The following is a 57,671-nucleotide window of genomic DNA, read 5'->3' on the forward strand; positions in this document are numbered from 1 at the left end:
ATTCTTGCGGTGGATGAGAGGCATCATGCCATTGGCGGCCAGCTCCGCCTCGCGGCGGTCCGAGATCGCGATCTCGGTGGGGCACTTCTGGTCGATACCACCATCATCCGTGGGGAAGGTGTGGCTTGGCAGGCCTTCGACAGCACCGCCGCTTTCGATCCCGCGGATCCGCGAACACCAGCCATATTCCTTGAAGGAGCGGTTGATGTTGACGGCCATGCCATAGGCGGCATTCACCCAGCCGTATTTGCTGTGATCGGAACCGTCCGTGTCTTCCTCAAAGGCAAAGGCCTCGACCGGGTCGGTCTTGGAGCCATAAGGCAGACGTCCCAGGAACCGGGGCATCGCGAGGCCCACATATTTGGAATCCTCGCTCTCGCGCAACGAGCGCCACGAGGCATATTCCGGGGTCTGGAAGATCTTGGTCAGATCACGCGGGTTGGCGAGTTCAGACCAGCTGTCCATCTGGAACAGGGTCGGATTGGCGCCGGTGATCAGCGGGGCGTGTGCGGCCGCCGCGATCTTGGACATCTCGCCCAGCAGTTCCACATCCGGTGGAGAGTGGTCAAAGTGGTAGTCCGCCACAAGGCTGCCGTAAGGCTCGCCACCGAACTGACCAAATTCCTCTTCGTAGATCTTCTTGAAGATCGGGGACTGGTCCCAGGCGGTGCCTTTGTATTTGCGCAGGGTCTTGTGCATGTCCTTCTTGGAGATGTTCATGACCCGGATTTTCAGCATCTCGTCGGTCTCGGTGTTGTTGACGAGGTAATGCAGACCGCGCCACGCGCTTTCCAACTGCTGGAAGTCGGGGTGGTGCAGGATTTCGTTGACCTGCTCGGTCAGCTTCTTGTCGATCTGGGCGACAATGCTTTCGATGGTGCGCAGGGCGTCGTCCGAAATCAGCGCGGCGTTGGCCAACGCCTGCTCAGCCAGCGTCTTGACCGCCTGTTCCACAGCCGTCTTGGCCTGATCGGATTTGGGGCGGAATTCCTTCTTCAGCAGATTTTCAAAGTCGGAGGAGCCAAAGGCCGTCGCCTCTTCACCACCGGCTGCTTCTGTTTCAAGTTCGGCCATCGTTTACTCCTGATCTTCAGCGTCATCAGCCTTGGGGGCTGGCTGCGCGGCAAGGGTTTTCAGCAGGGCGGGGTCCTGAGTGATCTTGGCGATAAGATCCTCGGCACCCGATTTCCCGTCCATGTAAGTCATGAGGTTGCTCAGATTGGTGCGGGCATCCAAGAGCTCCTTGAGGGGCTCAACCTTGGCCGCGATGGCGGCAGGGCTGAAATCGTCCATGGATTCAAATGTCATGTCGACGGCCATGTTGCCTTCGCCGCTCAGCGTGTTGGGCACGGTGAATGCCGCACGCGGGGCCATGGACTTCATGCGCTCGTCAAAGTTGTCGACATCGATCTCCAGGAACTTGCGGTCGGCGATGCCGGGCTGAGGCACTTCGGACTTGCCCGCAAGATCGGACATCACGCCCATCACGAAGGGCAGCTGCACCTTCTTTTCCGCCCCGTACAGTTCCACATCATATTCGATCTGGACCCGGGGTGCGCGATTGCGCGCAATGAATTTCTGTGAACTAGCCATGTCCCGTCTCTCCTTCGCAAACTTTTTGCTTTGCTTGTGACCCTAACACGCGGGCCCAAAATCCTATTCGTTTCCATCGGCCTTATTCGTCGTCGCTGATCCCGCCGATCATATTCACGCGGTCAACGCTGTCGTAGGCCATGTCGCGCACGATGGTCATAAAATCCGCGCCGACAAGCTTTTTCGCACGAGTCAGTAAAAGTGGCACCGGACTCGACGGCTCCGCGCGCTCATAATAGCTTATTATGCGGTCCAGTGCATTCTGAACATCAGTCGGGTTGTTGATGGCTCCCGTACCACCGCCACCTGCAGGACGCCCGGCCGGGGCCGAACCGTCGCCCGCATCGCCGTCGCCTGCATCGTCTCCACCCGCATCACCTTCGGGTTCGCCCAGTGCGTTCGCAATCTTGTTGCTGGCCTTCTTGAGCAGCTTGATCAGCGGGTCGAGGTCAGGACCCTGGCCGGGGGTCATCTCGTCGAACTTCGCACTGATCGCCGTCACGTCGACCAGGGACTTGGCCACCGCTTCGGAAATGCCCTTCAGAACCTCTTCGTCGGTGTCCTGAAACGCGGCCTGCACCTGCCCCTGATCCGGGACGTTGTCCATGTCTGACGTCGGGGTGGATTCCCCGTCTGCCACCGAAATCTCGCGCAGGCTGATCGCACCGAATGTGCGGCTCTGGGTCAGCGGAGCGCGGCGGACTCCGCGCAGGATACGGGCATCATCCACCAGCGTCAGGATCGCGTTGATCCGCATGGTCGGATCGTCGTCATCATCGGCGTCCAGCTGCGGGTGGCAGGAGCCCCAGTATTCATCCAGACAGCGGGCCACATAATTGATGGCATCCGAAAACCCGGGAAAGCCTTTTAGCCGCAACTGGGCTTCGGCCAGAAAGATACCGGCGCGCAGATCATGACTGCGACCCAGGATCTCTTCGGCCTTGGCGGCCACCTCTTTATAGTCGGGGTCTTCGGGCGGCAGAATGTCGTCGCCCATCTGGCGTTCTTCACCGTGCGTCGCCGCAATTTCCAGTTCGGTAAAGACCGGATCGTACTCCAGATCTTCGCCGCTTGGTGCGTCGTCTCCATGACTTTGAAGAAGCGCGTCTATGTCCATATTCCCCCCGGCGGCAGGTGCAACCTAGTGATAAGAGTGCCCATTAAGTCGTTGAGCAAGAAACAGCTTATCACAGAAATTTTAGAAGGCTAGCGAAAGCGCGTTCATTCGTATGGGGGTATTTCATACCTTTTAATGTGTTTGGGGCTTCCCTATGCGGCACTGCTGCCCCAACCGCACAGTCTGCAAGATTCATTTCAACCCGATGCGCAAAAGCTGGCGCAAAACATTGACCTGAGCACGCGCGCATCGCACAGTCATCAGCGTGATTGTAAATTATTTCAAACGACGGCCGCGATGGACGATCTGAATTCTGAACAAACCTTGCCTCCGGCGCGGGCCATACGCTTTGACCGGGTGAACGACCTCTATGCTGAGATGCCGGAGATCGCGAAGTTTATCGAGACACCCGCCGAGGATGACGATGGCTATCGCAGCTTTCTTGAACGGCTGCGCGCCTCGCAAACCCCCGAAGACGCGGTGACCTTTACCGCCTTTGCACTGCAGGCCAAGGCCGGGATCAAATGGGGCATGGAATGTGTCGCCTCGCTGATCCCCGACATGGCCCCCGAAGATACCAAACTGATGAACCTTGTGTCGGAATGGCTGGACGATCCGACCTCGGAAAACCGCTGGAAAACGCTGGAAGTGGCGCTGTTCGCGCCGCGCCGTTCGCCTGCGGTCTATCTGGGGCTGGCCGTTGGTTGGTCCGGCGGACCTCTGGCCCCCAACGATCTGGTCACCGTGCCGGCCTGGCGTGCTCCGCGCGCGCTCAGTTCCGCCGTGATGCGGGCCGTGGGGCAGATGCGCACCGAACACCGCGGCGAAAGCCTTGATTTCGTGCTGGACCGCGCGGCCGGGCTGTTCCGCCTGAACTGACGCCGCCGACGCGGCAACACCGTCAAAAGGACGCTCAAGACCTATGGACAGGCTGACACTGCGAATCGAGAACCGGTCGGACGCGGCGGGCGACATGCCCGAGGACATCTCGGTCCTGGGTCAGGGGATCAGCATCGGGCGCAAGATGGAAAACGACTGGTCGTTGCCAGACAGCACCCGGTTCATCTCGGGCAAACATGTGCGCATTCTCTACGAGGGTCAGGGTTATGTGATCGAGGATGTGTCGACCAACGGCACTTTCATGAACGGCTCGACCACCCGGATCGAGGGCAAGCGCAAGCTCGAACATGACGACCGTATCCGCATCGGCAGTTATATAGTGGCCGTCGAACTGGAACCGGTCGATGACAGCGCCATGCGCCAGATCAGCGGCGCCCAAGGGGTGCAGGCACCGCCCACCGCAGGCAACATGCGCCCGCCCTCTGGCGGCATCCAGCGCAATGTCAGCATGCCACCGCAAGGCCAGACTCAGTCGCGCGGTGCGCAAACGCCGGACTTTTCCCGCTTTCAGGGCGGCGCAGGCGGGGCCACGGGCGTGCAGCGCCCCACGGGCGGGATTTCGATGCCACCCACGGCCAACAGCGCGCCACCCGCCACGCCGATCCCGGATGACTTTGACGACGATCTGCTGGGCCTGCCCGGATCCGAGCCCGCAGAGGCCAAGGCCCCCGATCCAGCGCCGGCCGCACCTCCCGCTGCCGCGACGCCAGAACCGGCCCCCGCCCCGGCGGCCGCGCCCGATCCAACACCCGCCCCGGCGCAGCCCAACGAAACCCCGGCTTTCGAGGTGACGCCGGTGCCGACATCCGGCCCCGCCCCCATCCCGAAACACGAGGCCCCTGCCCCGGCTCAGGCGCAGACCCCGGCACAAGAGCTCACCGGCCCGTTCTCTCCCACCGATCCGACCGCCGCACCGCTGGTGCTGCCCGAAACCGCCGAAGTGCCGCCGGTGCCGGTCGTCGAAAGGACCGACCTGACTCCGCGCGGCCTTGGCGAACGCTTTGCCGAAACCGCCGCCCCGCGCCCTGCCCCGGCACCTGCCGCCGCAGAACCGGCGCAATCCGCCCCCGCGCCAGCACCGGCACCCGAACCAACTCCCGCCCCCGAACCGGCCACCAACGCGCTGCTCGAAGGGTTCCTCGAAGGGGCCGGGATTCAGGACGCCGACCAGCTCGGCTTTGACTTGCACGATCTGGGCGTGATGCTCGGCAAATGCGCCCGGCTCGGCACGCAGGAAATGATGCAGATGCTGCAGGACCGCTCGGCGGTGAAGTTCTTCGTGGCCAATGACGACCGGACCATGCGGATCGCCAGCGGCAACAACCCGATGAAATTCATGATCGACCCGGACGAGGCGTTCACGGCGCTCTTCGTGCAACCGCGCGACGGCTACCAGACCGGCCCCGAAGGGTTCGACAACGCGCTCACCGACATCCGCCAGCACCAGGCCGCAATGATGGCCGCGATCCAGCCCGCACTTGCCGACATGCTCGAAGGGCTGGCACCGAAAGAGATCGCGCAGGATGCAGGTGGCGGACGTCTGGGCAGTGGCGCGCGCAAATCGTGGGAAGAATACGAAAAGCGTTGGGAAGCCCGTGCAGCCCAGGGCGAAAACGGCATGCTCGACGCCTTTCTGGACGCCTTCGCGCGGCGCTACAATCAGGCCCTCGACGCGCTCTGATTTTTCGCAATATCCGCACCGTTCCGCCTCACAAAAACCACGACCCAAATGTCTTCAAACGCGCGAATCACCGACGCGCATGCGGCTGGCGCGCATCGACAAATCCGGGCCAGAGACGCCGACCGACGGCCCACCGCCCATGTCTTCGCGCAGTGCGGGTAAAGAATTCCCCCCTGAATTGAGTCTTCGCCCGATCGAACGATTTTCCCGGGCATTCGCGCATTCGGATGCTAAATTGCTGCCACATTTCGTGTGGGAGTAATTGGGATGAAACATTTTGTTTTCGGAGCGGCCGCTTTGGCATTGGCGACGATCGGTATTTCGGTCGGCCAAGAGGCGCAGGCCGCGACCGACTATGAGGGCATCTACGAAGCCACCAGCGTGAACACCCGCGGCAACGATCACACCGTCTGGTTGCCGGGCCTGTTCTCGGGCACGGACGCCTACTGGCAGTTCACTGGTGGCGCTGGCAACTTCTCGGTCGGTGCAGGCAATGCAACGGCATCGCTGGGCGGCACCATCGACAACAACGGTGATCCGAACCTCATGCTCGAACTGGCCGTGGAATACGTTCTGCGTGACCCGAACGAGCCCGGCGTGAGCGGTGTCAAAGGCGGCGGCATTGATGGCGGCCTCAACGCCACGGAACGCGCCGCGCTGATCGACACATGGTCATTCTTCGACATCGTGTCGGCCTCCCTGACGGGCGTGGGCGCTCTTGAGGGCCTTGTGCTTGAACTGACGGCCTTCCCGACACTGCCCGAGGATATCCCGTTCCAACTGGGCGAAAGCGCCAACGACAAGAACCAGGGTCTCGGCGGGTCCGGCTGGTTTTCGTGGTCGATTGTCTCGCAAGCGACGGACATGACCTATGTGGCGCTGCCCAATGGCAGCTCGAACCAGCATGGCGACATCAATATCAACCTCTCCGCCGTACCGCTTCCGGCCGGAGGTGTGCTACTGATTGGTGGTCTGGCTGCACTCGGCGCGGTGCGACGCCGGAAGAAAGCCGCCTGAAGACGGCATAAACATCCGCAAGAACAACGGCCCGCCACTGGCGGGCCTTTTTTGTTGCACCCGGACCGGATGTCCAATGCACGTGCCAATGATGGCCATGCGGGACGAAGCGGACCTTCTCAAGTTGCGATTGAAGGTCCGCTGGCAATTTTTCTTTGGGGTTGCCAATCTCAACCTAAGAGCAAAATATCGGAACCGCCCGCACTGCGGCGCAAGGCATGCACATCTTCCAACTGTGCGTCATTCGCCCAAGCCAATGCAGCGGCCTTGTTTGGAAAGCTCAAGAGTGCTGCCGTATCTGGCTTGTCTGGAGCCCCGTCCAAAACGGTGAAGTCTTTGGTGGCACTTTCCACCTTTCCGCCGTGTTTGGCGAGCGCTGCGCCTGCGACCTCGCGATATTGTTCAAGTGCCGCTGGGTCGTTCACCGTCAGCTTTGCGTATGCGTAAATCATGATGACATCCTTTCGTTCTCTGCCATCAGAAAGTAGTCCGATGCAGCACATGCGAAAACGCGTGATTTTGCATAAGTTATATGCGAAAATGCTTGTATGCGATTGATTTGGGATGACTTGCGAACGGTTCTGATGTTGGTGCGCCATCAAACACTTGCTGGCGCCGCCGATGCGTTGGAGGTGAACTACACAACTGTGGCACGCCGCGTTCGGCGGGCAGAGAGTACACTCGGTCAGATCCTTTTCGAGCGCTTGGCAGATGGGTACCAGCCGACCGAGATCGCCAAAGTGGTCGCATCCCACGCGGAAAAAATGGAGACGTCTGAATTCGATCTGCGCCGCTATCTACAAGGTGCAGACAGCGCGCTGACCGGAACTTTCACGATTACCGCGCCTCAGCTTCTGATATCGAGTTTTCTGGCGCCCGTGTTGGATGACTTTGACCAAGCGTACCCAAATATCGAACTGCGCGTTTTGGCGACCAATGACATCTTGGACCTAACCCGGCTTGAGGCTGACCTCGCCATTCGTATCAGCAGAAATCCGGGGGATACCCTGAAGGGCCTAAGACTGCTTAAACAGGAGACAGCGAGTTTTGCGAGTCCGCGTCTGGCTGATCATATCCGATCCCATCCCACTGATATGATCGATTGGATTGTTTACGATACTTTCCCGAACGTACCCAAAGGCACCAGCCCCATGTTCCCAAACAATCGCGTGCGTTTCCGCTTCGACGATATGGTCGCAATGCTGGGAGCCGCGCAGGCAGGACTTGGTGTCCTGCGCGTGCCGTTGTTTCTTGGGCGCACCACGTCAGGATTAGAGATAGTTCCTGTGCTGCCACCGCAACCATACTCTGACATTTGGGTGGTGGGACACCCGGACGTCTGGCCGTCAAAAAAGGCACAGGCTTTTCGTGAAGTGCTGATTGCTCATAGCAAGCGGTCCCGTAGTATCTTCACTAGCCAAGCAGACTGATCAACGTCCGCAGAGCAGCCTTTGGCCGCAGTGCAGAACTTCCGGATTGTGCGCTCGTAGCCGCCCTTCGTAACGCTACTCATTCTAAGTGACCGGATACCCTATCCACACTGCCCCAAACTCTGCATCCCACCACCGGGACCGAAACCACCAAACCAGGCATTCCCAGCGCCAGCAGCGATCCACACAACACTCACGTGTCTCATCCAAAGAAAAACGGGGCACCCTTCTTCAAGGGCACCCCGCTCAATTCACATGTGTCCCGGATCAGAACTGCAGTCGGAACTGGCCGGTGATGCCATAGCTTTCCACGTCGCTGCTGAACCGTGCATCGACCCGGACCGAGGCGTTCAGCTGACGGGCGTTGCCCGCCTGACCGGGGCTCAGCAGTTTGAGGTAGTTCACCCCAAGGCTGACTTCGCCATACGCGCCGAGGTTTTCCAGATCGAGGTTCCGTGTCGCTCCGTTGGACAGGTTGAACACGGCCCGGCGATCATCGGCAAAGTCGTTATAGACCGTTGCCGTGCCGAAATAGCTGATCAGGCTGACTTCATCCGGCAGGATCACCGTGTTGGCCAGTGACGCACTGAGGAAGCCGACACGGCTGAACCCGTCGTCAAAGGACAGGCTGTCGCCCGCCGCACTCAGCAAAACGTCGTCAGTGCGGTTTTTCGAGATCGAGAAACCCGCCGAAGAGACGAATGTCAGACCGGGATTGTCTGCAACCTGCCAGGAATAGCCAACCGCGCCGGACAGTGTCTGGCCGAGGTTGTCATATTCCGTGTTGAAGTCCGCCAGACCCGAACCGCCCGACACAACCTGGTTGATCTGGCTTTCGAACTCGGTGTCCTCATAGCGGAACTGCAGGTCGGCAAAGAAGCGGCCGCGCGCTGCCGTGGCATAGACGCCGATGTATTTCTGGAAGATGTCGCTGTCGAGCGTGTTCTCCAGCGCGCCAGACAGGCCAAAGCTGCTTGAGGTCGAGGTCGCGTCGTTGAAGCCGGCGATGGCCCCGAACGCCAGATCCCAGCCACTGTAGTGGCCGCCAAAGCAGGCAAAGTCACCACCGAACTGCAGACCGGCATAGTTCAGTCCCACAGGCGAGTTGCCCGCGATGCCGGATGTGACGTCCGTGAACGACCCGTCCGCATTGGCCGTACCGCCTGTGGCCCGTGTCCACACACCGGCGCCACATGCGTCTTCTTCGGCGCCTGCGGCAAGGTCAGCCACAAAGGGGCTGGTGGGACGGTTCACGATGGTGTTCACCAGCGTCTGGGTCAGACCCACGGTCGCGGCAATGCCGCTCACCGCCGAGGCGGTCGTGGCCTGCAGGCGGATGTTGCCCGCGCCATCATCCACAAGGAAGTAGTCCAGCGCGCCCTGGTTGGTGAAGCCGCTGATCGAGCCAAAGGACAGACCCGCGCTCGAACCGGTATAGGTCAGAACCAGCGCGTTGTTGAAATCACCCGCGCCGTCTTCGGTGCCAAGGCGGAAGGACAAGGTGCCCATTGGGTTGGCCACGTTGGCGATGGTGCCGGATGCGGTCTCGCCCACGCCGTTCAGCGTGGTGTCGATCTCGACAAACAGGTTGCCCGCCGTGCTGCCCGCATTCAGCGTCGTGCCCGACCCGTCCAGATCAAGCAGACCACCCGGCGTGTTGACAGTGCCGACGACAGTCGCGGTGCCGGTCACCGTTGTTGTGCCAGCGGTCTGCGTCAGGCTGCCGGTCGAACTGCCGGTCAGCAGGGATACAGCGCCACCCGAATTGGTCAGGGCCGCCACGGTGCCGTTGTTCACAAGGGCACCTGCGGCGGCGACGTTGGTGTTGGCCGTGACGTTTCCGGTCACGGTCGATGTGCCACCGGCGATGTTCAGGGTCCCGTCACCGCTGATCGTCCCGGCCAGGGCCGAATCCGCGTTCAGGCTGAGGGTTGTGGCCGCGCCTGTCAGTGTGGTGGCGCCAGTGCCTGCAAGGGACGAGATCGACTCCGATCCAGTCAGGGCGAATGTCGTGCCCGCATTGGCTGTCACGGTTGCCCCGGCGGCCAGCGCACCGCCATCCGTGGACAGGGTGCTGCCCGCATTGGTGATGTTCAGATCGGTCGAGGCCAGCGTGCCTGCGCCCGTCACGGCCAGTTCGCCCGCGTTGACGTTCACGGGGCCGGTAAAGGTGTTGGCACCGGTCAGCGTTGTCGTGGCAGTGCCTATCTTGGTCAGGGCCGTGGTGCCTGTCCCGTTCTCGATCACACCGCTGAAAGTGGTGTTGTTCAGAGCGTTCAGCGTCAGGGTCGGCGCGCCTCCACCACTGTTGGTGACGGTGCCTGCACCTGACAGATCAGCAAGCTGTGTATCCAGACCACCCAAATCGATCGCGCCGCTTGCGCCAACGCTTACCGATTGCGCAACGTTGCCAGCAAAAAGGCCGCTGGCAGTTGCCGCAGAGCCAAAGCTAAGCGTGCCGCCATTTACGGCAAGGCTTGACCCGGCAATCGAAGCGGTCCCTCCAGATGTACTGAGTACAACTGTGCCTGTGTTTGTGCCATCGCCAACAACCAATGCTCCGGGTCCCGTGGACAAGGAGGTCGCGGGGTTGATGGTCAGAGTGGTCCCGGCCGCCGCCAGCAATGTGCCGCCATTGGCCGTGGTCAGATTGACCGTGGCCGCAGTGACGTTGGACGCGGCGGTCGCGCTCAGCGTGCCGCCATCAAGGGTCAGCACGCTGGATGTGACAGTGCCACCGGCCATGTTCAGTGTCCCGGTTGCGGCCACGGTTGTGGTGTTTGCGCCCGTGATTGAACCGCCGGTCACAACCGAGGTTGTGCCTGTATCGACCGTCGTGTTGCCGGTGCCGTCAAGGGTACCTGCAATGGTGCCGCCCGACAGGGTCTTGGTACCGGGTGCATCCACGGTGACGGTTGTGCCCGCCGCGACTGTTGCGCCGCCGGACTGGGTAAAGTTGTCAGCGGCCACGGTCACAGTGCCGCCCGTGGTGCTGGTGGCACCGCTTTGCGAAAACAGGCCGTCCACGGTCAGTGTACTGGTGCCGTTCACGACACCGCCGGTCTGGTTCAGCGACGCAATGGTATCAGTGCCGTTGACAGTCAGGGTCGAGGTGCCCGCAACAGACACAGCCTCGTTGTCGGCAATGCCGTTGCCGTCCGTGGTCAGCGTACCTGTGCCGGACAGGTTGATCGCGTTGCCGTTTGTGTCGATGCTGCCTGCGCCGGTCTCGGCCAGCGTGCCGCTGGTCACAGCCAGCGAGGCCGCATTGGTGATCGTACCGCCGCTCAGCGCGGTGGTGCCGGTGGTCACAGTGATCGCGCCCGCGCCATCAAGGTTGCCCGAGATGGTGCCGCCCTGCAGGCTTTGCGCACCTGCGGAGGTCACGGATGTGCCCGTTGCGATGACGCCGCCGGTCTGGGTGAATGTGCCCGAGTTGATGTCGACCGTGCCGCCGGTTGTCCCTGCGGACTGGCTGAACAGGCCGGTCACACCCAGCGCGCTGTTGCCGTTTACGGTACCGCCGGTCTGGGTCAGCGACGCGACCGTATCGGCCCCGTTGACGGTCAGGGTCGACAGGCCAGCAACGGACACGGCCTCATTGTCGGCAATGCCGTTGCCGTCCGTGGTCAATGTACCTGTGCCGGACAGGTTCACCATATTGCCCGAGGTGTCGATGCTGCCTGCACCGGTCTCGTTAAGCGTGCCGCTGGTGACCGCCAGTGATGCTGCATTGGTGATGGTGCCGGTCAGGCTGGTTGTGCCAGTGGCCACGGTGATGGCGCCCGCGCCATTGAGGTTGCCCGCGATGGTGCCGCCGTTCAGGCTTTGCGCGCCGGCGGAGGTGACTGTTGTCAATGCCGCTAACGACCCGCCACCCGATTGGGCAAAGGTCGCACTGCTGACAGTGCCGCCGCCTTCGATAGATCCACCTGTCTGGTTCAGGGCAGCAATGCCGGACATGGTCGATCCGCCTGCAACACTGACGGTCCCGCCGGTGTTGAGGTTGTCGTTTCCAACCGTCACGTTGCCGGACACCACGTTGATGGCCGAGGTCGCGGTCAGGTTGTTGATTGCCCCCGTGCCCGCGCCACCCGCGTTCAGCTGTGCTGTGCCGCCGGGCCCGTTAAAGTTGATCGTACCACCGGCATTGTTGTTGATGTCACCCGTGTCGGTGACGATGCCATTTGCGGCGACATTGATGGTCATGTTGTTGTTGAGCGTGTTGGATGTGCCCTCAAGGGTCGACCCAACGCCCACATTGATAATGTTGTTGTTGGTGATCACCCCGGCCGAAACCGTCGTACCGTCACCAATACCAAGCGTCCCGCCCGTTTCGTTCAGAAGCGTGCCGATGCCGGTGATCGACCCGCCGGTGATCACATTGAGCGCACTTGTGTTGGTCAGGTCATTGCCGCTGCCGGTGACCAGCGCACTGACGTTCATCGTGTTGTTGTTTGTCAGGTTGCCCAGCAGCGCCAGCGGGGCCGTTATGTCCAGCGCGATATTGGCGATGATATTGCCATCAAGCTGCACATTGCCGCCCAGCGTCGGGGCCGCCCCATCAAAGGTGGTGCCCGCATTCAGCGTGATGTCGCCGTCCCCGCCCATGCCGTCGACCGAATTGATGGTCACGGTGTCGGTGCCGTTGGTATCGATGTCGCCTGCGCTGATAAATCCGGTGGAGGTCAGCGTGACGTTGTTGCCCGCTGGCACGGTGGATGCATCCAGCGTCCCGCCCGTCTGGTTGTTAAAGCTGCCGCCGACCACGCGGTCGTCCGTGATTACAAAGTTTGACGCGTTCTCCACATCGCCCAGCGTACCGCCGTTGAAGGTGAAGGTGCCGATGTTGATGTCAGTAAGGCCCGTGATTTCGCCAGCGGTCATGGTTGTCGAACCGGTGGCGCTGGTCAATTGACGCAGGCTGGCAATCGTGCCGCCTCCGATATCCGCTGTACCGCCGTTGACGTCCACGTTGCCAACTGAACCGCTGTTGACGTCCAGGATGCCGCCCGATTGCACAACCGTGCCCGCGGCGGCCGTCATGCCGCTTCCCGCGCCAAGGTTACCGCCCGCGACGGTGACCGTGCTGTCATTGATCCGGGTGATGCCCAGTACGACGCCGGTTGCGGAAATGGTGGTTGTACCTGAATCGCTGTTCAGCGATCCGATCTCACCGGAAACGGTGATCGGGCCGGTGCCATCGACCTCCAACTCGCCCGCGATGTTGCCCGACAGCGTGATGTTGCCAGCTGTGTTAGTGCGCACGTCGGATGTGAAATTGGCCGCGATGTTGGATGTGACCGTGCCGCTGTCCAGAATGGATCCGTTCAGCGTGATGTCGCCGGGGCCGTTGATGTTGATCGTATTGGTCGCCAGCGTGATGTTGTTCACCGTCACGCCCGCCGCGGCAACGCTCACCGAATAGGCACCGGGAGGGCCCCCGAAAGTCGCGTTCGCACCGGACGTGAAATCAACGCTGGTTGCGCCGTCCAGCCAATCCAGCGTTCCGCCGCCTTCTTGCCACGTGCCCGCCCCGCCGACGGCAGGGGGCGTATTGGCCGTCCCGCCGATATTCCATTCCAAATCCTGGGCCTGCGCCGCGCCGCCAAGCGCCAGCGTGACCCCCGTCGCCAGCACGAAAACCAGTTCCGCTGCGCGTCCGACCCGGCAATGTTTGCGCAGACTGCGTTGACGGATACCAGCTTGAATAATTGCGGTGCGCGTGTCGGTCATTAGAATACCCATTCAATTTTCTGCAAATACAGTTGATCGCAAACAACCACGTTGCGCCTCGCGTCGCAAATCTTTTGCATCCCTTAACCATAGAAAACCGCGTTAACTGTGACCTTTAGGCACACTCTTTGCAGGTGATTCTATGCCCCAACCCGACCCGTAGGGTGCCGTAGGGGCATTTGGCCCATAAAACACTACATATAGAAAACTCTTGCGGGAATCGTAAAAACCCGTAAACCATTTACGCTAGAGACAGAATAAAACGCCTTTCAGCGTAACTCACGCAGACCAACCGATGCCATGAAGGCAGGTCGATGCGCTGAAATGGTGGCATCGCGGGGCACACCGCGCAAGACAAAAGGGCGAAAAAACGCGCCCAAAACGGCAGGCATCCCGGTCACATCCGGGGGCAACAGGAACAGGCAGGGCAGCGCATGCAAAAGCATGTCACACGCATTGACACCCTCGTGGGCGCGCACGCCGCGCGCCTCTCTGAACGTCTGCAGGCCCACCGCGAACAGCTATTTCCGCCCGACGCACAGCGCACCCTGCGCACCTTCACGTCCGGAGAGGTCGCCGACCTTCTGGGGGTCAAGGACGCCTACCTGCGCAAGCTCCACCTCGACGGGCGCGGCCCCGAACCCGAGATCCGCGCAGGCGGGCGGCGCCACTACACGCCCGAGGACATCCAGACCCTGCGCCAGATGCTCGAAAAAGGGGCGAAATCCGCGGGCACCTACCTGCCCGGGCGGCGCGGGAATGACAGCCTGCAGGTCATCACCGTGATCAACTTCAAGGGTGGGTCGGGCAAGACCACCACCGCCGCCCACCTCGCCCAGAAAATGGCGCTCGACGGCTACCGTGTGCTGGCCATCGATCTGGACCCGCAGGCGTCGTTTTCGGCGCTGCACGGCTTTCAGCCCGAGTTCGACCTGCTGGACGGCGGCACGATCTACGACGCGATCCGCTATGACGACCCGGTCCCGATCCAGTCCCTCATCCGCAAAACCTATTTCACCAATCTCGACCTGATCCCCGGCAATCTCGACCTGATGGAGTTCGAACACGAAACCCCCCGGGCGCTGGCCGCACGCGAAGGGGCGATGTTCTTTACCCGGGTCGGCACAGCACTTGGCGAGGTCGAACAGGACTACGACGTGGTGATCATCGACTGCCCGCCGCAACTGGGGTTTCTCACCATGTCCGCGCTGTCGGCGGCGACGGCGGTGCTGGTCACGGTGCATCCGCAAATGCTCGACGTGATGTCGATGTGCCAGTTCCTGCTGATGACGTCGAACCTCTTGGGCGTGGTCGCGGATGCGGGGGGCGACATGTCCTATGACTGGCTGCGCTACGTGGTCACGCGCTATGAACCCGGCGACGGGCCGCAGAACCAGATGGTGACTTTCATGCGCTCGCTGTTCGGCGATCATGTGCTCAACAACACCGTGCTGAAATCCACCGCGATCTCGGATGCCGGGATCACGAAACAGACCCTGTACGAGGTCGAAAAGGGCCAATTCACCCGCACCACCTATGACCGCGCGATGGAATCCATCAACGCGGTGAACAGCGAAATCGAGGCACTGGTGCAAACTGCATGGGGACGCAATGGCACGTAAAAACCTGCTCGAAGGGTTGATGGCCGAAGGGGCCAGGCCCGCCGAAACCGCCCCCGGCGCCAAACGCCCCCTCAAGGGCGCGATCGGTGCTGTCTCGCAATCCATCGAGGCGCTCAAGGCGCGCGCCCTGCTCGACATCGACCCGTTTCTGATCGACGCAGGCGGGCTACAGGACAGGCTCGAAACCGACGACGCAGAGGACGCGGCCCTGCTCGCTTCGATCCGCGATTATGGCCAGCAGGTGCCGGTGCTGGTGCGCCCGCATCCGGATGATCCCGACCGGTTCCAGATCGTCTATGGCCGCCGCCGGGTGCTGGCGCTGCGCGACCTTGGCAAACCGGTCAAGGCGCTGCTGCGCGAGCTGGACGATTCCGCCCTCGTCATGGCGCAGGGACAGGAAAACAACGCCCGACGCGGGCTCAGCTTTATCGAAAAGGCGAACTTCGCCGCCCAGATGCGCGATGCGGGCTATGAACGCCACGCCATGTGCGACGCGCTCGCCATCGACAAGACCGTGGTGTCGCGCATGCTGCAGATCGTGGACCGCATCGGCACGGATCTGATCACCACCATTGGTGCCGCCCCGTCGGTGGGTCGCGACCGCTGGTCGGCTCTGGCCAGCAAGTTAGAGACGGGTGAAGTCGATGCAATGACCATGATCGACATGATCGCGGCCAAGGCGCATTCCGGCAGCGACAGCAACGACCGCTTTGAAATCGCCATCCGAACCGGCGACGATCACACCCCGGTGGTCAAGGAACATACGCCAACGGATGGTCCGCCCAAACCCCGCGCCAGCCGGCGCACCATCATGGGGGCCACCAGTGGTGCGCCCATTGCGCGCGCCATGATGGGCCATGACAAGGTGGTCCTCACCCTGCCCCGCGAAAGCGGGTTCGAGGATTGGCTTGTCGATCATCTTTCAGAAATTCACCGGACATGGGTGCAATCCCAGGCCGATGAAGACCCCGAGCAGTAACACAAACAACAGGAGGCACAGGACAGGCACCGCCGAAAAAACAAAGCCCCCCAGATCATAACGACCCGAGAGGCTCCGATTTGGTTCTAGCACCTCCGAATCTACGCGCTCCATGAGTCGGCTGTCAACAACACCTGGCGGGTGAACGGCACTTTTTTGCCTTGTGAACAGCATATGGAACGACTTTCAACGACGCCCTTCGGGCAGCGGCCGGTGACGGCTGACCTGCTCAAGGCGGCCGCCCGCGCCGCCGAGGCCCCCACCCTGCCCCATGTGGACAAATGGGAACTGTTGCGCAGCCTATGTGCCGCGCGCGATGCATTTGCCATCACCGATCGCGAAATTGGCGTGCTCGAGGCCTTGCTCAGCTTTCATCCCGAGAAGCTTTTGGGCGGCAATGCCGATATGGTGGTGTTCCCCTCGAACCGCGCGCTGTCGGATCGCTGTCACGGCATGGCCGAAAGCACCCTACGCCGTCATCTCGCCCGTCTGGTCGACGCCGGCCTGATCCTGCGCCACGACAGCCCCAACGGCAAACGCTATGCCCGCCGCGACCCCAGCGGAGAGGTCCTGCGCGCCTTTGGCTTCGATCTGCGCCCGCTTCTGGTGCGCGCGCCCGAGATCGCCCAGGCCGCCGAGGTGGCGCGTGCGGCGGCGGAACGGCTGCGGACTTTGCGCGAAAAGGTCTCTCTGCAAAAGCGTGATGCGCAGAAACTGGCTCTCTACGGGCTGGAACAGGGTCACACAGGCCCGTTTGAGGGGCTTCTGGCGCAACTGCTTGATGTGACCCGCATGATGCGCCGCAAGCTCTCTCTGGCGGAGTTGGACGAGGTCGCAGGCCATGTGTCCGAACTGCTGGAACAGACCCTGAAATACGTCTCTAAAGCAGAAGAAATGAGCGGCAATGACGCTTCATTTGAGCGCCAGTATCAGAGTTCAAATACAGACTCTTCTGATCTTGAACCTTGCTTGGAAAAAAGCAGGGTGGCGGATGTGGATGCCTCACTGGCTGAGGATGGCGTTGAGGTCAAACCGGATGTGCCCATCCCTCTGGGTCTCGTGTTGCGCGCAGTGCCCGAGGCGTTGGAATACGCCCAAACCCCCGTGACCAGTTTTGCAGACCTCGCCCGATTGGGTGCCTTCCTGCGTGGCATGATCGGCGTCAGCCCGTCGGCCTGGGACGACGCGGTGGCGGCCATGGGCGTGGAGGTTGCAGGGATCACCATCTGCTGCCTGCTCCAGCGCATTGACGACATCCGCTCGCCGGGCGGGTACCTGCGCAAGCTGACGCTTGAGGCGCAATCGGGTAAATATTCCGTCTCCAGGGTGGTCATGGCGTTAATCCAGCGTCCACAGGGTGCGGGGCCAAAAAGTTGACATCTGTCAACTCCTCGTTTGGATCGGGAAAAGTTGACAGCTGTCAACTCTGTCGTCGGGCGCTGATTTTCCCTGAAAACTTGACCCAAGGGAACGAAAACCGCACAGTGCGGCTCAGGGCAGATAAGTCGTTGCACCCTCGCCAAAATGGGGGGTGGCACTGGCAGGCAAAAGCCACTGCAAAAGGGCTGAGCGGAATGGGCGCTATGGCGAAGATGACAGCGCAGAGACGGAGCGTCACGCATCCTGAAAACGGGGGGGGCCATGTCGGGTTCTGACACCCCCAAGGAGGACGATGGCGACCGCACGATCTTTGGCCAGAAATTGCCAGAGGCGCATCCCGTCGCACGCCCTCAACCCGTCCAGACTCCGCTGCATCAGGTGCGCGCGCCCGAACCATCGGACGAGACCACGATCATCGGGGCCAAGCTGCCCGAACCGACGCCCCCTGCCCCCAAACCGCTGCTGCCCTCGCAGCTTAAACGCAAGGCCAAGGAACAGGCGCCGAAGCCTGTTGAAAACAAGGTCTCGCTGCGCGCTGCGGTCCGCGGATCGGGGCGCACATTGGGCAAGGGATCAAACCCGATGCTGGCCGCAGCCAGCGACATTCTGGGGCTGCTGGGACGGCTGCGCACCGGCATGGTCGAGATGCATGGCGCCCCATTGCGGGACCACCTGGGTGCCGAGATTGCCAAGTTTGCGCAGGCCTGCGAAACCGCGCGGATCAAGCCTGCCGACATCGAGGACGGGCGCTATGCGCTTGCGGCGACCTGCGATGATATCGCGGCCACCCTGCCCGGCTCGGACCCGCAATTCTGGGAAGACAATGCGCTGGTCAAAACGCTGTTTGACGACGACGATTCCAGCGCCGGGTTCTTTGACCGCTACGAACAGGTCCTGACCCGACCCAACAAACGCCTGCCGCTGCTGGAGTTGATGCTCGGCTGCCTGTCGCTGGGCTTTCAGGGGGAATATCGCGGTGCGCCGGACGGATCGCGCGCGCTGACAACGCTTCGTAAAGCCGGATATGAGCGGCTGCGCAACGCCGCCCCGCGTGCGGCCCCTGCCCTGTCCAAAAAATGGCTGCCCGTGGTCCTCAAGGGGCGCCGGATGCGCCCGCTTGTGCCGCTCTGGATCATGGCGGGCGTTGCAGCGGCGATGACGGTTACCCTGTTTGCGTCGTTTGCGTGGATCCTGACCAAGGAAGCCCAAAGCACGCAGGACCGCATCATCAGCCTGCACCGCCCCCTGCCCCCGGTCGATATCGCGCGGGTCGAATTGCCCAATCTCACCCGCCAACTGGTCATCTACGAGGCACCGCCGACGGGGCAGGTCGATCGGGTCAAAAACCAGTTGAGCGACGTGATCGCCCAGGGCCTCACCACCGTGCAGGAAGAAGGTGATTTCATCGCCATTCGCCTTGGCAATGCGCTGTCTTTCGGGTCAGGCGCGCCGACGCTGGATTCGCAAAGCCCGCTGCTGGCGCGCATCGCCTCGGTGCTTGAGGTCGAGCCGGGCGGGATCATCATTGAAGGGCACAGCGACAATATCCCGCTGAGCGGGCGCGGGCGCTACAAGACCAACGAGGCGCTGTCCGAAGCGCGCGCGGCGGCTGTGCGCGATGTGCTGGCCCCTTATCTCACTGATCCGTCCCGTCTGAGCGTGGTGGGGGTTGGGCCAAGCAAACCGCTTGATCCGGCCAACACCGCCGAGGCGCGGGCCAAAAACCGGCGCGTGGACATTCTGCTGCGCAAGGAACAGCAACTGTGACGCGCCTCTTTACCTGGCTATCTGCGCTGATCACGACGCTTGGGGTGATTTCGCTATGCGTGGCGATCTGGATCGGATTGCCGATTTCGGGGATCGACTGGCTGTCGACCGTGCCGGTGCGGGCAGGGCTGATCGCTGGCATTCTGACCCTGTTGCTGCTGGGCGCGCTGGTGCGCTGGCGGGCGCGCAGAAAGGCCGCTGCCGATCTGGAAAACAGCCTGCTGGCCACGCAAGCGGGCGACGGGCCGCTGCTGGCCGAACGGATGCGGGCAGCGCTTGTGCGGCTCAAGAAAACCGGCGGCGCGAGTGCGCTCTATGATCTGCCCTGGTACATCCTGATTGGACCGCCCGGTGCGGGCAAGACCACGGCGCTGGTGCATTCGGGTCTGGAATTTCCCGGCGAACACGCGGCCTCGATCACCGGGTTCGGGGGCACCAAAAATTGCGATTTCTGGTTCGCCGAAGAGGCTGTGATGATCGACACGGCAGGGCGCTATACCACGCAGGACAGTGACGAAACCGCCGACCGCAACAGCTGGACCTCGTTTCTGGGGCAGCTCAAAACCGCGCGTCCCGACCAGCCGATCAATGGCGTGATCCTCGCCTTTTCCTGCGAAGACATGATGACCGAAAGCACGGACGGTTTGCGCCGCCACGCCGAGACGGTGCGCGCGCGGCTGGCCGAGCTGAACGATGCGTTCAAAACCCATGTGCCGGTCTATGTGATCTTTACCAAGGCGGACATGATCTCGGGCTTTCGCGAGTATTTCGGAAGCTTTGACGAGGCCCGCCGTCGCGGCGTCTGGGGGGCGACATTTCAGACCCGAAACCGCCGCGAAGAGACACATCGCGCGGTGTCGCGCGAGTTCGATCAACTGGTCAGCCGGTTGTCCGATGAGGTCACGGATCGCCTGATCGAGGAAAAGGACAGCGCCGCCCGGATTGCCATCTATGACTTTCCCGAACAGATGGCGCTGCTGGAACGCAATGTGACCACGTTCCTGAGTGCGGTGTTTGAAAAACCGCAAGCGATACGCGCGATTTTGCGTGGGTTCTATTTCACGTCCGGTACGCAAGGCGGCACGCCGATTGATCAGGTTCTGGGCGCGATGAGCGGCGGGGCAGGGGGGGCGGCAGCCACTGGGTTCCTGTCGGGCAAGGGGCGCAGCTATTTCCTGCATGATCTGCTGACGAAGGTGGTTTTTGCCGAACGGGACTGGGTGGGATACGACCGCGGACGCGTGCTGCGCCGTACGGTGGGCCGCGCCTTTGGCAAAGGGTTCATCACGCTGATCAGTGTCGCGGTCATGGCGGTTCTGGGCTTCAGTTTCTGGACCAATGCGACGCTGGTGCGCGAAGTGGCGGGGCAGACGCAGGCCTATGAGCAACGCGCCTCGGCCTTTCTGGGGCCGCAACGCATCGACAATCCGGCCACGCGGCCGCTGCTGCCTGCCCTTGGTACGTTGCGCGCGATGCCGGCGGGCTATGCCAATCCCCGCCCGCAGGAACTGGTGCAGGATCTGGGCCTGTCGCGGCGCGATGCGCTGCGCGGGGCGGCGGTGCAGGCCTATTCCGACGGGTTGGAGCAGATGCTGCGCCCCCGCATGATGTTGCAGGTCGAACAGGACTTGGCCCAATATCTGGGTGAGAACCGCAAGATAGACGCATATCGCGCGCTCAAGGTCTATATCTTGTTGGCAAAGGAGCAGGATGGCCGCGAGGACGATCTGGCAATCCAGTCCTATTTTGCGCAGGCCTGGGCCGAAGATTATGCGGGCGCGGATTCCGAATATCGCGCCATCAATGCCCATCTGGCGGCGATGCTCGAGCTTGATGGCCGCGTGACCCCGCTTGTCGCGGCCAATGGCGCGTTGATTGCGCGGGTGCGCGAGGCGATTGCCGATGTGCCCCCGGCGGACCGGGCCTATGGTGCCATTCGCAGTCGTGCCGGAACCTTGCCGCCCTGGCGTCTGGCCGAGGCGATGGCGGATGCGCCAATTGCCACTGCCGATGCCCGCCCGGTGGAGACCTTGGGTGTGCCGGGTCTGTTCACCTTTGAGGGGTACTGGGGTCATTTCGAGGCGGCCTTGCAGGATGCCGCCGCGCAGCTGGAGGCCGATGCCTGGGTGTTGGGTGTCGCCGATACGCAGCCCTTGCAGTCTGATGCCGCACTGTTTCGCGATGTGCATGTCCTTTATGCCCGCGATTTTGAGCGCGCATGGTCGCTGATGCTGGACCGCGTGGCCTTGGCTCCGCCTGAAGGGGGCACCGATGCGCTCGCCGATGCTGCGGGTGCCTTGCTCGTGCGGCTGAGTGAGGTTGTGCAGACCGAGACCCGTTTGACCGATTTTTCATCTAATGCATTGAAAAGTATTGGAAATTTTGCACCCTCCGATGAGATGACCGTGCAGGCCCGCTTTGTCGAGCGTCCTTTTGTGCCCTGGCATCGCTTGCTGGAAGGGGCGGTGGGGACCCGTCCGCTGGATCGTGTGCTGGAGGGCTTGGCCGAGGCGCGGCGCGTGGCGCTGACGGGGCAGGGGGATCTGGGCACGGTGCTTCCGCGCGAAGTGCCTGTGCCGAGCGCGGTGGAGCGTCTGGTGGGGCAGGTGCTGGCCGCCTTGTCGGTGGATTACGTGGATGCGCAGCTGGTCGCGCTGGATCGCGCGCGCTGCGTGCCCGGCGCGCCGCCGGTGGGGGCGCAGTTCGGGGCGGTGTTTGGCTATGGCGGGCAGATGCAGCGTCTGCAGCAATCCGCGCCCGGTCCTGTTTCCGTGCGTGCCCGTGCCCGCTTTGACGCCGCAGCCGCCGTGCGCGCGGCGATGTTTGTGCAAGGTCAGGCGGATGCGGTGGTGCCCTTTGCGGTGCGTCTGATGCTGGTCAATCCGGCGATCGAGCCTGTGACCATCATCTTGGGCGATCAGGTGCTTGAGCTGACCTCAGGCGGTGCCCCGGCGCGCGCGGTCTGGACCGAAACGACCCCCGTTTCGCTGGCCGTGCCGGATGCCCCGCCCGCCACGCTGATCGGTGGCGGATGGTCGATCCTGACCTTTCTGAGCGGGGACACCTTGCAGTCTCGTGGCCCGCTTGCGCAGGTCGCCCATCGCATTGGTCCCTATACGGCAACGTTTAGGCTTGAGTTTCAGGGGACGGATGTTCCATTTTTAAGCGACGCCTTTAAGGAGATTACGTGCCAGAACGCTTTGGAATAGGCACATGAGTGTTGTTTTATACGGCAAGCACCCGGGGTTCGGGGATTTCCTGTCATGGGGGATTGAGCGCCCCGCGCGCGACCGGCTTGAGGCGTGGGTGCAGGCGGTGATGCCCGACACGCGCGATCTGCTGGGGACGGGCTGGGACGGGGTGTGGGACACGGCCCCTGATTTGCGGTTCTGGATTGGCCCGGATGTGCTGGGCGTGCCGCTGTGCGGGATCTGGAGGGCCTCGGTGGATCGGGTCGGGCGGCGCTATCCGCTGATGCTGGGCCTCACCGGCTCGGTCACGCCGCCCCCTGTCCATATCGCCCATGATCCTGCGCCCTATGAGGCGCTGTCCGCCCATCTGGAGCAGATCGAGGGCCAGACGGCGGGGCAGAGCGGTGTGCAGGGCCTTGTGGCGGGCTTTGACGGGCCACCTGACACGGGAACGCCCTATGACGCAGCGCAGGCAGGTATGCTATGGGGGATGCGGGGAGATGACGATCTGGCCCGCCTGTTCGCGGATGCGGGTGAGGCGGACGCCTATTGCGCGCAATACGGGCGCAGCCACTGGTGGCACGAAGGCACCCCCGCGCGGGAGGCGGGGTGGCTGTCACTGAACGGTTTGCCCGAAGCTGAGGCGCTGCGCTGGTTGCTGGCCGACCGGCTGCGCAGCCCGGAGATAACAGCCGACGCGGAAGCGCCGGAACAGGAAGACGTAGGGAGTGGGCAGGGATGATGGACAAACGGGTGATGGCCAGCGACGAGATGATGTCGTTCGAGACGGCGATACGCACCGATGTGGGCTGCGTGCGCACGCTGAACGAGGACAGCGTCATGGCGGCCCCGGCCTCGGGCCTGTGGGTTGTTGCGGACGGCATGGGCGGGCACACTGCCGGAGATTTCGCCAGTCAGACCATTTGCGAGGAAATGGGCACCATCGGCCTGCCGACGGGGGCCATGGACCTGCGCGCCCGCTTTATGGCCCGCCTTACGGCCGCAAACACCCGCATTCAGGACAAGGCCACAGAGCTGGGCAGTGGCACCATCGGGTCCACCGTGGTGGCCCTGTTGATCCAGCAGGACCATTTCGCCTGCATCTGGTCCGGCGACAGCCGCATCTACCGCATGCGCGGCGATCAGCTGACCCGAGTCACCCGCGACCACACCGAGGTGCAGGCCCTGCTTGACACGGGCGCCATCACCCCTGAAGAGGCCGAGAACTGGCCACGCAAAAACGTGATCACCCGCGCCATTGGCGTGACCGAACTGCCGGAATGTGACATGGTCGAGGGGGCATTGTTGCAGGGCGACGTCTTTCTTTTGTGCTCGGACGGTTTGACCGAGTATTTTGAGGACGCCGAGCTGGCGGATGTGCTGTACACGGGCCTTCACGGCTCGTTAGAACCGTTGTGCGACCAACTGATATCCATGGCGCTATTGCGAGGCGGCAAGGACAACGTATCCGTGATCATGGTGCGTTGTCATACGGCCGGGTTTCCTGCATTGGCAATCGAAGGCGAATATCCCGAATTCAGGGGCGAGTTATGAGCGACAACAAAGACCAGGTGCCGGGCAAAGCGGCAGAGTCCGGGTCGGAAGATGACGATGAAAGAACGATCCTGTTTCAGGCGATACCAGAGCCTGAAAAGGAAAAGCCTGCAGAGCCGGCGCCTGCGGAACCAGTGACGCAATCCGATATCATTCCGGATGACTTTGACGACACGACTGACTCGGACGCGACCATTATTGCGCCCGTCCCGGCGTCCAAGCCCGCACCTGCGCCTGCGGCGGCACCAACCCCGCCGCCGACGCCGACAGCACCACCCGCAACCGCGACGGCAGCGCCCGATGACGAGGATGATGACCGCACCGTGGTGAAGACGGATGTGCGCCGTGGCACCTCGCGCCCCGAAGCGGCCCCGGCCGCCACCCAGCCGCCGCCCTTGACGCAAACACAGGCAGAGGGTCCGGGCCCGCAAACCCATACCAACACGGTCAGTGTTGTGCCTCCGCCCCCCGGGGCTGATCCGACGCCGCTGAGCTCGCTTGAGCCGGGCACCATCATCAACAACATGTACCGCGTCGAGGAACGGCTGGATCAGGGCGGCATGGGCCGCGTGTTCCGGGGTGTCGAGATCGGTACGGGCGAAAACGTCGCCATCAAGGTGATCCTGCCCGAGATGGCCGAGGACGACAAAGTCGCGGCCATGTTCCGCCGCGAGGCGCGCACCCTGCGCCAGCTGCACCATGACGCCATCGTGCGCTATTTCGCTTATGTGCCGCCGGATGAGAACATCAACCTCCACGCTTTGGTCATGGGGTTCATCGAAGGCACCAAGCTGTCCGACACGATCAAGGAAAAGGGTGCGCTGGACCGCGATCAGGTGATCGAACTGACCATGCGTCTGGCCGATGGTCTGGACCGTGCCCACAATATCGGCGTTGTGCACCGCGACCTGTCTCCGGACAACGTGATGTTGCAGGGCGGCGATATCTCGAAGGCCGTGTTGATCGACTTTGGCATTTCGCGCAGCGACAACGTCAAGGAAGCCACCATCGGCAACGAGTTTGCGGGCAAGCTGAAATATGTCTCGCCCGAACAGATGGGTGCCTTTGGCGGGCAGGCCGAGGGGCCAAGTGACGTCTATTCGCTTGGCTTGCTGATGATCGGCATGCTGACCGGTACGCCGATGCCGATGGGGACGAATTTTGTCGAAGCGGTGCAAAAGCGGCAGTCAGTGCCTGATCTGTCCTTCCTGCCGGAGGAGTTTCAGGGGCTGATTGCCCATATGCTGCAGCCCAATCCCAAGGATCGCTTGCCCAGCATGGCCGCCGTGATCGAGGAATTGCGTGTCCTGAAGGGCGAGACCGGCCTTGGCGGGTCGCGCCTGCGCTTTACCCAGCCACCCGTGGCCGACCGGGTTGTGCCGGGTCTGCAATCGGTGCCGTCGACCGCCACGGGGGCCGGAACAAACGCGCCGGGCACGATGCCGCCTGCGGCCCCCCGGGTCGAGGAATCGTCGGGCGGCAGGGGTATGATCCTGGGTCTGGGCGTGGTTGCGCTGGTGGCTGCGGGTGCGGCGGCGTTCTTCTTTGGCGGCGATTTGATGTCGGGCGGCGGTGGCACCGAAGAGCCTGCCGGCGTCGAGACGGTCGAAGAGGGGCTGACCCGCACTGAGGGCACCCGCGCGACCTTTTTGGCCGAAGCGGTGCCGGAGGCCTGCGCTTTTGCCGGGTTGCGCGCCCATGGCCCGAATGCGGGTCTAATCGAGGGGTTTGCCAATGATCTGACTCCGTTGCAGGGGCTGAGTTCGTCCTTTGGGGCGCAGTTTGGCAGCAACCCGCAAGTGGTTCCGCGCGGGATTTCCGCGGCCCAATGTGCGGTGCTTGATTTTGCCCGCGCCTTTCAGGGCACACGTGGCGCCGGGATCGAGGTTGCACTGGCCGAAAATTCGATGTCCCGCGCCACCGGCGTACGTGGCACGGTGCATGGCAGCTCGGGCCGTCAGAACTGGCTCGCCCTTGTGGATCCCAACGGGCAGGTGTTTTCGCTGATGCGCCAGTTTGATGACCCGATCGGGGATGAGCGCCGCTTTGCCTTCCGGCTGCCTTCGGCGGCGCCCGGTATCTACATGGTGATTGCGCTGGCCTCGGAGTCGCCGCTGGTGCGTGCGGGTGCGATGCAGGACGGCACGGCGGCGGATGCGATCCTGCCGCTGATGACCCGCGAGCTGGCCGTGGACGGGCAGGGGGCGGTGGACATCGCCTATTTGGAGCTGACCCGGTAGAGTGCGCTAAGCCCCTGTTTTACATAGAAAGGGCGGCCGGTTTTGGCCGCCCGTTTGAGCTCTGGCTGAATGGTTGACTTACCGCCGTTTGCGGCGCAATGCGGCGATCCCGCCGATGCCCATCACCAGCAGGATGCCTGAGGCGGGCAATGGCACGGCGGGCGGTTGCTGCGCATCCGCGATCAGAAAGCTGGTCGCGTTGAACGAAAAGCGGGGGTCCGACGCGGTCGGGAACAGATGCGATGCCGTGCCGCCGAACCGCAATCCGCGCGACTGAATACGGCTGTCGAATATGGTTGTGCTGCGGAAGCCGTTTGCGGCGTTTGCATCAAAGCTGTTCTGCGAAAAGAAGGCCGAGACCACGTAGGTGTTGCCGGTCAGAACCGAGATCGGGTTGGCCAGCGATTCATAGCGGATGACATTGGGGCCGTTCAGATTGCCCGGACCAACGGCAGAGGCGGTGCCGGGCTGGATGGTCACGCGCCCAAGCTCAGTTCCCGCGTTGTCCCAGAGAACCACGGAGTGGGCCGTGGCAAATCCCGGCCCGTCGCCGGGGATCCCGATGGATCCGTTGGTGATGTCGATCAGGCCAAGCGCGACGATGTCGAAATTCTCCTGAGCCTCAAAGGCCCAGCCCCGCACAGAGGCCGCTGGACTGTAGCCGCCGCTTTGGCTGGACGAGAAGCTGAGGGCGGAGGATGTGGCGGCCTGAGCCTGCACGATCCCCAGTGAAAGCGCGAGCGCGGTGGCAAAGAGTGTGGAAAAAAGTTTCATGATGGGTCCTCGAAAAATCACCCCAACGTACGGCGCGGTGCCAAATCTGCCAAGAAATGAGGCGAAATACTCCAGTAAACAGACTGTTTTTCTATCTATGCAGGAAAATGCGCATGGTTTTGGCGACGTGTTGCCCGGCAAGGGCACTCGGGTCGAATCGCTGACGCGGATCAGCGGCAGCGCCGTTTCGGGGCGGTGCAGAGCCAGAACCGGAGGCGCACCGAACTGTTCGCGCGGATGATGTCAGGCCCGCCTCGAGGCGTAAAAGGAGGACATCATCCTGACGCTGAGGACGTTCGAGCTGGGCGTGGATATCACCGGGTTGGAGGCAAAACGGTCGCGGCGTTTCATAGACGAAACGGCGCAAATGCAGCGTGTCGAGAGGTGGTCAGGAAACAATGCAGCACGCGCCAGATGCATTGGTTAGAATATTATTAAAAAGCCGCTCAAATTCTTGACAGGCCACATTTCTGCCAGCATCAAGACGCATAATCATAACCAGTAAACGCATTCTACCAGGAGTAATACATGCGCTTTTTGACAGCATTGGCCGTGGCCTTCACATTCGCCTCAGGCATGGCTCAGGCCGCACCCATCAACGGGTCCGACCTTGCCGCAAATCCCAATATCGCCCTTCCGAACGGCAGCGCGAGCACAGTGGGAACGTCCATCCAGTTCTCGGGCCCTCCGACAAACCAGGTCATTGTCGACGCCTCGCTGTCTGCCTTTGGATTTACGTCGAGCGGATCGATCACCGTGGATACAACCCGGGTGAGCGGCGATTCAGATTTCTGGATCGGCCTTTTTGACGGTACGAATTTCGACAGCTACGGGTTTTGGGATGGCGGCCGCATTGGCAACTATTCAAGCGCGCATACGTCCGATGGTGTCACCTTCGCCGAAGTTGGTGCATTTGCCGGAGCCACAAACATCGCGTCAAGCACCGCAATCGGCGAACAGGGTATCATGACCTTTTCTTTCGATCTGATTGCCGGAACGACCAGCCTTGACGTGAACGGCACGACTGTCAGCCGGAACGTTCTGCCGGGCTTTAACTCGGCGGCACCGCTGCGCCTTCTGATCGGCAAAGGGTCGACCGGCGAGACGCTTCAGATCAACAGCATCGACTTTGTCAGCACCAACCCACCAGCGGTGCCACTGCCTGCAGGTCTGCCGCTGCTGCTGACCGGTATCTTTGCCTTTGGCGTGATGCGCCGCAAGATGGCCTGATCCGGCCTCAACCGTTACCAAACACGGAAAAACCGGGCCAATGCGGCCCGGTTTTTTTGTGCCGTGAGCAGGGCTGTTATGTGGGGTAGGGTGCGCGGTCAGAACCGCCCGCCAAGGCCGATGACGCCGTAGGTGATCGGCAGCTTGCCCTTGGGCACGGCCTTGAGATCGACGCCGAGGAAAAGCTCGATATCCAGTTCGATCTTGTCCTTGGACAGCACCTTGAACTTGATCGGCACATGCATGCCACCGCCCTTGGGTTTGGGCAGCTTGATCGGCTTGCCTTTTTCCATGGCTTCGCGCTGCTTTTTGGCGGCATCCAGATCTTCGCGCAGGCCAGTGAGGGCGACCCCTTGCGAGGTGTCGGCGCCCTTCTTTTCGATCTCTTTCTCGACGTCCTTCTTGGTCTTGTCGAGTTGCTTTTTGAGCATGCCGGTGGTGACCTTGGTGACGGTCTGATCCAGCTTGCCGGCCTGTTTGCAGACAATCCCCTCGATCAGCTTTTCGGTGATCTTTTTGGCCGGAAGGGACTTGGCCTTTTTCTGGATTTCCTTGGAGGCCTCTTTGCAGGCGTCCTCGATATGTTTGGTCAGGGGCAGCGCCAACAGGACGGGCGCCATCGCGTTCAATACGCTGGTTGGGAACATTTCATATCCTTTCGACCCGGCACGCAGGCCAATATGTCTGGGGTCCGGGCATTCAAATGACTTACGTTAATGCCCAAGGCTAGCGACGGCGGCTTTGCCTTGGCAATATAGTTCACCCGGAGGAGGCAAATTCGGCGGCTTTTGGCGCAGGATCACTGCACGTCGAAGGTTGCGACCCCGAAGACCATGCTTTGCAATGTCTCGGACGGGATAGAGCCAAAGACCTGCTGCGCCTCCTGTCCGATCCGGCCGGACAGGTCGAGCGGTGCGTCGCTGGTGCCGATGGCCACCAGCACCTGCCGCGTGGCGCGCGCCGGGCCGGAACGTGCCACGGGCGCGTCGAACACCGGCGTGTTGCCATCAAGGGATACGAAAGGCGCGAGGTCCTGCACCACGCCATTGTCATCCACCAAAAGCAGCGTCACGAACAGCCCGCCAGCGCCCAGCACACGGCCCGTCAGTGCGTCACCGCTGAGCAGGGTGGCCGTGTCGATGGACAGACCGATGCGGTTGGCCGGATAGCTGTCGCTGGCGCGCAGGGCGTCAAGCGAGGCGCATTGGCGTGGATCGAGGATTTCGCGCGTCTGCACGGGAGCAAAGTCCAGCCCGTTGACGATCACCTGGGCCTGTGCGTCCAGCACCGCCTCGTCCGCGCCGATCATCGCAAGCCCTGCCAGCGCGTCACCCCCGGCCCGGCGGGGCAGGGCGAGCGTGCACTGTTCCTGCGCGGTGGCGCGGATGCGGCGCAACAGCTGACCGATGGCCACGTCAGAGGCGGAGGGGTTGGCCAGCGCCTGCACCGCCGGTGCTGCGGGTACTTCAGGTTCTGGTGGCTCTGCGGCCTCCTCGGCTGCTTCCTCTGCGATCTCTTCAACCGGCTCTGGTTCCGGGTCGGGTGTTGGTTCTGGCTCAGGCTCTGGCTCAGCCAGGTCGATGGGCGGATCGGCCTCGGGCAATTCGGGTTCCTCGGGGGCCTCTTCGGGCTCTTGCGGCAGCACGATGGGCGCGGATTCTTCCACGGGATCGGGTTCCAGAATGACCGCTTCGGGTGCTTCTGGTTCGGGGACGAGGGCCGCGAAATCTTCGGGCAGGGGCAGCACATCATCCGGAGGCAGCACGCCGCTGCCGCCTTCGCCCAGCGGGTTGACGACGGCGTCGTCGATGGCCAGCAGATCCTCGATTTCAGGCGATGTGGGTTCGGGTGCCAGCGGAGTCAGAGGGGTTGGATCGGGCAGGTCGGGCGCCTCGGCCACGACTTCGGGCTCTGGTTCCGTCAGTTCGGGTTCGACGACCTCGGGTTCAGGTTCGGGCAGCGGCTCAGGCTCCGGGTCGGGCAGGACCTCGGCCACTTCTGGCTCTGTGGGTTCGGGTTCGATCACCTCCGGCTCGGCCACTTCGGGCAGCGTCGGCTCGGGATCGATCACTTCGGGTTCGCTGATCTCGGGTTCAAGAGGTTCGGGTTCCACGACCTCGGGCTCGCTCACTTCCGGCTCAAGCGGTTCGGGTTCCAGCAGTTCCGGTTCAGCGGCTTCCAACTCGGGTTCGAGCAGCTCTTCTTCGGGGGCGAGCAGATCCTCGTCCGGGGCGAGCGCGGCGAGGTCATCCGGGGTTTCTGCGTCGATGTCGTCGGGCGCGGTTATTTCAGCGTCTTCGGGCACCAGATTGCTGTCATCGACCGGTTCCAGTTCTTCGACAAAGGCGGCGTCGAGGATTTCGAGACTGACGGTGATTTCGGGCGTTTCGGGTTCGGGCGGAGTCGGGACCAGCACGACAACGCCGGAAAACAGCACGAAAGACACGATCCCCGCATGTGCCAGAAGCGAGGCGACGAAGGAGCCGTACCAGGGCACGGCGCGGGGGGAGCCGTGAGGCAGAAAGCTCATGGATCGTCCCCGGCGGCTTGTCCGTGCAGGGTCACCAGCTTGACGCTAACGGCGATCAGTTCTTCGGCGGCGAGCAGATCCAGCAGGGTGCCGGCGCCCAGGTTGCGGTCGGCCAGCACGTGCAGGGTCGGATAGTCGATCAGCGCTTCGGCCAATGTGCCAACCTCGAGCGGGATGCCATCAAGGGCCATTTTGGCGTTGGCGTCGATGGTCAGCAGCGGCTTGGGCAGCAGATCAAGGGGCAATTCGGAGGTTTCGGGCAGGTCGATTTCGACCGAGTCCGAGCTGATCAGCGTGCCTGTGGCCAGAAAGAAGAAGATCAGCAGCAGCACGATGTTCACGATCGCAAGCGATGAGTCGATGGCCTTGGCGCGGCGGACCTGGGGCAGGCGGGTCTTGGACATCATGCCCCCCCGCGGCTGATCTGGACGGCGCCGACATTGGCCCCTTCCAGTGCTTCGAGGGCGCTGGCGACATCCTGCACCCGCGCCTCTGACGTCACGATCAGTACGACGCTGCCCGGCGCACCTTCGCTCAGCGCTTCGGCCAGGGCCGAGAGTTGGTCGATGTCGTAATCAAGCCCGGCGGAGCGCACGGTGCCATTGCCCACGGTCCAGAGCGTGACATCGGCTGCTTGTGTGGGCGGGGCGGGCTGGTTCGGATCGTTGCCGGGACCTGCCGCAGTCGCATCCTCTTCGGACACCGGTTCGGCGGCGGTTTTGAGGGTGATCAGGGAGTAGGGGGCGAGGCTTGAGGACAGCATGAAGAAGATCAGCAGCTGAAACATGGCATCCGCCAGCGGTGTCAGCACAAACCTGTAGCGCCTGGGGCGCTCGGGCAGGGGGGCTCTTCGAGATGCCATGATGTGCGGCCCCGGTTACTTGGCCGAATTCGGGTCAACCCGTCCGTGGATGGCCGCCGACATCAGCGCTTCGATCATGTTGCGTTCGCGGTCGATCCGACCCTCGAGCCAGGTGGCGATGAAGAAAGCAAAGAGCGCGACGATCAGCCCAGCCGCCGTGGTGGTCAGGGCCACATAGATACCGCCCGCGAGGGTGGCTGGGTCGACCGCCCCTTCGGCAACGGCGAGTACGGAAAAGGCGTCGATCATACCGACAACCGTGCCCAGAAGGCCGAGCATCGGAGCGGCCTGCACCACCATGTCGAGCGCGCGCATCCGCTCGCTCATCGTGGCGAGTTCGATGATCGCGGTTTGGCGGCTGAGTTCTTCGGCATAGGTCACATCGGCGGGGCGGGCCTGAATGCCCGAAAACACCGCCTGAAGGATGCGCGACAGGACCGAGCGCCGCCGCCCGGCTGCGCTGATCGCCTCGTCCACCCGGCCATTCAGCCAGTCATCCAGAATCCGTTCAGCCTCGGATCGGCGCCCGACGCCAAGCCGGGCAAATTGCGCGATCTTGTAGAGCCCGATGGCGATGGCGACGAGCGACAGGAGCGCCAGAAGGCTGTAAACACCAAGGGAAGCAATCTGAAAAATGGACATAATGGTTCTCGTTTGGGGCCGGGTGAGGTCGGTCAGAGACCGAAGGCGATATCGGTGCGGCTGGTCACAGTCAACTGGGTCAGGCAGGCGTCGCTGTCGGTACCGCTGTTGCCTGCAAGGGCGCAGCTGGCCACGTCATTGACGATGATTTCGGAGAGTTCGGCGCAGGCCGTGGGCAGGTTATACTGGACAACCCGGCGTTTTCCCGCACTAAGCGCCCCCAGCGGCAGGCCCAGCAGGTTGCGGAACACGCCATCCGAGCCGAAGACGGCCAGACGCCATGTGACTTCCTCGAAATCCTGATCCAGACCGTTTTGGCCAAAGAACACCAGCTGGCATCCCCCTTCGGAGGAGGGCGTGGCGCGGTTCAGTTCGAGGGAAATTTCGGGTGTGGCGTCCTGGGCGAAGGCAGATGTGCCGGTCAGGACAAGGGCAAGGCTACATGCCAAAAGCGTACGATTCATGTGAACCTCCAGTAATTGCGCACATCGAAATGATATGCGCATTAGCGAGGTTACGCCGAAGCGTGTCAACAATTGATTGGGAGCTTGTACCAAAGCACGCGGGAGAAATCCCGCGTGGTCTGAAACCTGTTACAACGCCTTAGCGGTAGACGCCGATGACGTATTCGATCCGCGTGGCCGCGTCAGGCGTGTGCGTCAGGGCCTGATCCACAATCACTGGCGCTGTCTTGAACGAGCGCGTCTTGCCCAGCGACTTGGCCGGTGGGCGGATCGCTTCGCGAACGGCGGGGGCCAATGGGGCGGTGACAGGCGCCGACGCTTCGGGCGCGACATCCTCGGGGGTTATTTCGAAATCACCGAGCGCTGCGGTTTCCACCGGAGCCAGGGCAGGTGTCTCGGGGACAACCGGCGCCTTGAGCGCGGGGGCCAAAGCGGTGAACTGCGCCGCATCCGGCACATATTCAGGGATCACAAACCCGCTGTCGGCGGGAATATTGTCTGGAGTGGCAAGTGCCGATGTCTGCACATTCATGTTGAATTCGTGCAGAGCGGAGAGACCCAGACCTGCTGTGCCGGAGAGAGCGACAAGCGATACGGAGAGGAGAGCTACGTGTTTCATGCCATTTGATATAGCACGGCTTTGGCAATTCGTGAGGGGGAAAGGATTTCAAATTGTCTCAAATGGGGAATTGTGGCAACAGTTTGCCGATTTAGGGGTTTTTCCGCGTACAATTTCAAAGCCTTGTGGCGGATTGTTGCCAATTCACCGACGTGACGCAACGACATATTACTTATGGTTGTATTGAGTTTTGCAGAAATTTTTCAGAATCGGCGGGTCCTGACCCGTACTATACTTTGCAGTTTTATCCTTTGCAGGCTATGCTTTGGCCGTGATTTCAACCCCGAGGTGACTCGACCGTGTTTCGTTCCTGCCGACCTGTCCTGACTGGTTTTGTGGCCGCGATGGCCCTGCACTCTGCCCCTGCCGCACTGGCACAGGGCCTTGAGATTGCGCCAATCGGCTTTGACGTGGCCGATGAGGGTGACAATCTGGTGGTTGCGTCCTTTGTCGCGGATGCCGCACCGGTGTTCGACGCTGTACAGTTGGGCGCGACCCCGGCGGCCGCCCGTGTGTCTGCTGGTCTGCCGCAGCCTTCAATCATCCTTGGCCTGATCGCGCCGGGTCAGGAAGAGGAATTCGGGCTGGAAAACTTGTTGCCGGCCACGGTTGAGCAGGTCTCGTTTTCGCTTGATGATCTGGCTGCCCGCGAGGCGATGCGGGAAAACGATCCGATCCTGTTCGAGCGTCTGATCCAAGAGGGCCATTTGGACCCGGATGCGGATGTGCTGCCCACCGTGCTGCAGACTGAACTGGCCCGGATGAACTGCTACCGCTCTGGCATCGACGGGGCGTGGGGGCCGGGTTCGCGCCGGTCCGTGGGGGAATATTTCGAACAGCTTGCATCCGTCGACTGGCCGGATCAGGCCCCGACGCAAGAGCTGTTCCGCGCCATTATTCTGAACGGTGATGTGGCCTGTCCGACCCCGGTGGCGGTTCAGCGCGCTGCCCCGGCGCGCACCACATCGCGTCCTGCGTCGACGACCACGCGCACGCAACCCCGTGCTGCCGCTCCGGCCCCGGCGCCCAAGCCTGCAGCGAAGCCCAAGCCCAAGCTGTCCATCGGTGGATCGGGCGTTCTGCGCTGATCAGTGCCGGATTTGGTGACACTATATATACTGTCGCTGCTGGCCCGTTCTTGATCCTGTAGCAATCTTTGCTACATTTGCTTTATGACCCGCACAACCTCTGTCGCCCTTGGCGACCATTTCGCACAGTTCATCACCGAGCAGGTGGCCGCCGGGCGCTATGCGTCGGCAAGTGACGTGGTCCGGTCCGGCCTGCGCTTGCTGGAAGAACGCGAGGCACAGATGACGGCCCTGCGTGCAGCACTTGAGGCGGGCGAGGCGTCTGGCCCCGCCGCGCCCTTTGACGTCGACGCCTATGTGGCGGACCGGCGCGGGGCAGGATGAACGACTGGCGGCTGACGCCTGCCGCGCGCGCCGATCTGGATGACATCTGGGATTACACTGTCAAAACCTGGGGCGCGGATCAGGCCGAGGCCTATGTCCGTGCGCTGATCGCTGCCTGCGCCGGGATTGCCACCGGTGCTACACCCACGCAGGACGTCGCCCATGTCCGTCCCGGATACCGCAAGGCGCTGAGTGGGCGCCACGTGCTTTATCTGCGTCAGAGCGAAACCGGGGTCGAGGTGGTCCGCATTCTTCACCAGCGTATGGATGTGGATCGTCAGAGCCTTTGATCCCCCTTAGGGAATTGTCAGATTTCAGATTTTGTGTAGGCTGAATGTAACGACTCTGCCGGTCTGCTGGCGGGGATCTGATTGCGAGACAAAGGAATAGATCATGGCGGGTATTGCCCTCAAAGGTCCTGAGCTGAAAAAGATGGTCAAGATCGCGAAAAAGCGTGATCTGAACTTTGCCTATTGCCCGGGCAACGATCCCAAAGAGGACGTGTTTGTTCTGGATCGCAAGAAAAAGCCCGAAGTGATGGGCCGCGTGGCCCGGGCCGAGGGCACCGGCAGCAAACTGGGATACGGCACCGCCCGCGCCAAGGGCCGCATCATGATGATGACCTGCGAACGCGAATTGCCGCAGATGGCCAAAAAGCTGAAGAAGCTGCTGAAGTTCGAAAAACTGCCCATGAACGTCATCGTCATGGATAAGGACGGCAAAATTCTCGAGGAGGATATCGAGGAGCTGGAGCCGGATCCTGAGCTGGACGCGGAAGACGATGATGGCGAGGAAAACGAAGCCGATGAAGCGGCTGAAAACGACGAAGAGGATGACAACGATCCGGAACGCCTCAAGAAGCTGACCGCGCGTGCGCAACAGGTGAAGACCGGTATTGCCGACCTTCCCAACGAGGCGCAGGCACCGTTGACCAAAGGCTTTGGCACTGTGCTGGGCGGGCTGAAGTCCGGCGATCTGGATGCCGCGGACAATATGCTGACCCGGCTCGAAGAGGCGCTGGAAAAGCTGGCGGCCAAAGGCAATGACGCCGCGCCGGAAGATCCCGCGCTGGCCCGCTTGCGTCAGGCGGCTGATCAGCTTGAAAAGCGGATTGGCGCGCTTGAGAATGCCGACGGGGCCGCGCGCCTGATGACGGCGCATGGCATGCTGGTCGGTCAGATCGGTGACGGTGACGTCAAGAAGGCGACCGGCACGGTCAAGGCACTGAATGACGCGCTGACCCGCGCCGAAGGGCAGGGCGAAGCGGCGGAACAGAAACCGGAGGCCGACGCGGTCCAGGATGACAACGCCACTGATGCAGGGATGGAGTGGCGCGATGCGCGTGCGGACCTCGAACCCGTGGCGCTGGACCTGCTGGCCCGCAATCTGGGCGATGTAACCAAGCTGCGCGCGGTCCTCGCCTACTTCACCGAAAAGGGCGAGGCCGAAGACTATGCCGGGGCGATGAAGGCCGTGCCGGGTCTGAAAAAGCTGATCGCGGAGGCCGAAGCCGACCAATTGAGTGCCGCTGAAAAGGACATCCCGGCCAATGTGGTGCCCTTCGTGCGTGCGCGTCTGGACTGGGTCAAGACCCGTTCGACCTTGCGCGCCGAGCTGACCAAGCTGCAGGACGCCATCGTGTCGGCCTGTGATGAGGAGGAGTTCCCCGACATCGCCAACGCCTCGGACCACCTGTTCTCTTATATCAAGAACCTCGATGGGCGGCTTGAAAATGCGCTGGAGGCGCTTGTGCAGGAACCGGATGGCGAAAAGCGCGAAAAGCTGAAGGCGGATGCCGCTGGCCTGCTTGCCGAGTTCCAGACTGAGTTGGACAACCCGTTCTTTCAGATCGTGGATGACGGCAACGGGTTCAAGGCGGTCAATATTCGCGCCGCGGCGATGGAATCCCTTGGCAAGGTGCGTGCGGCCCTGACCGAAGCGGCCTAAGCCCGGATCGGACGCGCGCGGCATCTGGCCACCGCGGTCCATTTATCGTATTGCCCCGGAAAACCGGTTTGGCGCATCCCCGTTCGTGGGTTGCGCGCATGTGCAAGGGTGCGGTGTGGCGCGACAGATTTCTTACACGCTTCAGTTCGGGACGCGGTTTGACGGTGGTCTGCCGCTGATTTGGAGCATGTTGGCCGATGAGGGGTTGGACGCGCGCGGCATCGTCGTGCCCCGCCCCAAGCGCTATCGCGATGTGCTGGCGGCGCGGGTCGCTGCCTTTGACGGCACCCCGGCTAGCCCGGACGAGCTGAACGCGATGCTGGGGCTGGACCAGTTGGACCCGGAGCGCGATCTGCATTTTGTCCTGCGCATCACTGATCTGATGCAACCCCCACCGCATTTTTGCCCGGCCGGAGACTGGTTTTTCGAGGCAGGCCCGCGCGCGGCGCATTATCGCAGCGTCTTCGCCCCCGCGCCCGTGACCTTTGCCCTTTCGCTGAGCAATCCGGCGGTGATGCTGTCGCAAGCCTGGTCGAGCGAGGAATATCCCGGCATCGATGTGATGACACCCGACCCGTTCCAGCTGCACTGGGCGGTGGTACTGCGCGAATTGCGCGAAAGCTGCCCCGAGGCGTCGATCATCGCGTGGACGGCCGAGGAGTCGCCGATGATCTGGAACCGGGTGTTGCAGGCGACGTCCCAAACGGATGCCGATTTTTCAATCGACGCTCAGATTCACGTGGCAAAAATCCTGATGAACGAGGAAGGCGGCCTGCGCCTTGCCGAATATCTGGAGAGCCATCCGAACATGCCTGACGCATTGCGTGCCCGCGTGATCGGCATCTTTCTCAAACGTTTTGCCAAGGAGGACGAGGTGGAAACCGAGATCGTCATCCCCGGCTGGAGCGACGAGTTGCAGGCGCAGATGGACGCCCACTATGCCGCCGACCTCAAAGAGGTGGCCGCGATCGAAGGCGTGACTCTGCTCCGCCTCTGACCGCCTCAGGTCGGCGTCGTATGGCGTCTGAGATGGTCGATCATATCGTCGATGAACAACTGCCCATTGCGCCCGTGCCGCGTCAGCACATAAGTGTCGATACCCACATGGGGCGCATCTGGCGGGATGGTGACAGTGATCGGCGCGCTGCTGGCCCGCGCGGCCTCGGCGGTGGCAATGCTTGCCACGCTGGGCACGATCCGATCCTTGCGCCCATGCAGGATCATCAAGGGTGGGCCATCCGCCCTGATCCGCCACGGATGCACGACAGGGGCACAAAGTGACACCATCGCGTCCGGTTGCGCGAATTGCGCGCGCCAGACACCGGGGGGATAACACAGCGTGTTGCCTGCGAGCGCGCCCGCCGAAATGCCGAACATGCCGATCTTGTGCGGTGCAATCTGCAGCGCCGCAGCCTCGGCCCGGCAAAAGCGCAGCGCGTCTGACAGGTCCTCGCAGGCAGTGAACAGGCGGATATCGAACAGGCGGCGTTTCAGCCCCCATCCCTGCTTGTCTACCCGGTTGGCGATGCGGGTGATCTGGGTCAGAGTGTCCGCATCCACGTCATTCGCGCCGGTTTTCAGCCGGTAATCCGGCACTGCCACGGCAAAGCCCGCCGCACACAGCCGCTGGACCAGAGGTTGATGCACATTGGCCCCGCGCGCGCCCTTGGTGAAACCGCCGCCATAGCCGAACAGAATCAGGGGGCGTTGCCCGCCGCCGGGGTGGTAAAGATCAAGGTCAAGCTGTCCTGTCCTGCGCTTGGCAAATGCGATACTTTTGGGGCGGATCAGCGTCATCATCCCTGCTACCCGGGTTCGCACACAGAGGTGTGGGACTGGCCAATCGCCTCGAATACCGCGATCTGCGCCTGACGCAGGCGTTTCACCTGTTCCTCGGGCGGGATGCCTGCATTGTCGAGGTCGCCCGCGAGGTCCGACAGATCAAAGAGAGAGTCGAGATCGGGGCGGTAGGTGGCGCGCACCAATTCGTTGTCCTCGACGTACTTGTCCGCGATCTCGCGCCGTTCCATCGGGGAATAGCTGTCGCCGGAATAGAATGCGCCTTCGGCCTCGTTACGGATGATCACGCGGATCAGCTCGGCGATGTTGATATCGGTCGTGTTGCTGATCAGGCCCAGCATTTCGGACACTTCGCGCGACAGGGTTATGTTGGAAAATTTCTCGGGCAGGTCGTCGCGGGTGACGTTGCTCATGCCCAGATGGCCGCACATGTCGAGGATCACGTCGCCCTCGAGAAATTGCGGACGCTCGTAAGGCAGCACCTTGACGTTGTCGGCCCCGAACCCGTCGGCATAGGTGCCGAGAATCTTGGAATACATCAGCGCCGTCTCGCGCTTTTGCGCGTATTGCTGGGCCGTGCCCTTGAAGCGGCCCGTTTTGACCACCTGTTTATACATCGCCTCAAGGAATTTGTCCTGACGGCGGATATAGGCAATCACCTGCGTCTCGGCGCGCAAATCGTCGGGCAGATATTCGGCCATGGAGCGGGCCATGCGGGTGGTGAACAGCATCTCGGCAGAGATCACGTGGGTTTTGTCGGGGTCGTTTTCGACTTCGGCCACCAGCCGTTTCATCAGCACAGGGAACTGTTCGGTATCGCGCTTGAACGCCAGCTTGTTATGCGCGGCAGGCCCGCGCCCGGCCTTGACGTAGGACAGTCCCGCCTCGGCCATCTTGTCGGGATGCTGGGTCAGAAAGGTCTGGATCGAGGTCGATCCCGTCTTTTGCGAGCCGATGTGGAGGATCAATCTGGGCATATGCGTCTTTCCCTGCTCGGGTGCTTTGATCGGTGCGTCACAGCGGGCCTGCCATGATCGCACTTTTGACGATGTCGGGTTTGGTTGCGACAAAGCGGATGTGTTCGCCGCCTGCGGTGGCGCAGGTGTCGCCGTTGTCCTGCAGGGTCACGTCGATGGGGCCGAGGATGTCCCAATCCGTCAGGTCCACATGCCCGTCCCTGAGGCCGAGGATGGTCTGGGGCAGGCCGGTGCGGCGGATGCGCAGGGTGATGTCGCCGCCGGTGATCTCGATGCGGTTCTGGCCGCCTTGCACGATCACTTCGGTCACGCCATCGCTACACAAGATGCGGTTTTTGCCGGAATGCGTGGTGACGATGTCGTGGCCCTTGCCGGTGATCACCGCCATGTCGCCGCTGCCGCCATGGATGCGGTTGTGCCCGTCTGCGGTCTCGATCCGGTCGCGGCCCGATCCGGCCCAGATTTCGCTGCCCGTATGGCCTGTCGTGACGTGGTTGTCGCCCGCGTTCAGCCGTGCGCGCAACTGGTCGAGATGGCCCAGAATGGTATCGTCGCCGCTGCCACAGTCGATATCCAAGAGGAACCGATTGTGTCCGCCGATGAAGTTGTAAAGGTTGCCGTGGTCGTTGCCGGTGACTCCGAAATAATCGGCCCCGGTCTTGTAATCCGCCGCCAGATACAGCCCCCGCACCCCGTCCGGCAGGCCGAGCGTGCCGTTTTCGCGCAATATGGCAAAGTTCTTGCGAAAGCCGGGGCTGGTATCTTGCGCGCTGAGGCTGCCAACCGAAATCGCGCCCTGTGCGGGCAGGGTGGTCGGCGGCAGCACCCCTTGGGTGACCGTGCAATAGGCGTTGGGTTCGGGTTCTGGTGTGTGCGTGTCGATGATTTCGAGCCCGTGGCGGCGGCAGGTTCTGACCAATGCGCGGTGCATGTCGGGGGTTGCGTCACCGCCTGAGAGGTCGTGCAGTTGCCAGGGATCGGTGCTGAGATCAAACAGCTGGGTCGAGCCGTCGAGATAACGGGTGTAGCGATACTTTCCCTTGCGGATCGAGGCACTGCCGAAAAAGAAGGTCGGCACGGCGCGGTCGGGATCGCGCGCGCCCTCGACCTGCGGGCGCAAGGATTTCCCGGCTGCGTGCTGCATCGGCGGACAATCGGCATAGTCGAGCACTGTCGGCCCGATATCGAGCAAGGCAACCGGATCGGTGATCGCGCGGCCCTCGGGTCGGTCGGGGTCGTGGATGATGATGGGAACGCCTGCGGCCTCTTCATACAGCGTATATTTTCGGAACCGGTTCTTGTCGCCGGGATGATACCCGTGATCGGCCAGCAGGATCACGATGGTATTGTCGGCATGATCGGAGGCCTTGAGCGCATCCCAGACCCGGCCCAGATGTTCATCCACATGGGTGAAGGCAGAAAAGTAGTTACGCACGCTTTTCTGCCAGAGGACCAGATCGGAACTGTCCATGTTTTCGGCCATGAACTGGTCGGCAAAGGCGTTCTTGTCATGCGCGTTCCAGGCTTCGGGCTGCAGGAACGAGGCCTCGTCATACATGTCCTTGAAGCGGGCGGGGGTCTTGTAAGGCGAATGGGGGTGGTAAAACCCGACCTCGCGGTAAAAGGGCGCGGGGCGGTCATACCCTTGCAGGAACTTGACGGCCGAGGCGGCGCTTTGTGCGTCGTAATAGCGGTCGTCAAAGCGTGGATCGGTGGTGCCGTGCCCTTTCATCAGCCCGCCATAGTTCTTGATCTTGGCGTTCTTACCGGGTCCGATATTCAGCGTCTCAGGGCCATGGGAATAAAGGACATTGTGGATCGCACCGGGCAGCGGTTTGAAGCGGTGATGCACCTTGCCCGCGTTCGAGCAGTAATAGCCGTCCTGTTTCAACCGGTAAGACCACATCTGTTCGGGACGCAGCACGTCAAAGACGTTGGTGTAGTTGTCGAAGATGCCCAGCTGGTGCGGGGTGAGGCCAGACATCAGGCTGGACCGGGACGGACCGCAAACCGGCACCTGACAATAGGCGGAGTGAAAGGCGGTGGATTGCGCGCAGATGCGATCAAGGTTCGGCGTCTGGAGTTCCGCGCCAAAAGCAGAGCGGTACTTCCAGTATGAAAACGCGTCATCGAGGCTGATCAGCAGGATGTTCTTGCGCGCGCTCATGCCTTGCCCCCCCGCGTGATCGCAACGCGCCCCGACAGGGCATAGCGGTGCAACGGGGTGCCCGGCTGCATGACGCTGGGGCGTGTCCACGCATCGCGGATTGCGCCGGTGTTGGCAAAGCGGTTTTCGCCGGTCGGGGCGGTGGCACCCCATGCGTAAGTGACGTGCATTGGCCCGTCCGGCAGGTCGCCGTCGAGGGTCAGGGTCGCCTCGTTTCCGCTCACCTGCACGCCTGCGATGGCGGGGCCTTCACTGCTGAGCGCAAAGCCGTGCGGGCCGTCGCCCAGCACCAACGGGGCGAGGGTGGAAAAGGTCACTTTGATCGTGCGCCCCATTGCTTGTGCTTCGCGCATCGAAGGGCAGTACCAGCGCCCGCCGTCTTGCACGATGGCCACTGCCAGCGCCTCGAGTTCATCCACCTCCATATTTGCGGCGGGGGTCAGCGTTGCGGGCATGTCGTCCATCAGCGGGTATGGATAGGTGGGAGTTGCAACGATCAGGCCAAGGGCCGGGTGGGCGATATCAAGCTGCCCTTCGGCGAGGATGACTTCTGACCTGCCATCGCGCGCGGTGCCGGCACTTTGTGAGGTGACGATCAGGGGAAAGCTCGCCTGTCCTGCGGCAACGGCGGCGTCATGGCGCAGGGCGTGCGCGACAGTTCCGTAGTGTTCGATGGCATCTTGCAGTGACGTGCCGGGTGCGCCGGAGAGGAGAGAGAGCGCGATGCGATCAAGATGAAAGCCCTTGTTCCAGCCTTGGAGGGCGTCGCGTGCGGCGCTGATCCTTTGGAGGAGGGTTTGGTAGAGCGGGCTTTCGGGCAGGGCCTCGTCCGCGACGATGCCTGCCTGCGGCTGCGACAGGGCGATGAGGGTGCGGTAGGCGTAACGTTTTTCGGCCGCGAGACGCTGTGTGGCAGCTCCGTGGGATCGCGCCTGACAGGGGGCCGCGCGCCCCGACAGGGCCTCGTCCACCACGTGATAGCGGAAATCCTCCGGCAAGGGGCGCGGCAGCCCGGCGCGACTGCCAAAAGCGGCGATGCCAAGGGCGAGCGGGTGGGTTTCGCCAAGCGTGACCTCGCGCCGTTCCTCGAACCCCATGACCCGCCCTTCGTATTGGTCGGAGAGGTAGCGAAAGCCGGTGGGTTCATCGCGCAGGGCCCAGACATTTCCAAGAGTGCGCGGCCAGCGCCGCCCGCCGAGGGCAGGGGCCTCGGGCCGGTCGGGAAAATCTTCCGGAACGGATGTTTGCGCTTTTGGCGGTGCGGGCGCGGGGGCAGGGGCCTGTTCCTCTTGGGCCTTGCGCGCACGGGTGCGTTTGCGAAAGGCGGCGACGAAATCTGCGGCGCGCGCGTCTTTGCCACGGGCGGCGAGGTGGCCCTCCATCCCGCGCCGGTAGATGTAGAGATCGCGGCGCGCGCGCAGTTTTGGATACCAGTCGGCGGGGTCCAGCGTGCCTGCGACAGCCGCGATCACAAGGTCATCAAGCAGGCCCAGCCGTTTCAGCGCGATGCCGATGTCATCCACAAGGCCAACGGCGCGCAGGGGCGTGATCCGCTTGGCCGGCAGGCGGGCGACATGCTGGGCGTCCTGCCGGGAAAAGGGGTCATAGGCGACATAGGCGCGTTTCGTGTTGGTCAGCGCGCGGGTGGCGTCGGAATAGGGCAGGGACCAGTCGGTGGGGGCCTGGGGTTTGAACCGATCCTCCCACGGGACGGATGTGGGGCGCAGCGTGGATTGCGGATCAAAGGCGATGATGGTGGCACTAGGGATGAGTGGCGCAAAGGCGAGGGCGGCAAATCCGCCGCCATGCTTGGCCGCGCCGAAAAGGGCGACATCCTTGAACCGTTTGAAGAATCCCAGATCGCGGAGTTGTTCGAGCGTCTGGATCAGGTGGGGATCACGAAACCATGTGTCCTTGGGGGCGAGAATGGCCAGATGGCTCCACCCTTTTTGGCGGGCCAGACGGTCGGTCCATGCGGGCCAGTCAAGTTCGGGGTGATCGGTGTCTTGCGCTTGCCCAAAGCTGATGATCAGCTGTTTTGTATCCCGCTCGCACAGCAGAAGCTCCGCCGTGCCGACCCGTTGGTGGAAATCCTCGCTGCGCTGATCGGCGGGAATTTCGGCGTACCACGCGGGCAGGGAATGCGGCGTGTCGCTCACAATTGATCCGGTCGTAGCGACTTGGCCGCCTGTTTCATGGCACGGCGGAAATGGGGCCGCTGGTCGTCGCCTGACATCTCGATCACCTTGCGGCACCAGCGGTGGATGAGCAGGGGATGCTTACGTTCGAGCAGCTTGTTCAGGACCGATTTCTGATAGCGCGGCAGTTCCTTGCGCGCGGTCATCAACTTGTAGATCTCGTACGCTTCGGGGCGGCCGTTCACGCACAACTCGACCGTATCCTTGAGCTTACCGATGCGATTAAAGGCGCTGGTCAGACCGTGGCCGAAATGGCGGCAGCGGATCTTGACCACGTTGTCGTTCTGATAAAGGGCCGCGTGCATCGCATCCTCGGCCACGTAGGGGTCAAAGAACAGATAGACCACCTCGGCGCTCGCCGACTGGTCGGGGCCATAGGAATAGCGCCCGGAAAAATCCTGTTTCCACGACCGGTGATAGCGGGTTTCCCAGCCGGAGGTGATCCGCCGTTCAAGCGTGGCCTGCGGGTTCATCGCCAGCACCTTGGCCCCGGGAGCGGCGGCGCAGAACACGGTGGCCGCATATCCGGCCATCGAAGTGCCGTAGAACACCACGTTGTCGAACTGGTCAAAGAACCCGGTGTCGCGCAACTCGTCAAAGAAATCATGCACCGCATCGTCGCGATACCACGTCCAGCCATGCGCGCCGATCCCAAGCGACGACCAGCCACGTGACGAGATGAACTGACTGCCCCACGGCATCCGATCGGCCACATCCTGACGGACGTCATCGAGGTTGTCGAAGGTCACCACAAGTGTCTTGTCGCCCTTGATGTACAACGCGTTGTGCTGGTCGCCGAGTTGGCGGAAAAAGCCGTGCTCTGCCCCCATCTCGGCCAGCGTATCGGCCCATGCGATGCGTTTGTTCATGCCACTATCCTATCCATCCTTGGGCGCAAACAACGTCGCCGCATTGTTCTGGATCGTATCGCGGCAGGTTTTTACAAATTGCTTATCGACGAGATGATCGCGGCAGATCTTGGTCATGGAGGACTCGCCCTTGAGCGCCTCAATCCCGATCTTGGCCTGAAATTCGGGGTCATTGACGGGGGCGTTCGACACTTTCTTTTTCGCCGGGATCGGGGCAGCGGCGGGGTCAATGCCGTGTTTGGCGATCAGCCCGTCCATGAAACTGCCCCGGCGCGGGGTGTTGTTTTCCTTTTCCTCAAGGCGCGGTTTCATTCGGCGGGCCCAGAAATGGACGCCGCGGGTCTGTTCGGTCAGCCGTTCCTCGATGTTAAAACGGGACATGATCATGTGGTTCCGGTCGGGGAACGAGATCGGATAGAACACGGTTTGCGGCTCTGCGTGCTCGATCTCGCCCGTTTTTTCGAGGAAGTAGGTGACTGAGGCCGGGCCGGTGAAGCCCCAGGCCTGTTCCGTCATGTGCACAGGGTTGCCCGCGTCCTTTTCAGCCTGCAATTCCTTTTGCTGCCACTTCTTCAGCCACGGCGCGATGGCGTATTCGTCCTTGAAGAAATCAAGCAAGCCCACGAGCGTCTTGGAATCCGATGGCAGACCCAGCACCGCGTTGCACACCTGACCGGGTTTTTCCCAGCCATAGACAAAGGGGCTGTCGAAATCGAAGGGGCGATAGCAGTACATATCCGCGTCCACCCAGATGCTGTCGGTCTTGGCCAGCAGGTGCAGGCGCCACATATCCGCATGGATCGCGGGGCTGCCGTTGCGGGCGTGGATCAGCATCGGTTCGGAGGGAAAGATGTCCTCCGCATCGCCCGCGTGGACCCCTTCGGGCAGGTTGGGGATGGGTGAATAGCTGTACAGGGTGATGTGGTGCCCCTGATCGGCAAAGGATTTCAGGCACAGTTGTTCTAGCCAGGACAAACGCCCGCCGATCCAGAGAGAGGCGATATTGGGAAGGGGTTTCATGCGTTTTCCCGCAGGTGCTGGCGCGCGCGTTGGGCGGCCTGTTTGAAATGGGGGGCGGGGCGCATCTTGAGGATGGAAAAGCAGTAGCGGATTAGCAGCCGGTGCTTGTCGCTGTCCTCAAGGTGCCGCAGCAGCGCCTTTTGATACATCTTTGAACCATGTCGCTGACGCAGCAGGTGGCGTACATCCGTCGGGCTGAGCGTGTCGTTGATCACACCGGCAACGATGGGTTTGAGGATGCCCATGTCGCGCCACATCGTCAGCATGCCGTGGCCCATGAACGGGCAGCCCATGTGGATCACGTTGGGGTTCTGAAACAGGGTGGCGTGCATAGCGTCCTGCGGCATACGGGAATCGTAGAAGATCCAGACCTTGTCTGCATCCACCGACATATCCGGCGCATAACCGTAGGGGCCGAAATAGTCGTGTTTCCACGAACGACGATAGCGGTGATCCCAGCCGGCGCGGTCGCGGTCCATGGTGGCCTGCGGGCTGATGGCGACCACCGTGGCACCGGGGCAGGCCGCAGAAAAGGCGGCCGCCGCATAGCCGCCCATCGAGGTGCCGTAGAATACGACGCGCTCGAATTTATCAAAGAAATTCTCGTCCCGCAGATTGTCGAAGAAGGCAAACATGTGCGGGTCTCGGTACCAAGTGGGCCCGTGCGCCATAATCCCCAGCGATGACCAGCCCTGCGCCGAGATGAAATCGACCGCCCATGGCAGGCGGTTGGGATCCTGGCGGACGTCATCAAGGTTGTCGAACACCACGACCAGCGTCTTGCCCAGTTCGCCCTCTTCGGGGATGTGGATGGCCTTGTGCAGGGGACCGATTTCCTCGAAAAACCCCTCCTTTTCGGCCCGCTCGGCCAGCGTTGCGCGCCACGCTTCGCGTATGATCTGCTTTTTCTGTTCGGACTTTGCCATCTCTTACGGGGCTTTCCTGCGCTGCTCGTCTGCCTTCGTGGCCATTTTGGCCTTATTATGCACTTTGTTTCCGTATTTGAAACAGTTCTGATGGGTGCAGTGGTGCCTCAATCAGCGGCTTAGCAAGGCAATGTGGCGGAAAATGGACAGGGTGCCGCTTTTGTCCGGGGCCTGCGATGCAGGCAAAGCATCAACCCCTAGTGCTGCGTCGATCCCTGCAATTCGACGGTAAAGAACCAGTCCTCGTCCTGCGGTTTCTCCACGATATCATCAGGCACCACGGCGGGACCGGACAGGAACACGTTGGCGCCAAAATGGGTGTGCAGCGTCGACAGCTTCTCCATCCGTGGGCTGGTCAGTTCAGCGTAGAAATTCGCGTAGTTCTCGGTTGCCTTGAGCGCGTCGATCTTCGCACGGTGGCAGGCGACGGAATGGGCATGGGCGGCGGCGATGTCCGGGTCGGCCATCAGGCGCGCCAGTTCTTCTTTCATGCGCGGCAGGCGGGACAGGATCGAGGTTTCAGCCTCGGCGTTGTTGTTCATCCGGAACCAGTAGGCGAGGCCCTGATCGCGATCCACATGGTTCACCCGACCCCGGTCACGCTTGACCAGAAAGCTCTCGGCTGAGCGCACCGCATAGTGGTTGAGCTGCACAAGATCATAACCATAGGTGTCCGTGGTCGAGCGCCACGCGTTGCGATAGACATCTGGCGGCATCGGCTTGCCCGACCCGTTGACCCAGTTGATGCGATCCCAGAACTGCGGCTTGAGGCCCTTGGGGCGGTGCACGCCCAGCTTTTTGAAGATGCCGTTGGTCAGGAACAGGGTCTTGAACCCCCAGGCCTGATGCGGCTTGCGCGCAAGTTCGGGGGCACACATCTGGAACTGTTCGGTGATGGGCTGATCGACGTATTCATGCACGTTGCCATTGCCAAACAGCCGCCATGTCATCGAAATCATGTTGGCGTCCGGGACGGCCGCGAACAGCGCATCGAGCGTGCCATCCCCCACCTTGATGTTCACATATTCATCGACGTCGATGCAGGTGACCCACTTGGCCTGTTTGATCACCTTTTCGCTTTCGGCGGATTGCAGTGCGGCGTGCTGGGGTTTGAGGCCCATGTCCTCGAATTTGTTGATCCGGTGCTGCACAATGCCTTTGGCCTGCAACATCTCAAGCATCGTGTCCGTGCCGTCGGTGCAGTCGTTGGTGTAGACGATGATGTCGTCAAAGCCGATGGAGCGGTGATAGGCGAGCCATTCGAGGATAAACGGCCCCTCATTCTTCATCGTGGTCACGATGGCGCAGCGCCCGCGCCCTTTCGGCACATTGTCGAGCTTGTCTTCGGGCATGCGCACGGGGTCATGGTCGAAGAGGTCTGCGGCGCGTTTAAGCAGTTCCTCGCTTTCCACCAGCGAGGATTTGGGCACGATCTTGGCCACCGCGCGTGTGGGGTGGCGCAGAGACATATGGCGGTAAAAGTGGCCGTTTGCGTCCTCGTCCGGCTCGCCATTGCCGATGCGCACGGGCCGCCAGACAGCAGTGTCAGGGGCGCGGTCGGGTGCGATGCAAAACCGTTTGCGCATTTTGGTGCGGTCAAATTGCACGCAGATATGATCGCCAAAGCGGATCGGATCGCCGTTGCGCACGCGCCACGGATAGCATTGTTCGCCCTGCAACTGGATCACCCCACCTTGGGCGCGCACGGCCGTGTCGAACACGGTGAGATCGCCACGGGTGATCAGATCGTAGACCTCCACATTGGCCACGGCGCGGGCGCGTTGCAGGAACCGTTCGCGGATGATTTCGAAGACGCCAAACGCACCCAGCGGGGCGGACCACGGATCAGGATCAGGCAGTTTCATCCGGTCCTTGCCGGGCGCGCCGGGTGCGCTGAACGGATGTCCTTCGGGCGGTTGGCCTGCTTGGCCGAGAGGCACATCGCTGCTCAGGATCAGCACGGTACAAGAGATCGCCTGCGCCGCGATGCCCGCCGCGAGGTCCTTGGCAAAACGTTTGTCACTGCCAGGTTTCGCCTGATCGAGCAGTACCACGCCCTCAAGTTCATGATGCGCGACGTGATAGGCAAGCCAGTCGAGCACGGTGTCCGCACTTTCCCCATTGCGCACCGAGGCAAGGCAGTTGAGGCCCTCGAACAGGTCGTGTTCGGGCAGGCTGGGCGTGATGTCGATGGGCTGGCCGTCTATTGTGATCGCGAGGGCTGCGTCATCGGGCAGGGCAAAGGTCAGAATGGGGGCCTCGCCGATGCTTTTGGCCGTCACGAGGGTCGCACCGGGTGGCGGAGTGACGGCAGAGGCCTGAACATTGGCATCGAAAAACAGGGTGAGGTGGCGCGCGTCGGTTGCCTGCGCAATCACCGCATCCAGCAGGGTGCCCCCGGGCACGGGTTGTGCGCTCAGTCGGCGATGCAGGACAGGATCGCTCATCCCCTGCGGGTCCGCAGCGGAAGGATGGGCGCGGGACGGAGGGCTGGCATAAAGGCGGGCACGATATATCCGAAACTGGTCTGTTGCGTGTTTACCCTGTCCGCACACATGTGGAAAGAGTCGGCACAGGGCTGTGCGGCGCATAGCACGCATGCCCCGCGTCTTCACCGAAAACCACCCGTCATTTTCGTAGCGTTTCGACTTAACTTTGAATCATCTGTGCGCTGCCTCTGCCGGTCGTCGGCCGCGAAAAACGACCAACCGTGTCTCAATGGGAAATCGAAACGCTTTAACGACGGGTTTTTCTGTTTATGATGCCGCGCAAATGGCCGTATGAGCCATGCAGGAGAGGGTGCAGTCATAGCACCGCAGAAATACAGGTTTTCATATGATTACGTTCGAAGATGCTATGCAGGCAATCGAGTCCGAAGCGGTCACAAGCCTCCGCATGGATGCGCTGGAGCAAGACGATTTCGTAAACCTCGTGCTGCAACGCTCGGAGGTGATCCGGGATCAGCCCAAGTACAATCGCTATATCCGGGCGTGGATGAGTGGAGATTCCACACCGCTCAATGATCTGATCGACCAGATAGGCCCCGAGGTGATTGCCCGGCGCGCGGCGGCATTTATTTATCTGGAATACCTGCAGTTGCGCCCGATTTTCGAGGCCAAGGCACCCAAGTCCATCGCCGATATCGGCTGTGGTTATGCAATGTTCGATCTGTTCCTTGCCCGCGATTTCGGCAGCGTGTTGCATCTGATCGATCTGGAAAGCAACGACACGCGCCATTTCGGCTTCGAAGAAGAGGCGGCCGCCTATTCAAGCCTGAAGGTCGCCAAGAAACTGCTGACCGACAACGGCGTTCCGGCCAAATCCATCAAGACGCTGAACCCCGAGAAACAGGATGTCCTCAAGCTGAAAAAGCTGGATTTCGCGTTCAGCTTTATCTCGTGCGGGTTTCACTATCCCTGGGACACCTACCGCGATTTCTTTTTGAAATCCGTGGCCCCGGATGGACGGATCATCCTTGATATCCGCAGCAAGGTGCTGAACGTCGCGGTGCGCGAACTGTCCGAAATCGGCTATGTCCGGTCGGTCGAGATGGCCGCAGGCAACACGGCAGACCGCGTGATGATCGCCAAGCTGGATGGGATTTGAAGTGACGCGCGGTATCCTGGAATTCACATAACTGACGTTATCGCCATTTCAGGCACGCTACAGCAGCCCGTCGGCAATCCACTTTTCGACGAGATCACGGCTGACTTCGAAATGCATGCTGTCCTCGCGGGAAAAGCCTGCGCCCCAATACCAGCCTTCGGCCCGGAAGAAATCGGCGAGGATGGTCAGGCCCAGTTGGGTCTTGCCGTCGCCCAGCCGGTCCAGCTTGCCATCAATGTTGAGATCGAGTGACAGGCCAAAGGCATGGGTTGAGGTTCGTCCGGGCGCGCCGCGAATGTGGCGCACGCACAAGGCCCCTGCCGTGTTGATGCGGGAATAGAGGTTTTCGTCCGTCGCCTTGATCTGGTCAAACACGCGGCCAAGGGAATCCAGTGCCGGTTGCAACATCCGCACCCGGACCGGGCCAACCTGTTGGGTCTTGAGCTTGGAGGCGAGGCGCTGGTTCGTCATCCCCTGACAGGTCGAGGTGAGGTTCTCGCGCGGCTTGCCGAACACGCTTTCGAGGTAGGAGGGCGAGGCGATCTGCAGACCCTTATTGAGGTTGCGCCGATTGGCGATCAGAACCACCTGCGCATGCGAGCCGCTGATCGAATCCACCCCGTCACCAATGAATTGGCCCTGATCCTGACCCCCACCTGTCGGGCCGGTGCTGGTGGGGGCCCGGTTCTCGAGCATCCGCTGTTCTAGCTGTTCGATCTGCACGCCAAGCGCTTCGATCTGGGCGCGCAGCACTTCGATTTCGATGCGCGCGCCGCTGTCGATGGCGGGGCCCGCAAATTCGGTGTCCCCATCGGATTCATAGCGGATTTCGGGCGTCGGGCGCAGTTGCAGGTAGACCAGCACGCCGAGGCCGACGACGATCACGCCCATCACACCCAGAATGATTGGAATGACACCCTTTTCCATACGTCTTGCCTTGCCCTCTTGTTCGCCCGACCGGGTGACCCCTGCCCCGGTTCTGATCCTAGTGGATGTCGATTACGATGATGGAGATATTGTCCGCACCGCCGCCTTCGAGCGCAAGATGCAATAAGGTCTCAGACACGGTTTCGATAGGTTCGCTGCTGAGGATCTTTTTCAGAATGTTGAAGGTCGCGTATTTGGTCAGCCCGTCCGAGCATAGCAAAAAGCGGTCGCCGGGCAGGATCTGGCCGCGGATCTTTTCCAGCTCCAGATCTTCGCCCACACCCACGGCGCGGGTGATGGCGTTGGACTGGGGATGCTGTTCGGCCTCGTCCCAGGACAATTCGCCTGCCAGCACCAGTTCGGCCACATAGGAATGATCGGTGGTCAGCATCTCGATTTCGCCTGCCTGCAGACGGTAAAGGCGGCTGTCCCCGGCCCAGAACGCGGCAAAGTGCCCTTCGGCGATAGCAAAGGTCACGACGGTTGATCCGATGGTGACGCCACCTTGGGCCGCGGATTCGGCTTGAATGCGCTCGTGGCTTTTGGCCAGCATGTCGCGCAGGGCGTGCAACAACTGCACGGGTTCCAGCGTCGGGTCGATCATGGCCACGGAATCGACCACGGTTTGCGATGCGAAATCGCCGCCCGCATGACCGCCCATGCCGTCCGCCACCACCCAGATGCGTTGGTCAGGCAAGGCGAGGATACTATCCTCGTTCACCTTGCGTTTGTGACCCACATGCGTGGATGCGGAATAGCGGATTGAAGTCATACTTGAGCCATGACGCCTGATGCGCTCCATAGGGCTGGGGAGAGATCGAAGAGCGCGCGCAAGTCGCGTCCCTCGGGCAAGGCGGAGGTGGCACGCATGCGGAAATCATCCCGCATCATCGTCGACCAGATGGCCGGTGTCGGCCCGTGGCTTTGGATCAGCGCCTGCGTGGCAAGCGCCTTGGAAAAGGGGATAGGCCCTGAATAGGGCAGGCTGGCCGATGTGGGTTGGCCCGTGGTCACCAGATACACGTCGGCCAAGGCAGCGGTGACACTGTCGCGGGTGCTGCTGTCTTCGAGCGCGTCGAGCGCGATGTTTTCCAGCTGATCGAACGTGCGCCCATTGGCGAGATGCGAAACAACCGTGTTGGGCGCGTCATGGCACATCGCAAGTGTCAGCGGATATTGCCGCCCCACCCGATCGACCGAAGCCATCAGGATGCCCGTCACCGCATGGCCCCCCGCCGCCCCGGCAGGCAGGGTAAAGCGCCAGATGGGGGCGGACATATAGGCGTCGGTCCACGCCTCGCCGAGCTGTTCGCGGATCTCGAGCAGGCCCTGCTGCAACCACGTGTCCCAGGCCTGCACAAACCCGGCAGGCAGGTTGACCCGCAGGAAATCACCCATGCCAGGGAATTTGCCGAATGCGCCAAACCCGTCCGACATCAGAACGACTTGGGGCAGCTGAATTTACCCAGTGCCGGCAGGGCAAAGGGGTTCAGCACCGACCCGGACTGAAGCTGGAAGATCGCGATACGCCCGCCCACGTTGAACACAACCCGGTTGCGGTCGCTGACATTGGTGCGGCGCACTTCGGCAGCACTCAGCAACCGAAACCAGGCCCAAGGCCCGTCCCGCGTCATCGCGTTCGAGGTGTTGTCGACGACAGGCTGCAGGATGATCCGGGCCGAGCCCACGGCACCGGGCCATGTGATGGCCGCCGGTTTGGGGGCAGCGGTGTGGGCATATTTGACCTCGGTCCCGTCGATATCCAGCAGCACCTCCTGAGCCTTGGGGTCCAGCGCCTCGGGTGTGATCTGGAAACTGACCGCCGGGGCCGCCCCACCTGCAAAGAAGGCATCGCGGATTTCGGCGGCATATTGCAGTTGTTGCAACACCGCGGGACTGATCCCGAGATCAGTGTCATTGACCCGTTTCCACGCCCACGGGCGCGCGCGCGTGTCCACATAGTCGCGCAGGTTCTCGTTAAAGAACCCGTCGATCAGCCCGTTCGGGGCAAAGAGGCGGGTAAAGTCGCCCATGGCCACATCGGCCTTGGCGCCGCGCGTGAACGGGTAACGGTTGGTCAGAGCCTGTTCGCAGAATGGCAGAACCTGAGCCTGCCATTGCGCATTGATCGAGGCGCGCGTGCCGTCAGCGGTGATGCCGGACGACCCGGACGAAATCTGCGTCGACCAGCGCTGGATCGGGCCCGGCAGGCGGTTGGCCATTTCCTGAAAGCGCACGATGGCGGTGGCCTCTCCGGCCCCTGCCCCAACGCCGCCCGCAAAGCTGAGTTTGTTCAGCTCTTGATAGACTTCGGTCAGGCGCGACATCAGCTCGGAGAGTTGCGAGGGCTGGCCTTCGATCTCTTCGGTGAGGGTGTGAAGCCAGGAAAAACGGTCCTCGACAAATGTTCCCGGTGGGGGCGGCGGTGCCGAATCCCCGCCCGCCGCGCCGACGCTTGAGCGCAGCGTGCCCAGCAGCAGTTGCGCACGGCTGGACAGCAGCGATTGCGCCTCAAGCGCGCCCACGGCTGTGGCCCCTTCGGCCAGTGCCGAGGCATCAACCGAGCGCGACTCGGTCAGCTTGGTCTCGTCCGAGATTGCGTTGAGGATGTTGACCAGTGGCGAGGTCGGACCCGAAAGCACGTTGGTCACTTCGACCGCGTGGCTCAGGCTTTCCATCGGGATGATGTCGATGTCACCCAATATCTGATCATAGCGCGAGATATAGTCGGTGTAGTACAGGTCGAGCACGTCCCGGCTCATCGCGATCAGAGCGGTTTCGGTCTGTTCCGCCGCGCCTCGTTCGCCCAGAACCCAGCTTTCGCTTTGCAGGCGTTGTGCAACGCCAAGTGCCTCGTCGAGAAAGACGTTGTTGAACCCGTCCCAGGTAAAGATACCCTCGACCCCTTCGCTGAGCGGCTTGCCCGAAGATCGCACGATGACACGGCTGATCGCGGGGCCGCCGATATCGGTCAGACGCCATTGCGGCAGCGCCTTGGCGCGCGGCGAATTGACGATCGAGTTATAGACACGCTGAGCCAGCGGCATTTCCGACAACAGGCCCTGGATCTGTTCGACCAGCGGCCCGTTCAGCGCAATTTCATCAAGGGGCGCATCAAGCATCGCGTCCAGATGCACGGTCAGGCTGTTGCGCAGCGGATCGCGTGTGGCCCCCTGAAAGGCAACGGACCAGTCCAGCTGCATCCACTCTTTGATGAGGTCGGTGTTCATTGGTCCCTGCTGGCCGAGCATCAGGTAGATTTTCAGGCTTTCGTAGAGGAAATCCGTGTTGTTCATGTTGGCCTGCATCTGGTCTTCAAGACGCAGCAACAGACGCGGCAGCAGATGTTCGTTCAGGGCCGCGCGATAGGATTGACCGGCCTGGTTGCCGATATGCTTGCCCTGATACAGACCCCATGTCAGCGACGTGTCTGGTTCCGGATCGCCTGCTGCCGGGTTGGCGGGCATGGCGCGCAGGATGTCGAGGGCGGGCACGATGCCGGGCAGGTCGCTGTCCTGAATCGGGCTGCCGGGGATTTGTGCCGCGGCCGCGCGATAGGCCTCGACGCTGTCGGAGGCTTCGGTCAGCAGGGCGGCATTGCCGATATAACTGCGCGCCCAGACGGTGGTCATGCCGATGCCGCCAGCAAGGGCGGCGGCGATGGCGACGCGTTTGGTCCAGCGATAGCGACGTTCGACCTTGTCATCGGCACTGACCAACCCGGCCTCGGGGAACATGACCCCCTGAAACAGCCGGGTGAGGAAGAACGAGCGGCCCGTGCCGCGCCCGGTCCCGATGGCCTGACGACCAATGCCAAAGGTGCGCGCCATGCCCATCATCAAACGGTCAATGGGCGTTCCCTCTTGCGTGCCGGATGCGAAATAGACGCCGCGCAGCAGGTGGCGTTTTTCAAAGCGGTTGTCCTGAAATACTTCGCCCAGAAACACCCGCGCGGTGGCGCGGACCGAGGCAACCTGCGCCGGAAAGCTGGAAATCAGCGCGCGGCGCTGGTGATCGGTTTCCTGCTGCATCCGCTCGAGCGATTGCGAGTTGAGCTGCGCCAAAAGCGTGCTGAATTCCTCGTCAAAGGCAGCCACAGGGGACAGTTCGGCCTTGGTTTTTTTCGGCAGCGGCAGAGTAAAACCCCAGACCTGTTCCCGCTCTTCCTTGCCCAGGTTGTCAAAGAATTCGGTAAATCCCGCGATCAGGTCGGACTTGGTGAACATGATGTAGACCGGGAACCGCACACCCAGCTTTTCGCGCAATTCATGCAGGCGACGGCGGATGGCGGCGGCGTGGCTTTTCTGACTGGCCTCGTCCTGCAGGGACAGGTCGGACAGGGACACGGCGACAATCGCGCCGTTGATGGGCTGACGCTTGCGGTGCTTTTTCAGGATCTTGAGAAAGCCGAGCCAACCTGCGTTGTCTTCGCTTTCGCCGCTGTCTTGGGTGGTGTAGCGGCCCGCGGTGTCGATCAGGACGGCGTCATTGGTGAACCACCAGTCGCAGTTGCGCGTGCCCCCTACCCCGCCGATGCTGGCGGAACCGGTAGATTTGGCCAGCGGGAAATTCAGACCCGAATTGACCAGCGCGGTGGTCTTGCCCGCGCCGGGGGGGCCAATGATCACGTACCATGGCAGCTCATACAGCGACCGGCGGCCCAGCTTGGATTTGCGCAGGGCGGTCAGGGCTTCGCGCATCTTGCCTTTCAGCTCGCCCAGCTCGGCCTTGACCAGTTCGTTCTCGTCATCGGAGTCGTCGTCGACGGATTCAACGATATCCTCTTCCATCTGCTTTTCGCGCTTGGCGCGGCGCAGGATGATCAGCAGGATCGTGGTCAGCGCCAGCAGGACGATGACGGCGATGGTGATCAGGCGGGACAGCACGCTGGCAAAGGGCGCGCTTTCGCCCATCACCAGAAACGGCCCGGCGAACCAGACCAGCAAGCCAAGGGCGATGGCGACGAACAGGGTGATGTTGATGCCTGCGCCGAAACGGAAAAGTCTGCGAAGAATCATGTGGCGTCCTCCCGGACGAGAACGATTTCGATGCGCCGGTTCTTGGCCCGTCCCTCGCGTGTTCCGTTATCCGCGATGGGGTCCTTGTCGGCGACACCTTCGGCCTTCAGGCGGCTGGGATCGCCCAACTGGTCGGCCAGCTTGCGCATGACCGCCTCGGCGCGGGCCAGTGACAGGGCCTGGTTCGATGGAAAACGGGATGAGCGGATTGGCACGTTGTCCGAATGGCCGACAACGATGATCGGGCCGGACGTGTCGTTGAGGGCTTGCGCCACCTTTTCCAGTGGTCCGCGGAAAGAGGGCTGCAACACATCCGAGCCAGAGCCGAACATGCCCGACCCTGCAAGGCGGACCGTGATGGTTTGCTGATCCTGAAACGCCTCGACGATGCCAGCAGCCATTTCCGGTTCAAGAAAGCCCTTCACCCGGTTCAACTGCGCCTCTGGCGGCGGGGGTGGCGGTGGCGGGGGTGGCGCGCGGCGGAAGAGTTCGGCCACGTTGCCGGAATCGAGCACCGATAGCTGCCCCAGCACCCGGTCAGTCGAGCGGTTCAGCACCCAAGACAGCGACAGGAACACGGTCAGCATGACCAGCGCCACGGTGGCTGTGGTGATCCAGAGCGGTTTCCAGATCGACAGAACCTTGTGCGGTTTGTCCTCGCCCTTCCAGTGGGGCGACAAATCCTTTTCCACGGGGCCGCGTTGGGCGCGGATGATGCGGGCAAGGCCTGCGCGGATTTGCAGATGCTTGTCGGTGCCGTGCTGTTCGACGCGCAAACGCCCCTCAAAGCCGAGCGAAAGGCACATATAGAGGAATTCGAGCAGGTCGATATTGTTGGCGGCCTCTTTTTCCAACCGCGCGAGCAGGTCGAAAAAGCGGTCCCCGCCCACGGTTTCCTTGTGGAACGTGCCCACCATCGATTGTTGGGCCCAGATCGACTGACCACCCCATGGCGTGTTCAGCACCACGTCATCGAGCGTGGCGCAAATCGCGTAGCGGGCAATCTTGACGTCCTGCGCATCCACACCGGCCTGCAGGGCGCGGTTTTCGAATTCGCGCACCTCGGCCACAACCGAGCGACGCAGTTTTTCCGGGTCCATGTGCTGGGCGCGGTTGCGAATGCGGCTGACCAGCGAAAACAGGGTGGCACCGGCGGCATTGATCCGGTTCATGCCGGTCATGCCCTGTTCGACCGAGGGTTCGGTCAGGCTGGCTTCGGGGGCCTGGGCCTGCGGGATGCCCATGGGCTGGCCGCCGCCATAAGGGTTGGCTTGAGGCGGCGCTGCAGGCGTGCCAAAATCGGGGCTGGGCGTTGCCGGTTTGGGGGCAATATCGCGACGGCCACCGGGATTGGGCCGAATGACCGTGCGGTCGGCATCATCGGGTTCTGCAAATGGGTCGTTATCGGACATTCATCTCATCCCCGTTCTCAGGTGTTCAGCCCTGCCTAATGGCCCACAGTTCCATCTTGAGGCC

47 protein-coding genes (1 of these 47 running past the window's edge) are annotated in these 57,671 nt (G+C 62.1%); 19 read left to right on the forward strand and 28 right to left on the reverse strand.

What is annotated here, in order from left to right; all coding sequences use genetic code 11:
• The 3 genes from tssC to tssA form a co-directional block, all read right to left on the reverse strand.
• Nucleotides 1-1,074 (reverse strand): type VI secretion system contractile sheath large subunit (gene tssC / locus Q1A89_RS21485; RefSeq protein ID WP_299733445.1); only part of this gene is annotated, 1,074 nt, incomplete at its 3' end.
• Between the two features lie 3 nt (nucleotides 1,075-1,077).
• Entirely contained in the window at nucleotides 1,078-1,593 is a 516-nt protein-coding gene (gene tssB, locus Q1A89_RS21490) for a type VI secretion system contractile sheath small subunit (protein ID WP_299733447.1), read from the reverse strand.
• Nucleotides 1,594-1,675: 82 nt separating this feature from the next.
• On the reverse strand, nucleotides 1,676-2,710 hold the full coding sequence (gene tssA, locus Q1A89_RS21495) for a type VI secretion system protein TssA (RefSeq protein ID WP_299733449.1): 1,035 nt from the start codon (nucleotides 2,708-2,710) through the stop codon (nucleotides 1,676-1,678).
• Nucleotides 2,711-3,007: 297 nt separating this feature from the next.
• Here tssA and Q1A89_RS21500 point away from each other — a divergent pair, with 297 nt between their 5' ends.
• From Q1A89_RS21500 to Q1A89_RS21510, 3 genes are all read left to right on the forward strand, one after another.
• Complete coding sequence (locus Q1A89_RS21500; protein WP_299733451.1) at nucleotides 3,008-3,589, forward strand: hypothetical protein; 582 nt, start codon at nucleotides 3,008-3,010, stop codon at nucleotides 3,587-3,589.
• 43 nt (nucleotides 3,590-3,632) lie between these two features.
• On the forward strand, nucleotides 3,633-5,291 hold the full coding sequence (gene tagH, locus Q1A89_RS21505; RefSeq protein ID WP_299733453.1) for a type VI secretion system-associated FHA domain protein TagH: 1,659 nt from the start codon (nucleotides 3,633-3,635) through the stop codon (nucleotides 5,289-5,291).
• Between the two features lie 267 nt (nucleotides 5,292-5,558).
• On the forward strand, nucleotides 5,559-6,308 hold the full coding sequence (locus tag Q1A89_RS21510) for a VPLPA-CTERM sorting domain-containing protein (protein ID WP_299733455.1): 750 nt from the start codon (nucleotides 5,559-5,561) through the stop codon (nucleotides 6,306-6,308).
• A gap of 170 nt (nucleotides 6,309-6,478) precedes the next feature.
• Here the strand turns inward: Q1A89_RS21510 and Q1A89_RS21515 are convergent, their stop codons facing one another.
• Nucleotides 6,479-6,760 (reverse strand): DUF1330 domain-containing protein, encoded by a 282-nt coding sequence (locus Q1A89_RS21515; protein ID WP_299733457.1) that lies wholly within the window; start codon nucleotides 6,758-6,760, stop codon nucleotides 6,479-6,481.
• Between the two features lie 96 nt (nucleotides 6,761-6,856).
• On the opposite strand from Q1A89_RS21515, the gene Q1A89_RS21520 reads away from it, so the two are divergent.
• Nucleotides 6,857-7,738 (forward strand): LysR family transcriptional regulator, encoded by an 882-nt coding sequence (locus Q1A89_RS21520; RefSeq protein WP_299733459.1) that lies wholly within the window; start codon nucleotides 6,857-6,859, stop codon nucleotides 7,736-7,738.
• 267 nt (nucleotides 7,739-8,005) lie between these two features.
• Here Q1A89_RS21520 and Q1A89_RS21525 read toward each other — a convergent pair whose 3' ends face one another.
• Nucleotides 8,006-13,474, reverse strand: a complete 5,469-nt coding sequence (locus tag Q1A89_RS21525; protein ID WP_299733461.1) for a hypothetical protein — start codon at nucleotides 13,472-13,474, stop codon at nucleotides 8,006-8,008.
• Between the two features lie 269 nt (nucleotides 13,475-13,743).
• Nucleotides 13,744-13,920 carry a hypothetical protein gene (locus Q1A89_RS21530; RefSeq protein ID WP_299733463.1) on the reverse strand — a complete coding sequence of 59 codons (177 nt, stop codon included), beginning with the start codon at nucleotides 13,918-13,920 and terminating at the stop codon, nucleotides 13,744-13,746.
• On the opposite strand from Q1A89_RS21530, the gene repA reads away from it, so the two are divergent.
• The 8 genes from repA (at nucleotide 13,909) to Q1A89_RS21570 (ending at nucleotide 26,207) form a co-directional block, all read left to right on the forward strand.
• Complete coding sequence (gene repA, locus Q1A89_RS21535) at nucleotides 13,909-15,096, forward strand: plasmid partitioning protein RepA (RefSeq protein WP_299733465.1); 1,188 nt, start codon at nucleotides 13,909-13,911, stop codon at nucleotides 15,094-15,096. The two genes, Q1A89_RS21530 and repA, sit on opposite strands and share 12 nt — an antisense overlap.
• Nucleotides 15,086-16,075 carry a plasmid partitioning protein RepB gene (gene repB / locus Q1A89_RS21540; protein ID WP_299733467.1) on the forward strand — a complete coding sequence of 330 codons (990 nt, stop codon included), beginning with the start codon at nucleotides 15,086-15,088 and terminating at the stop codon, nucleotides 16,073-16,075. Before repA ends, repB begins: the two co-directional genes overlap by 11 nt.
• Before the next feature lie 174 nt (nucleotides 16,076-16,249).
• A complete protein-coding gene (repC, locus tag Q1A89_RS21545) occupies nucleotides 16,250-17,452 on the forward strand; it encodes a plasmid replication protein RepC (protein WP_299733469.1) in 1,203 nt (400 codons plus the stop codon).
• A 264-nt stretch (nucleotides 17,453-17,716) separates the two neighbouring features.
• Complete coding sequence (icmH, locus tag Q1A89_RS21550; protein ID WP_299733472.1) at nucleotides 17,717-19,222, forward strand: type IVB secretion system protein IcmH/DotU; 1,506 nt, start codon at nucleotides 17,717-17,719, stop codon at nucleotides 19,220-19,222.
• Nucleotides 19,219-22,431 (forward strand): type VI secretion system membrane subunit TssM, encoded by a 3,213-nt coding sequence (gene tssM / locus Q1A89_RS21555; RefSeq protein WP_299733474.1) that lies wholly within the window; start codon nucleotides 19,219-19,221, stop codon nucleotides 22,429-22,431. The genes icmH (Q1A89_RS21550) and tssM (Q1A89_RS21555) overlap by 4 nt, the downstream gene beginning before the upstream one ends.
• Before the next feature lie 4 nt (nucleotides 22,432-22,435).
• A complete protein-coding gene (gene tagF, locus Q1A89_RS21560; RefSeq protein ID WP_299733476.1) occupies nucleotides 22,436-23,155 on the forward strand; it encodes a type VI secretion system-associated protein TagF in 720 nt (239 codons plus the stop codon).
• Nucleotides 23,152-23,967 carry a protein phosphatase 2C domain-containing protein gene (locus Q1A89_RS21565; RefSeq protein WP_299733478.1) on the forward strand — a complete coding sequence of 272 codons (816 nt, stop codon included), beginning with the start codon at nucleotides 23,152-23,154 and terminating at the stop codon, nucleotides 23,965-23,967. Before tagF (Q1A89_RS21560) ends, Q1A89_RS21565 begins: the two co-directional genes overlap by 4 nt.
• A complete protein-coding gene (locus tag Q1A89_RS21570) occupies nucleotides 23,964-26,207 on the forward strand; it encodes a serine/threonine-protein kinase (RefSeq protein ID WP_299733480.1) in 2,244 nt (747 codons plus the stop codon). The genes Q1A89_RS21565 and Q1A89_RS21570 overlap by 4 nt, the downstream gene beginning before the upstream one ends.
• Before the next feature lie 78 nt (nucleotides 26,208-26,285).
• Here Q1A89_RS21570 and Q1A89_RS21575 read toward each other — a convergent pair whose 3' ends face one another.
• Nucleotides 26,286-26,981: a VPLPA-CTERM sorting domain-containing protein gene (locus Q1A89_RS21575; RefSeq protein ID WP_299733482.1), complete on the reverse strand. Its 696-nt coding sequence runs from the start codon at nucleotides 26,979-26,981 to the stop codon at nucleotides 26,286-26,288.
• A gap of 528 nt (nucleotides 26,982-27,509) precedes the next feature.
• On the opposite strand from Q1A89_RS21575, the gene Q1A89_RS21580 reads away from it, so the two are divergent.
• The gene (locus tag Q1A89_RS21580) at nucleotides 27,510-28,211 is read left to right on the forward strand and encodes a VPLPA-CTERM sorting domain-containing protein (protein ID WP_299733484.1); all 702 of its coding nucleotides are present in this window, start codon (nucleotides 27,510-27,512) and stop codon (nucleotides 28,209-28,211) included.
• Nucleotides 28,212-28,309: 98 nt separating this feature from the next.
• Here the strand turns inward: Q1A89_RS21580 and Q1A89_RS21585 are convergent, their stop codons facing one another.
• From Q1A89_RS21585 to Q1A89_RS21615, 7 genes are all read right to left on the reverse strand, one after another.
• Nucleotides 28,310-28,858, reverse strand: a complete 549-nt coding sequence (locus Q1A89_RS21585) for a hypothetical protein (RefSeq protein ID WP_299733486.1) — start codon at nucleotides 28,856-28,858, stop codon at nucleotides 28,310-28,312.
• A gap of 152 nt (nucleotides 28,859-29,010) precedes the next feature.
• Nucleotides 29,011-30,741: a hypothetical protein gene (locus Q1A89_RS21590; RefSeq protein ID WP_299733488.1), complete on the reverse strand. Its 1,731-nt coding sequence runs from the start codon at nucleotides 30,739-30,741 to the stop codon at nucleotides 29,011-29,013.
• Nucleotides 30,738-31,148, reverse strand: coding sequence for a biopolymer transporter ExbD (locus Q1A89_RS21595; protein WP_299733490.1), 411 nt, complete (start codon nucleotides 31,146-31,148; stop codon nucleotides 30,738-30,740). The genes Q1A89_RS21590 and Q1A89_RS21595 overlap by 4 nt, the downstream gene beginning before the upstream one ends.
• Entirely contained in the window at nucleotides 31,145-31,603 is a 459-nt protein-coding gene (locus tag Q1A89_RS21600; RefSeq protein ID WP_299733492.1) for a biopolymer transporter ExbD, read from the reverse strand. Before Q1A89_RS21600 ends, Q1A89_RS21595 begins: the two co-directional genes overlap by 4 nt.
• Nucleotides 31,604-31,618: 15 nt before the next feature.
• Nucleotides 31,619-32,245, reverse strand: a complete 627-nt coding sequence (locus Q1A89_RS21605; protein ID WP_299733494.1) for a MotA/TolQ/ExbB proton channel family protein — start codon at nucleotides 32,243-32,245, stop codon at nucleotides 31,619-31,621.
• 32 nt (nucleotides 32,246-32,277) lie between these two features.
• A complete protein-coding gene (locus Q1A89_RS21610; protein ID WP_299733496.1) occupies nucleotides 32,278-32,709 on the reverse strand; it encodes a hypothetical protein in 432 nt (143 codons plus the stop codon).
• A 139-nt stretch (nucleotides 32,710-32,848) separates the two neighbouring features.
• Nucleotides 32,849-33,328, reverse strand: a complete 480-nt coding sequence (locus tag Q1A89_RS21615) for a hypothetical protein (RefSeq protein WP_299733498.1) — start codon at nucleotides 33,326-33,328, stop codon at nucleotides 32,849-32,851.
• Nucleotides 33,329-33,627: 299 nt separating this feature from the next.
• On the opposite strand from Q1A89_RS21615, the gene Q1A89_RS21620 reads away from it, so the two are divergent.
• From Q1A89_RS21620 to Q1A89_RS21640, 5 genes are all read left to right on the forward strand, one after another.
• A complete protein-coding gene (locus Q1A89_RS21620; RefSeq protein ID WP_299733500.1) occupies nucleotides 33,628-34,416 on the forward strand; it encodes a hypothetical protein in 789 nt (262 codons plus the stop codon).
• Between the two features lie 84 nt (nucleotides 34,417-34,500).
• Nucleotides 34,501-34,740, forward strand: a complete 240-nt coding sequence (locus Q1A89_RS21625; RefSeq protein ID WP_299733502.1) for a type II toxin-antitoxin system ParD family antitoxin — start codon at nucleotides 34,501-34,503, stop codon at nucleotides 34,738-34,740.
• Nucleotides 34,737-35,030 carry a type II toxin-antitoxin system RelE/ParE family toxin gene (locus tag Q1A89_RS21630; protein ID WP_299733503.1) on the forward strand — a complete coding sequence of 98 codons (294 nt, stop codon included), beginning with the start codon at nucleotides 34,737-34,739 and terminating at the stop codon, nucleotides 35,028-35,030. The genes Q1A89_RS21625 and Q1A89_RS21630 overlap by 4 nt, the downstream gene beginning before the upstream one ends.
• Nucleotides 35,031-35,133: 103 nt before the next feature.
• Complete coding sequence (locus tag Q1A89_RS21635) at nucleotides 35,134-36,687, forward strand: hypothetical protein (RefSeq protein WP_299733505.1); 1,554 nt, start codon at nucleotides 35,134-35,136, stop codon at nucleotides 36,685-36,687.
• Between the two features lie 115 nt (nucleotides 36,688-36,802).
• On the forward strand, nucleotides 36,803-37,684 hold the full coding sequence (locus Q1A89_RS21640) for a hypothetical protein (RefSeq protein WP_299733507.1): 882 nt from the start codon (nucleotides 36,803-36,805) through the stop codon (nucleotides 37,682-37,684).
• A 5-nt stretch (nucleotides 37,685-37,689) separates the two neighbouring features.
• On the opposite strand, the gene Q1A89_RS21645 is transcribed toward Q1A89_RS21640, so the two are convergent.
• The 8 genes from Q1A89_RS21645 to Q1A89_RS21680 all read right to left on the reverse strand — a co-directional run bounded on the left by Q1A89_RS21645 (nucleotide 37,690) and on the right by Q1A89_RS21680 (nucleotide 49,091).
• A complete protein-coding gene (locus Q1A89_RS21645; protein WP_299733509.1) occupies nucleotides 37,690-38,487 on the reverse strand; it encodes a hypothetical protein in 798 nt (265 codons plus the stop codon).
• A 5-nt stretch (nucleotides 38,488-38,492) separates the two neighbouring features.
• Nucleotides 38,493-39,464 carry a hypothetical protein gene (locus tag Q1A89_RS21650; protein WP_299733510.1) on the reverse strand — a complete coding sequence of 324 codons (972 nt, stop codon included), beginning with the start codon at nucleotides 39,462-39,464 and terminating at the stop codon, nucleotides 38,493-38,495.
• 37 nt (nucleotides 39,465-39,501) lie between these two features.
• On the reverse strand, nucleotides 39,502-41,631 hold the full coding sequence (locus tag Q1A89_RS21655) for a sulfatase-like hydrolase/transferase (RefSeq protein ID WP_299733512.1): 2,130 nt from the start codon (nucleotides 41,629-41,631) through the stop codon (nucleotides 39,502-39,504).
• Nucleotides 41,628-43,790 (reverse strand): hypothetical protein, encoded by a 2,163-nt coding sequence (locus tag Q1A89_RS21660; protein ID WP_299733514.1) that lies wholly within the window; start codon nucleotides 43,788-43,790, stop codon nucleotides 41,628-41,630. Before Q1A89_RS21660 ends, Q1A89_RS21655 begins: the two co-directional genes overlap by 4 nt.
• On the reverse strand, nucleotides 43,787-44,698 hold the full coding sequence (locus Q1A89_RS21665) for a phosphoadenosine phosphosulfate reductase (RefSeq protein WP_299733516.1): 912 nt from the start codon (nucleotides 44,696-44,698) through the stop codon (nucleotides 43,787-43,789). Before Q1A89_RS21665 ends, Q1A89_RS21660 begins: the two co-directional genes overlap by 4 nt.
• A gap of 9 nt (nucleotides 44,699-44,707) precedes the next feature.
• Nucleotides 44,708-45,718, reverse strand: a complete 1,011-nt coding sequence (locus tag Q1A89_RS21670; protein WP_299733518.1) for a hypothetical protein — start codon at nucleotides 45,716-45,718, stop codon at nucleotides 44,708-44,710.
• Entirely contained in the window at nucleotides 45,715-46,644 is a 930-nt protein-coding gene (locus Q1A89_RS21675) for an alpha/beta fold hydrolase (RefSeq protein ID WP_299733519.1), read from the reverse strand. The genes Q1A89_RS21670 and Q1A89_RS21675 overlap by 4 nt, the downstream gene beginning before the upstream one ends.
• 197 nt (nucleotides 46,645-46,841) lie before the next feature.
• Nucleotides 46,842-49,091, reverse strand: a complete 2,250-nt coding sequence (locus Q1A89_RS21680) for a glycosyltransferase family 2 protein (protein WP_299733520.1) — start codon at nucleotides 49,089-49,091, stop codon at nucleotides 46,842-46,844.
• 388 nt (nucleotides 49,092-49,479) lie between these two features.
• Here Q1A89_RS21680 and Q1A89_RS21685 point away from each other — a divergent pair, with 388 nt between their 5' ends.
• Entirely contained in the window at nucleotides 49,480-50,250 is a 771-nt protein-coding gene (locus Q1A89_RS21685; protein ID WP_299733522.1) for a class I SAM-dependent methyltransferase, read from the forward strand.
• 57 nt (nucleotides 50,251-50,307) lie between these two features.
• On the opposite strand, the gene Q1A89_RS21690 is transcribed toward Q1A89_RS21685, so the two are convergent.
• The 6 genes in view from Q1A89_RS21690 to tssK are tightly spaced (at most 58 nt apart) and all read right to left on the reverse strand, a layout consistent with a single transcriptional unit that may run on beyond the window.
• Nucleotides 50,308-51,177 carry a M15 family metallopeptidase gene (locus tag Q1A89_RS21690; RefSeq protein ID WP_299733524.1) on the reverse strand — a complete coding sequence of 290 codons (870 nt, stop codon included), beginning with the start codon at nucleotides 51,175-51,177 and terminating at the stop codon, nucleotides 50,308-50,310.
• Nucleotides 51,178-51,235: 58 nt separating this feature from the next.
• Nucleotides 51,236-51,949 carry a protein phosphatase 2C domain-containing protein gene (locus Q1A89_RS21695; protein WP_299733526.1) on the reverse strand — a complete coding sequence of 238 codons (714 nt, stop codon included), beginning with the start codon at nucleotides 51,947-51,949 and terminating at the stop codon, nucleotides 51,236-51,238.
• Nucleotides 51,946-52,614: a type VI secretion system-associated protein TagF gene (tagF, locus tag Q1A89_RS21700; RefSeq protein WP_299733528.1), complete on the reverse strand. Its 669-nt coding sequence runs from the start codon at nucleotides 52,612-52,614 to the stop codon at nucleotides 51,946-51,948. The genes Q1A89_RS21695 and tagF (Q1A89_RS21700) overlap by 4 nt, the downstream gene beginning before the upstream one ends.
• Complete coding sequence (tssM, locus tag Q1A89_RS21705; RefSeq protein WP_299733529.1) at nucleotides 52,614-56,195, reverse strand: type VI secretion system membrane subunit TssM; 3,582 nt, start codon at nucleotides 56,193-56,195, stop codon at nucleotides 52,614-52,616. The genes tagF (Q1A89_RS21700) and tssM (Q1A89_RS21705) overlap by 1 nt, the downstream gene beginning before the upstream one ends.
• A complete protein-coding gene (gene icmH / locus Q1A89_RS21710) occupies nucleotides 56,192-57,607 on the reverse strand; it encodes a type IVB secretion system protein IcmH/DotU (protein WP_299733531.1) in 1,416 nt (471 codons plus the stop codon). Before icmH (Q1A89_RS21710) ends, tssM (Q1A89_RS21705) begins: the two co-directional genes overlap by 4 nt.
• A 25-nt stretch (nucleotides 57,608-57,632) precedes the next feature.
• A protein-coding gene (gene tssK / locus Q1A89_RS21715; protein WP_299733533.1) for a type VI secretion system baseplate subunit TssK crosses the window boundary here: on the reverse strand, nucleotides 57,633-57,671 show its end. Its footprint extends 1,302 nt past the window's final position; 39 of the gene's 1,341 nt are visible here — the last part of the coding sequence; its start codon lies beyond the right edge, outside the window — the gene reads right to left on this strand; the stop codon is at nucleotides 57,633-57,635.

Origin of the sequence: uncultured Tateyamaria sp. (assembly GCF_947503045.1) — a bacterium.
Classification (GTDB): domain Bacteria; phylum Pseudomonadota; class Alphaproteobacteria; order Rhodobacterales; family Rhodobacteraceae; genus Tateyamaria.

Coding starts and splice junctions, on each gene's coding strand:
- Q1A89_RS21600 (WP_299733492.1), bottom strand. CDS start 31,603: ATGGCATCTCGAAGAGCCCCCCTGCCCGAGCGCCCCAGGCGCTACAGG.
- Q1A89_RS21520 (WP_299733459.1), top strand. CDS start 6,857: ATGCGATTGATTTGGGATGACTTGCGAACGGTTCTGATGTTGGTGCGC.
- tagH (WP_299733453.1), top strand. CDS start 3,633: ATGGACAGGCTGACACTGCGAATCGAGAACCGGTCGGACGCGGCGGGC.
- Q1A89_RS21515 (WP_299733457.1), bottom strand. CDS start 6,760: ATGATTTACGCATACGCAAAGCTGACGGTGAACGACCCAGCGGCACTT.
- tagF (WP_299733476.1), top strand. CDS start 22,436: ATGAGTGTTGTTTTATACGGCAAGCACCCGGGGTTCGGGGATTTCCTG.
- tssB (WP_299733447.1), bottom strand. CDS start 1,593: ATGGCTAGTTCACAGAAATTCATTGCGCGCAATCGCGCACCCCGGGTC.
- repC (WP_299733469.1), top strand. CDS start 16,250: ATGGAACGACTTTCAACGACGCCCTTCGGGCAGCGGCCGGTGACGGCT.
- Q1A89_RS21655 (WP_299733512.1), bottom strand. CDS start 41,631: ATGAGCGCGCGCAAGAACATCCTGCTGATCAGCCTCGATGACGCGTTT.
- Q1A89_RS21570 (WP_299733480.1), top strand. CDS start 23,964: ATGAGCGACAACAAAGACCAGGTGCCGGGCAAAGCGGCAGAGTCCGGG.
- Q1A89_RS21510 (WP_299733455.1), top strand. CDS start 5,559: ATGAAACATTTTGTTTTCGGAGCGGCCGCTTTGGCATTGGCGACGATC.
- Q1A89_RS21670 (WP_299733518.1), bottom strand. CDS start 45,718: ATGAAACCCCTTCCCAATATCGCCTCTCTCTGGATCGGCGGGCGTTTG.
- Q1A89_RS21615 (WP_299733498.1), bottom strand. CDS start 33,328: ATGAAACACGTAGCTCTCCTCTCCGTATCGCTTGTCGCTCTCTCCGGC.
- Q1A89_RS21575 (WP_299733482.1), bottom strand. CDS start 26,981: ATGAAACTTTTTTCCACACTCTTTGCCACCGCGCTCGCGCTTTCACTG.
- Q1A89_RS21625 (WP_299733502.1), top strand. CDS start 34,501: ATGACCCGCACAACCTCTGTCGCCCTTGGCGACCATTTCGCACAGTTC.
- Q1A89_RS21590 (WP_299733488.1), bottom strand. CDS start 30,741: ATGAGCTTTCTGCCTCACGGCTCCCCCCGCGCCGTGCCCTGGTACGGC.
- icmH (WP_299733472.1), top strand. CDS start 17,717: ATGTCGGGTTCTGACACCCCCAAGGAGGACGATGGCGACCGCACGATC.
- Q1A89_RS21630 (WP_299733503.1), top strand. CDS start 34,737: ATGAACGACTGGCGGCTGACGCCTGCCGCGCGCGCCGATCTGGATGAC.
- Q1A89_RS21645 (WP_299733509.1), bottom strand. CDS start 38,487: ATGATGACGCTGATCCGCCCCAAAAGTATCGCATTTGCCAAGCGCAGG.
- Q1A89_RS21595 (WP_299733490.1), bottom strand. CDS start 31,148: ATGATGTCCAAGACCCGCCTGCCCCAGGTCCGCCGCGCCAAGGCCATC.
- tagF (WP_299733528.1), bottom strand. CDS start 52,614: ATGTCGGACGGGTTTGGCGCATTCGGCAAATTCCCTGGCATGGGTGAT.
- Q1A89_RS21565 (WP_299733478.1), top strand. CDS start 23,152: ATGATGGACAAACGGGTGATGGCCAGCGACGAGATGATGTCGTTCGAG.
- tssA (WP_299733449.1), bottom strand. CDS start 2,710: ATGGACATAGACGCGCTTCTTCAAAGTCATGGAGACGACGCACCAAGC.
- Q1A89_RS21635 (WP_299733505.1), top strand. CDS start 35,134: ATGGCGGGTATTGCCCTCAAAGGTCCTGAGCTGAAAAAGATGGTCAAG.
- icmH (WP_299733531.1), bottom strand. CDS start 57,607: ATGTCCGATAACGACCCATTTGCAGAACCCGATGATGCCGACCGCACG.
- Q1A89_RS21585 (WP_299733486.1), bottom strand. CDS start 28,858: ATGTTCCCAACCAGCGTATTGAACGCGATGGCGCCCGTCCTGTTGGCG.
- Q1A89_RS21530 (WP_299733463.1), bottom strand. CDS start 13,920: ATGCTTTTGCATGCGCTGCCCTGCCTGTTCCTGTTGCCCCCGGATGTG.
- Q1A89_RS21500 (WP_299733451.1), top strand. CDS start 3,008: ATGGACGATCTGAATTCTGAACAAACCTTGCCTCCGGCGCGGGCCATA.
- Q1A89_RS21690 (WP_299733524.1), bottom strand. CDS start 51,177: ATGGAAAAGGGTGTCATTCCAATCATTCTGGGTGTGATGGGCGTGATC.
- Q1A89_RS21650 (WP_299733510.1), bottom strand. CDS start 39,464: ATGCCCAGATTGATCCTCCACATCGGCTCGCAAAAGACGGGATCGACC.
- Q1A89_RS21695 (WP_299733526.1), bottom strand. CDS start 51,949: ATGACTTCAATCCGCTATTCCGCATCCACGCATGTGGGTCACAAACGC.
- Q1A89_RS21685 (WP_299733522.1), top strand. CDS start 49,480: ATGATTACGTTCGAAGATGCTATGCAGGCAATCGAGTCCGAAGCGGTC.
- Q1A89_RS21580 (WP_299733484.1), top strand. CDS start 27,510: ATGCGCTTTTTGACAGCATTGGCCGTGGCCTTCACATTCGCCTCAGGC.
- Q1A89_RS21610 (WP_299733496.1), bottom strand. CDS start 32,709: ATGAATCGTACGCTTTTGGCATGTAGCCTTGCCCTTGTCCTGACCGGC.
- Q1A89_RS21525 (WP_299733461.1), bottom strand. CDS start 13,474: ATGACCGACACGCGCACCGCAATTATTCAAGCTGGTATCCGTCAACGC.
- repB (WP_299733467.1), top strand. CDS start 15,086: ATGGCACGTAAAAACCTGCTCGAAGGGTTGATGGCCGAAGGGGCCAGG.
- Q1A89_RS21605 (WP_299733494.1), bottom strand. CDS start 32,245: ATGTCCATTTTTCAGATTGCTTCCCTTGGTGTTTACAGCCTTCTGGCG.
- Q1A89_RS21680 (WP_299733520.1), bottom strand. CDS start 49,091: ATGAGCGATCCTGTCCTGCATCGCCGACTGAGCGCACAACCCGTGCCC.
- repA (WP_299733465.1), top strand. CDS start 13,909: ATGCAAAAGCATGTCACACGCATTGACACCCTCGTGGGCGCGCACGCC.
- Q1A89_RS21675 (WP_299733519.1), bottom strand. CDS start 46,644: ATGGCAAAGTCCGAACAGAAAAAGCAGATCATACGCGAAGCGTGGCGC.
- Q1A89_RS21665 (WP_299733516.1), bottom strand. CDS start 44,698: ATGAACAAACGCATCGCATGGGCCGATACGCTGGCCGAGATGGGGGCA.
- tssM (WP_299733529.1), bottom strand. CDS start 56,195: ATGATTCTTCGCAGACTTTTCCGTTTCGGCGCAGGCATCAACATCACC.